Source organism: Micromonospora sp. NPDC050200, assembly GCF_040656135.1.
GTDB lineage: Bacteria > Actinomycetota > Actinomycetes > Mycobacteriales > Micromonosporaceae > Micromonospora.
In genome coordinates, this window is record NZ_JBFALG010000004.1 from 55,085 (window position 1) to 112,755 (window position 57,671).

The 57,671-nt window shown below is 74.8% G+C and carries 48 protein-coding genes (2 of these 48 running past the window's edge); 23 read left to right on the forward strand and 25 right to left on the reverse strand.

Annotated elements, in window-relative coordinates:
- The 5 genes in view from AB0I41_RS04465 to AB0I41_RS04485 are tightly spaced (at most 1 nt apart) and all read left to right on the forward strand, a layout consistent with a single transcriptional unit that may run on beyond the window.
- Positions 1-1,345, forward strand: partial view of an ATP-binding protein gene (locus AB0I41_RS04465; RefSeq protein WP_357101754.1) — the 3' end only. The gene continues 2,186 nt to the left of window position 1, outside the view; the window shows 1,345 of its 3,531 coding nt (coding positions 2,187-3,531); its start codon lies beyond the left edge, outside the window; it ends in the stop codon at positions 1,343-1,345.
- A 1-nt stretch (position 1,346) separates the two neighbouring features.
- Positions 1,347-3,299, forward strand: coding sequence for an MFS transporter (locus tag AB0I41_RS04470; protein WP_357101757.1), 1,953 nt, complete (start codon positions 1,347-1,349; stop codon positions 3,297-3,299).
- Positions 3,296-3,853, forward strand: a complete 558-nt coding sequence (locus tag AB0I41_RS04475; RefSeq protein ID WP_357101759.1) for a hypothetical protein — start codon at positions 3,296-3,298, stop codon at positions 3,851-3,853. Before AB0I41_RS04470 ends, AB0I41_RS04475 begins: the two co-directional genes overlap by 4 nt.
- A complete protein-coding gene (locus AB0I41_RS04480) occupies positions 3,850-5,049 on the forward strand; it encodes a M23 family metallopeptidase (protein ID WP_357101761.1) in 1,200 nt (399 codons plus the stop codon). Before AB0I41_RS04475 ends, AB0I41_RS04480 begins: the two co-directional genes overlap by 4 nt.
- Positions 5,046-5,648, forward strand: a complete 603-nt coding sequence (locus tag AB0I41_RS04485; protein WP_357101763.1) for a hypothetical protein — start codon at positions 5,046-5,048, stop codon at positions 5,646-5,648. The genes AB0I41_RS04480 and AB0I41_RS04485 overlap by 4 nt, the downstream gene beginning before the upstream one ends.
- Positions 5,649-5,654: 6 nt before the next feature.
- Here AB0I41_RS04485 and AB0I41_RS04490 read toward each other — a convergent pair whose 3' ends face one another.
- Positions 5,655-6,209, reverse strand: coding sequence for a hypothetical protein (locus AB0I41_RS04490; protein ID WP_357102095.1), 555 nt, complete (start codon positions 6,207-6,209; stop codon positions 5,655-5,657).
- Positions 6,210-6,429: 220 nt separating this feature from the next.
- Between AB0I41_RS04490 and AB0I41_RS04495 the strand changes: the two genes are divergently transcribed.
- Both AB0I41_RS04495 and AB0I41_RS04500 read left to right on the forward strand, forming a co-directional pair.
- A complete protein-coding gene (locus tag AB0I41_RS04495; RefSeq protein WP_357102097.1) occupies positions 6,430-8,997 on the forward strand; it encodes an FtsK/SpoIIIE domain-containing protein in 2,568 nt (855 codons plus the stop codon).
- Complete coding sequence (locus AB0I41_RS04500) at positions 8,994-9,773, forward strand: hypothetical protein (protein WP_357101765.1); 780 nt, start codon at positions 8,994-8,996, stop codon at positions 9,771-9,773. The genes AB0I41_RS04495 and AB0I41_RS04500 overlap by 4 nt, the downstream gene beginning before the upstream one ends.
- A 67-nt stretch (positions 9,774-9,840) precedes the next feature.
- Here the strand turns inward: AB0I41_RS04500 and folE are convergent, their stop codons facing one another.
- The 4 genes from folE to AB0I41_RS04520 form a co-directional block, all read right to left on the reverse strand.
- Positions 9,841-10,506 (reverse strand): GTP cyclohydrolase I FolE, encoded by a 666-nt coding sequence (gene folE, locus AB0I41_RS04505; RefSeq protein WP_357102099.1) that lies wholly within the window; start codon positions 10,504-10,506, stop codon positions 9,841-9,843.
- A 35-nt stretch (positions 10,507-10,541) separates the two neighbouring features.
- Positions 10,542-12,545: an ATP-dependent zinc metalloprotease FtsH gene (gene ftsH, locus AB0I41_RS04510; protein WP_357101767.1), complete on the reverse strand. Its 2,004-nt coding sequence runs from the start codon at positions 12,543-12,545 to the stop codon at positions 10,542-10,544.
- 396 nt (positions 12,546-12,941) lie between these two features.
- Entirely contained in the window at positions 12,942-13,517 is a 576-nt protein-coding gene (gene hpt / locus AB0I41_RS04515; RefSeq protein WP_357101769.1) for a hypoxanthine phosphoribosyltransferase, read from the reverse strand.
- Positions 13,518-13,617: 100 nt separating this feature from the next.
- Complete coding sequence (locus tag AB0I41_RS04520; protein ID WP_357101771.1) at positions 13,618-13,755, reverse strand: hypothetical protein; 138 nt, start codon at positions 13,753-13,755, stop codon at positions 13,618-13,620.
- A gap of 150 nt (positions 13,756-13,905) precedes the next feature.
- Between AB0I41_RS04520 and AB0I41_RS04525 the strand changes: the two genes are divergently transcribed.
- Positions 13,906-14,868 (forward strand): helix-turn-helix domain-containing protein, encoded by a 963-nt coding sequence (locus tag AB0I41_RS04525; RefSeq protein WP_357101773.1) that lies wholly within the window; start codon positions 13,906-13,908, stop codon positions 14,866-14,868.
- A 239-nt stretch (positions 14,869-15,107) separates the two neighbouring features.
- On the opposite strand, the gene AB0I41_RS04530 is transcribed toward AB0I41_RS04525, so the two are convergent.
- From AB0I41_RS04530 to dacB, 4 genes are all read right to left on the reverse strand, one after another.
- The gene (locus AB0I41_RS04530) at positions 15,108-16,742 is read right to left on the reverse strand and encodes a gamma-glutamyltransferase family protein (protein WP_357101775.1); all 1,635 of its coding nucleotides are present in this window, start codon (positions 16,740-16,742) and stop codon (positions 15,108-15,110) included.
- A gap of 129 nt (positions 16,743-16,871) precedes the next feature.
- Entirely contained in the window at positions 16,872-17,900 is a 1,029-nt protein-coding gene (tilS, locus tag AB0I41_RS04535) for a tRNA lysidine(34) synthetase TilS (protein ID WP_357101777.1), read from the reverse strand.
- A 10-nt stretch (positions 17,901-17,910) separates the two neighbouring features.
- A complete protein-coding gene (locus AB0I41_RS04540; RefSeq protein ID WP_357101779.1) occupies positions 17,911-18,978 on the reverse strand; it encodes a zinc-dependent metalloprotease in 1,068 nt (355 codons plus the stop codon).
- Positions 18,979-19,043: 65 nt separating this feature from the next.
- Entirely contained in the window at positions 19,044-20,534 is a 1,491-nt protein-coding gene (gene dacB / locus AB0I41_RS04545) for a D-alanyl-D-alanine carboxypeptidase/D-alanyl-D-alanine-endopeptidase (protein ID WP_357102101.1), read from the reverse strand.
- 516 nt (positions 20,535-21,050) lie between these two features.
- On the opposite strand from dacB, the gene AB0I41_RS04550 reads away from it, so the two are divergent.
- Positions 21,051-21,557: an inorganic diphosphatase gene (locus AB0I41_RS04550; RefSeq protein WP_357101781.1), complete on the forward strand. Its 507-nt coding sequence runs from the start codon at positions 21,051-21,053 to the stop codon at positions 21,555-21,557.
- A gap of 52 nt (positions 21,558-21,609) precedes the next feature.
- Here the strand turns inward: AB0I41_RS04550 and eccD are convergent, their stop codons facing one another.
- A complete protein-coding gene (gene eccD / locus AB0I41_RS04555; RefSeq protein ID WP_357101783.1) occupies positions 21,610-23,010 on the reverse strand; it encodes a type VII secretion integral membrane protein EccD in 1,401 nt (466 codons plus the stop codon).
- Between the two features lie 100 nt (positions 23,011-23,110).
- Here eccD and eccCa point away from each other — a divergent pair, with 100 nt between their 5' ends.
- The 3 genes from eccCa to AB0I41_RS04570 all read left to right on the forward strand — a co-directional run bounded on the left by eccCa (position 23,111) and on the right by AB0I41_RS04570 (position 29,346).
- Positions 23,111-27,070, forward strand: a complete 3,960-nt coding sequence (gene eccCa, locus AB0I41_RS04560) for a type VII secretion protein EccCa (protein ID WP_357101785.1) — start codon at positions 23,111-23,113, stop codon at positions 27,068-27,070.
- 76 nt (positions 27,071-27,146) lie between these two features.
- Positions 27,147-28,505: a type VII secretion-associated serine protease mycosin gene (mycP, locus tag AB0I41_RS04565; RefSeq protein ID WP_357101787.1), complete on the forward strand. Its 1,359-nt coding sequence runs from the start codon at positions 27,147-27,149 to the stop codon at positions 28,503-28,505.
- Positions 28,506-28,545: 40 nt separating this feature from the next.
- Positions 28,546-29,346 carry a phosphatase PAP2 family protein gene (locus tag AB0I41_RS04570; protein WP_357101789.1) on the forward strand — a complete coding sequence of 267 codons (801 nt, stop codon included), beginning with the start codon at positions 28,546-28,548 and terminating at the stop codon, positions 29,344-29,346.
- 8 nt (positions 29,347-29,354) lie between these two features.
- Here the strand turns inward: AB0I41_RS04570 and AB0I41_RS04575 are convergent, their stop codons facing one another.
- The 6 genes from AB0I41_RS04575 to AB0I41_RS04600 form a co-directional block, all read right to left on the reverse strand.
- Positions 29,355-30,533: a MarP family serine protease gene (locus AB0I41_RS04575; RefSeq protein ID WP_357101791.1), complete on the reverse strand. Its 1,179-nt coding sequence runs from the start codon at positions 30,531-30,533 to the stop codon at positions 29,355-29,357.
- 58 nt (positions 30,534-30,591) lie between these two features.
- Complete coding sequence (locus AB0I41_RS04580; protein ID WP_357101793.1) at positions 30,592-31,287, reverse strand: CoA pyrophosphatase; 696 nt, start codon at positions 31,285-31,287, stop codon at positions 30,592-30,594.
- Positions 31,284-32,039 (reverse strand): TlpA disulfide reductase family protein, encoded by a 756-nt coding sequence (locus AB0I41_RS04585; RefSeq protein ID WP_357101795.1) that lies wholly within the window; start codon positions 32,037-32,039, stop codon positions 31,284-31,286. The genes AB0I41_RS04580 and AB0I41_RS04585 overlap by 4 nt, the downstream gene beginning before the upstream one ends.
- Complete coding sequence (gene nth, locus AB0I41_RS04590) at positions 32,036-32,824, reverse strand: endonuclease III (RefSeq protein ID WP_357101797.1); 789 nt, start codon at positions 32,822-32,824, stop codon at positions 32,036-32,038. The genes AB0I41_RS04585 and nth overlap by 4 nt, the downstream gene beginning before the upstream one ends.
- Positions 32,825-32,885: 61 nt before the next feature.
- Positions 32,886-34,055: a CapA family protein gene (locus AB0I41_RS04595; RefSeq protein ID WP_357101799.1), complete on the reverse strand. Its 1,170-nt coding sequence runs from the start codon at positions 34,053-34,055 to the stop codon at positions 32,886-32,888.
- A gap of 55 nt (positions 34,056-34,110) precedes the next feature.
- On the reverse strand, positions 34,111-34,773 hold the full coding sequence (locus tag AB0I41_RS04600) for an adenosylcobinamide amidohydrolase (protein ID WP_357101801.1): 663 nt from the start codon (positions 34,771-34,773) through the stop codon (positions 34,111-34,113).
- Between the two features lie 222 nt (positions 34,774-34,995).
- Here AB0I41_RS04600 and AB0I41_RS04605 point away from each other — a divergent pair, with 222 nt between their 5' ends.
- The 9 genes from AB0I41_RS04605 to AB0I41_RS04645 all read left to right on the forward strand — a co-directional run bounded on the left by AB0I41_RS04605 (position 34,996) and on the right by AB0I41_RS04645 (position 46,267).
- Positions 34,996-35,673 carry a Crp/Fnr family transcriptional regulator gene (locus tag AB0I41_RS04605; protein ID WP_088976469.1) on the forward strand — a complete coding sequence of 226 codons (678 nt, stop codon included), beginning with the start codon at positions 34,996-34,998 and terminating at the stop codon, positions 35,671-35,673.
- 120 nt (positions 35,674-35,793) lie between these two features.
- Entirely contained in the window at positions 35,794-36,537 is a 744-nt protein-coding gene (locus AB0I41_RS04610) for a metallophosphoesterase family protein (RefSeq protein ID WP_357101804.1), read from the forward strand.
- A 330-nt stretch (positions 36,538-36,867) separates the two neighbouring features.
- Positions 36,868-37,533, forward strand: coding sequence for a TetR/AcrR family transcriptional regulator (locus AB0I41_RS04615; protein WP_357101806.1), 666 nt, complete (start codon positions 36,868-36,870; stop codon positions 37,531-37,533).
- Positions 37,534-37,572: 39 nt separating this feature from the next.
- Positions 37,573-38,430 carry a TIGR03084 family metal-binding protein gene (locus AB0I41_RS04620; protein WP_357101808.1) on the forward strand — a complete coding sequence of 286 codons (858 nt, stop codon included), beginning with the start codon at positions 37,573-37,575 and terminating at the stop codon, positions 38,428-38,430.
- A complete protein-coding gene (locus tag AB0I41_RS04625) occupies positions 38,427-40,196 on the forward strand; it encodes an acyclic terpene utilization AtuA family protein (protein WP_357101810.1) in 1,770 nt (589 codons plus the stop codon). The genes AB0I41_RS04620 and AB0I41_RS04625 overlap by 4 nt, the downstream gene beginning before the upstream one ends.
- Entirely contained in the window at positions 40,193-41,386 is a 1,194-nt protein-coding gene (locus AB0I41_RS04630; RefSeq protein ID WP_357101812.1) for an acyl-CoA dehydrogenase family protein, read from the forward strand. Before AB0I41_RS04625 ends, AB0I41_RS04630 begins: the two co-directional genes overlap by 4 nt.
- Entirely contained in the window at positions 41,383-42,984 is a 1,602-nt protein-coding gene (locus AB0I41_RS04635; protein ID WP_357101815.1) for a carboxyl transferase domain-containing protein, read from the forward strand. The genes AB0I41_RS04630 and AB0I41_RS04635 overlap by 4 nt, the downstream gene beginning before the upstream one ends.
- An 11-nt stretch (positions 42,985-42,995) precedes the next feature.
- Positions 42,996-45,080, forward strand: coding sequence for a biotin carboxylase N-terminal domain-containing protein (locus AB0I41_RS04640; RefSeq protein ID WP_357101817.1), 2,085 nt, complete (start codon positions 42,996-42,998; stop codon positions 45,078-45,080).
- Complete coding sequence (locus AB0I41_RS04645) at positions 45,077-46,267, forward strand: acyl-CoA dehydrogenase family protein (protein ID WP_357101819.1); 1,191 nt, start codon at positions 45,077-45,079, stop codon at positions 46,265-46,267. The genes AB0I41_RS04640 and AB0I41_RS04645 overlap by 4 nt, the downstream gene beginning before the upstream one ends.
- 20 nt (positions 46,268-46,287) lie before the next feature.
- Here AB0I41_RS04645 and AB0I41_RS04650 read toward each other — a convergent pair whose 3' ends face one another.
- From AB0I41_RS04650 to AB0I41_RS04690, 9 genes are all read right to left on the reverse strand, one after another.
- Positions 46,288-47,328 (reverse strand): hypothetical protein, encoded by a 1,041-nt coding sequence (locus AB0I41_RS04650; protein ID WP_357101821.1) that lies wholly within the window; start codon positions 47,326-47,328, stop codon positions 46,288-46,290.
- Entirely contained in the window at positions 47,325-48,263 is a 939-nt protein-coding gene (locus AB0I41_RS04655; RefSeq protein WP_357101823.1) for a transporter substrate-binding domain-containing protein, read from the reverse strand. The genes AB0I41_RS04650 and AB0I41_RS04655 overlap by 4 nt, the downstream gene beginning before the upstream one ends.
- Positions 48,264-48,350: 87 nt before the next feature.
- Positions 48,351-49,856: a protein kinase gene (locus AB0I41_RS04660; protein ID WP_357101825.1), complete on the reverse strand. Its 1,506-nt coding sequence runs from the start codon at positions 49,854-49,856 to the stop codon at positions 48,351-48,353.
- Between the two features lie 31 nt (positions 49,857-49,887).
- On the reverse strand, positions 49,888-50,379 hold the full coding sequence (locus AB0I41_RS04665) for a hypothetical protein (RefSeq protein ID WP_357101827.1): 492 nt from the start codon (positions 50,377-50,379) through the stop codon (positions 49,888-49,890).
- Between the two features lie 148 nt (positions 50,380-50,527).
- Entirely contained in the window at positions 50,528-54,118 is a 3,591-nt protein-coding gene (locus tag AB0I41_RS04670; protein WP_357101830.1) for an adenylate/guanylate cyclase domain-containing protein, read from the reverse strand.
- A complete protein-coding gene (locus AB0I41_RS04675; RefSeq protein ID WP_357101832.1) occupies positions 54,115-54,912 on the reverse strand; it encodes an MBL fold metallo-hydrolase in 798 nt (265 codons plus the stop codon). Before AB0I41_RS04675 ends, AB0I41_RS04670 begins: the two co-directional genes overlap by 4 nt.
- A gap of 118 nt (positions 54,913-55,030) precedes the next feature.
- Positions 55,031-55,492: a RidA family protein gene (locus AB0I41_RS04680; protein WP_357102103.1), complete on the reverse strand. Its 462-nt coding sequence runs from the start codon at positions 55,490-55,492 to the stop codon at positions 55,031-55,033.
- A gap of 62 nt (positions 55,493-55,554) precedes the next feature.
- Positions 55,555-55,710: a hypothetical protein gene (locus AB0I41_RS04685; protein ID WP_088959894.1), complete on the reverse strand. Its 156-nt coding sequence runs from the start codon at positions 55,708-55,710 to the stop codon at positions 55,555-55,557.
- 47 nt (positions 55,711-55,757) lie between these two features.
- Positions 55,758-56,231, reverse strand: coding sequence for a hypothetical protein (locus tag AB0I41_RS04690; RefSeq protein WP_357101834.1), 474 nt, complete (start codon positions 56,229-56,231; stop codon positions 55,758-55,760).
- A gap of 323 nt (positions 56,232-56,554) precedes the next feature.
- On the opposite strand from AB0I41_RS04690, the gene AB0I41_RS04695 reads away from it, so the two are divergent.
- Positions 56,555-57,145 carry a hypothetical protein gene (locus AB0I41_RS04695; RefSeq protein ID WP_357101836.1) on the forward strand — a complete coding sequence of 197 codons (591 nt, stop codon included), beginning with the start codon at positions 56,555-56,557 and terminating at the stop codon, positions 57,143-57,145.
- 26 nt (positions 57,146-57,171) lie between these two features.
- On the forward strand, positions 57,172-57,671 hold the 5' portion of the coding sequence (locus AB0I41_RS04700; protein WP_357101838.1) for an ArsA-related P-loop ATPase. Its footprint extends 478 nt past the window's final position; the window shows 500 of its 978 coding nt (coding positions 1-500); the start codon lies at positions 57,172-57,174; its stop codon lies off the right edge, out of view.

Sequence of the window (57,671 nt, forward strand, 5' to 3'; positions counted from 1 at the left end):
GATGCCGGTCAACCTACTGGCCGCCGCACTGCCACAGGCCGCCTCGACGGTCGGCGACCGCCGGGGTGACCTGATCGGTCGTACCGCCGGCACCTGCCGCCGCCCGGTCTTCCTCGACCTGCACTTCCCGATGGAGGTCCGGGAACGCTCCGGCCTGGCGGTCTTCGTCGCCGAGCCGGGCGGTGGCAAGTCGACCCTGCTCGGCGCCCTGGGCTACCTGGCCGCGCGGCGCGGGGTGCAGGTGACCCTGCTGGACCCGTCCGGCCCGCTGGCCCGGCTCTGTGCGATGCCCGAGTTGCGACCGTACTCCCGGGTGCTCAACCTGACCGGGTCGGAGCACGGGACGCTGGCGCCGTACTCGCTCATCCCCACCCCGCTGCGCAGCGAGTTCGGCAGCGGCGCGGGGGGTGACCGGGAGTTCGAGATCGCGATCTCCAACGCCCGGGCCGAGCGCCGGATGCTGGTGCAGGACATCTGCATGATGCTGGTGCCGCCGCAGGTGGCCCGCGAGGCGTCCACCGCGACCCTGTTCCGGCACGCCGTACGCCAGGTGCCGGCGGAGGAGACCTCCACCCTGGACGATGTGGTCGCCTGCCTGCAGGGGATGGCCGACGACGCCGGCCGGGAGCTGGCCAACCTGCTGCTCGACACCGCCGAGATGCCGCTGGCGATGCTCTTCTTCGGCCGCCCGCCGGAGGGGCTGCTCGGCGCCGACGCGGCGCTCACCGTGATCACCATGGCCGGCCTCCGGCTCCCCGACCTCAAGATCGAGCGGGAGTACTGGTCCGCCGAGGAGGCGCTGGCCCTGCCGATGCTGCACACCGCGCACCGCCTCGCCGTGCGCCGCTGCTACGGCGGGTCGATGTCGTCGCGCAAGCTGGTCGGCCTGGACGAGGCGCACTTCATGGAGGGCTGGCGCTCCGGCCGGTCGTTCCTGGTCCGGCTCGCCCGGGACTCCCGCAAGTGGAACCTCGCCGCGCTGGTCGCCTCGCAGAACCCCAAGGACATCCTCGGCCTCGACGTGCAGAACCTCGTCTCCACCGTCTTCGTCGGGCGGATCGCCGAGGACGCCGAGATCGCCTCCGAGGCGTTGCGGCTGCTGCGGGTGCCGGTCGACGACGGGTACGAGGCCACCCTGGCCTCGCTCTCCGCAGTGGACGCCACCTCGGCGGACCGGCTCGGCTTCCGCGAGTTCGTCATGCGCGACGTGGACGGCCGGGTGCAGAAGGTCCGGGTCGACGTGTCGTACGTCGAGGGGCTGCTGCAACACCTGGACACCACCCCCGCTGCGGTCGCCCAGGCGGCCGGGCAGCTGCCGACCGTCCTGGCTGACCTGGAGGCGTGACATGGCGAGGGCCCGGGCACGGATCGCGGCGCTCCTCCTCGCGCTCGGCGTACTCGCCGGTGCCACGATCGCCTGGCCGGTGGTCGGGGCCACCCCGGCCACCGCGGCCCCGCCGGTGACGGCCCAGGCAGCGGCGGAGCTGTGCAGCACCAAGGAGTGGCAGGCGGACTTCCGCGCCTGCGTCGCCAAACTGCAGAAGGTCAGCGAGAACGAGATCACCTGCCGGAAGCCGCCGGTCGCCTCCGCACCGGACTCCGGTCTCGCCGGCTGGTTCGCCTCTCGGCCGGACTCGTCCAAGCTGCCCGGCCCGAAGGGCCTCTACAGCGACTACGGCTACGCCGGTTACAGCTTCAACACCTACGACGTCGAGGGTGGCTGCGCCTCGACGGTGCTGCACCCGGACTACAAGTTCACCACGACGGTCGCCAACGGCGAGTTCATGTTCGCCACGTCGATCATCGGCGCCTCGAACGCGCTTCGCGAACGGGCGTGGGACCCGGGCTCGATGTGGGGCTGGGCCGACCCCCTGGTCGAGAAGGCGACCAAGTCCGTCTACCAGAAGGTGTTCAGCGTCTTCGGCATCGTCACGCTCTGCGTGGTGGGCCTCTACCTGCTCTGGCGCTCCCGCCAGTCGGACATGAGCAACGCGATGACCACGGCCGGCTGGGCCCTGCTGGTGATGGTCGCGGTGACCGCCCTGGCCGCCTGGCCGGTGAAGTCCGCCAACATCGCCGACGGCACGCTCATCACCACTCTCGGCGTCGTACACGACGCGGTGGGTCCGGCTTCGAGAGACATTCCGGCCGACAAGTGCGTGCTTCCGAACCCCGACGCCTGCGTGGACAAGCGGCCGCCTGCGGTTCGTGCCAGCGACACCGCTACCGAGTCGATGCTCTACCGCAACTGGCTGCGCGGGGTGCTGGGGTCGGCGGACAGCGAGACCGCCAAGAGGTACGGCCCGGTCCTCTACGACGCCAAATCGCTCTCCTGGGGTGAGTCGCAGTCCATTCGCGCCAATCCCGCCACTCGTGAAGTGGTCGTGAAGGCCAAGCAGCAGCAGTGGATGACCGTGGCCGATCAGATCAAGAAGGAGGACCCGGAGGCGTACGAGTACCTCACCGGTGCCCGGGACATGGACCGGATCGGTTCCGGCTTCATCGCCGTGCTGGCCTCACTGCTCTTCGCGATGTTCGACCTGACCGCGTCGCTGCTGGTGCTGCTCGGCTTCCTGATCTTCCGATGGGCGGTGATCGCGGCACCGATCCTCGGTACGGTCGGCCTGCTACGGCCGGCCAGTGCCGGGCTGCGCCGGCTCGGGAACGCGGTGGTCGCCGCCCTCTTCAACATCGCCATCTTCGGCACCGGGGCCGCGATCTACCTCTTCGCGGTGGACCTGATCATGAGCACTCCCACCCTGCCGGGCTGGCTGCAGGTGGTGCTGGTCTGGCTCTGCGGTGTGGTCGGCTGGCTGCTGCTGCGCCCGTACCGCCGGATCACCCAGCTCGGCGGCAAGGACAGCAGCGAGGCGGTCAGCTCGGCCGGCTCCTGGCACCGTCGCTTCTTCCGCGACATGCGCATCGCCGCGAGGCTCGACGTGGTGGAGCCGGGGGGCACGGCCGAGCCGGCCGTGTCCCGGCGGCGCGGGCTGGCGCTGGAGCCGTCGAACCTGCGCCCGGAGGCCCGGCGTGAGGACCCGTCGCACTCCTCCACCACGCCCACCGGGCGGGAGCGGCCGGACGGCCGGGAGCGCGCGGAGGCGGACCCACCGGAGGTGCGGTCCGGTGACGGCGGGCGGACCACCGCGCCGCGTCCACGCCGTCGGCAGCCGGCGACCTGGACGGAGCCGGACGTGCCCGAGGAGTCGCCGTCCTTCGTGGTCTACCGACCCGACTCGGCGGAGCGCGCGCCGGCCAGCACCAGACCCAGCCCCCGGGCGCGCTCCGAGGCACGGTGACGGCCATGCGGCGAGCGATCGAGTTCCTGGTCACCCGGGTCCTGCGGTCCCGGGTCGGCATCGCGCTCGCGATCGCCGTGCTGGTCTTCGGGGTGATCGGGGCCGCCCGCCTGGTCACCGGCCCCGTCGACCCGGCGACCGGGCTCAGCAACCGCCCACGCGAACCCATCACCACCGTGGACCCCGCGGAGGGCGACGACGGCGTCGTCGCCACGCCGGTGCCACCGTCGCCGAGGACGCGTCCCGGCGAACTGACCGCCGAGCAGACCGCGGAGCGGTTCGCGAGGGCATGGCTCGGTGGGCCCGCCACCACGGCGGAGAAGTGGCAGTCGGATCTGCGTCCGCTGTCCACGGCGGGGCTCACCGAGAAGCTGACGGGCGCCGACCCGTCCGGCGTGCCGGCGGAGAAGGTGACCGGGAAGCTGACTCTCCGGCCGCGCACGGAGGCCTTCGCGGAGGTGCTGCTCCCGTTGGAGACCGGGCGGCTCCGGCTCGAGTTGGTGGCGCCGGACGGGCGCTGGTTGGTGGACGCCGTGGACTGGGAGCGGGAATGACTGCCGAGCTGCCGGGGGTGGGCCAGCCGCCCCGTCGCCGACTCCGGATCGGCGCCCTGGTCACCGCGCTGACCGCCACCTTCGCCCTGCTGTGCTGCGGCGGCGGCACGGCGGCCTTCTTCCTGACCGATCTCGGCGGCGACGACCAGAGCCTGGTCGCCTCGGAACAGACGTGCGGCGAGGACCACCGGGTCAACGTCACCGGCAGGATGCCGCGCATGTCCGACTACGGCGACAGCCAGCTGCGTAACGCCGCCGTCATCATCAAGGTCGGGCAGGACATGAAGGTGCCACCCCGTGGCTGGGTGATCGCGGTGGCGACCGCGATGCAGGAGTCGGCCCTGCGCAACCTGGCGAACAGCACCGTCGCCGGATCCCGCCGGATCCCCAACGAGGGGGTCGGGCGCGACCACGACTCGGTCGGCCTGTTCCAGCAGCGCGCCGGGTGGGGCAGCGTCTCGCAGCGGATGAGCCCGGACCACGCGGCCCGCAAGTTCTACGAGAAGCTACTCAAGGTCGACGGCTGGGAACGGCTCCCGCTGACCCTCGCCGCCCAGCGGGTCCAGATCAGCGCCTATCCCGACGCGTACGCCAAGCACGAGGACACCGCCAGCCAGATCGTAAACGCGCTGGCCAAGGGTGCCGCCCAGACGGTGCAGATCGCCGGCAAGGCCGTCTGCGACCAGGCGTCCGCCGAGACGATCGCCGCCTCCGGGTGGACGGCGCCGATTCGCGGCGGAGTCGGCTCCGGCTTCCGGACCGCGAGCCGACCGCAACACAACGGGGTGGACATCGCCGCGCCGAAGGGGACGACGCCGATCCACGCCGCGGCCACCGGTCGGGTGCTGGTGGCCCGCTGCGACCCCGACCACCGGGGTCGGCTCGACTGCGACGTGGACGGCTACCCCGGCAAGGGCGGCTGCGGCTGGTTCGTCGACATCCTGCACGCCGGCGGGTATATCTCCCGCTACTGCCACATGGCCGAGAAGCCACTGGTCGTCCCCGGTCAGGAGGTGCGGGCCGGCGAGGTGATCGGACGGGTGGGCAGCAGCGGCAACTCTTCCGGTCCGCACCTGCACTTCGAGGTGCACCGGGACGGCGACCGCAGCTCCGGTGGGTCGATCGACCCGGTGCCGTTCATGCGGCAGCGGGGCGCGCCCCTGAACGGCTCGAGCGCGAGGCAAGCGGAACGATGACCGGTCCGCTGCCGGATCCCTTCGCCGGCCAGCCCGACTGGGCGCCGCTGACACCCCGGCCGGTCGAGATCGTGCCCGCCACCGGGCGGGTCGAACTGCGCGGCCGGCGGGTGCTGGTCGGGCTGCCGGGCCGGGGCTGGCGAGGCGACCTGCGGGCCGACGAACGGGTGGTGCAGGGCAGCCGCACCTACGTACCCGTGATCCCCGAGCACGAGTGGTACCGGGCCGAGTCCGACCAGGTCGAGGTCTTCGCGCCGTTGATCCCCGTGGAGCGGGTCTGGGTCGAGACGCTCGGCGAGCGCCCGTCGCCGGGAACGGCCGTCCGCGAGCAGGGCATCCGGCTGGTCTCGCTGGACGAGCCGGCACACCGGGCACCGACGCCGGTCTTCGAGGCGGACGCGATCAGCGGTCGACGGGTGGTGCACGTCGAGGACTCGGTCGAGCATCGGGACCTGCGCGCGGTGACCGAGACCTACTCCGGCGCCGACGGCGACATCTGCGTCCGGGTCACCCCGGAACTGGAGTGGTACCGGTGGGCCTGGCGCGGGCAGCCACCGACCACACTGGAGGTACCGGTGCACCTGTTGTGGATCGAGTGAGGACGGTCAGGAGCGCTTCGCGGTACATACCCGCCAGCCGTCCTGACGCTGCGTCTCAAACCGCCAGCCCTGGCGATCGCTCTGCGAGATCCCGTCTATGAAGGCTGAGAGGATGAGGACAACTTCAACGTTGGCGCGGTCACCCTGCTGCTGAATCTTGAAATCTTCCCAGCTTGTTGAGATCTTCGTGTCGAAGCGGCGCTCCCGCGCTACAAGATCATCACGAAGGAGTCGTAGATCGTCGATATCGACACCGTTGTGGCAGGCGAATTCACCTGCTCTCGTGTCGTTGCGGTCCGCAAGGAATGCCTGAATGTAATTGGCCACCACGACGTCCGGGGCGCTGCGGTCCGGCGCTGTGGCGCGGTCGTACAGCACGTAGCCGGTCACCGCGCCACTCACGCAGAGCAGCGCCAGCACCCCCGCGACCACGGTGAGCACGGTGCGTGTCCGGCGGGGCGGCTGCTCCGGCGCCGGCATGACGGCAGGGGGCGCCAACTGCTCCGGCGGGGTCCGCTGCGCCGGTACGCGGGAGACCTGGGAACCGGCGGGGGGCTGCACTGATTCCACCCCTTGAGGCTATCGGCTGCCCGCCGCGTACCCAATGCCCCAGATCCACCGATCGTGGCGAACCGCCGGGGTGGACGCCGCCCGGCGCGGACCTCGGTGGGACCGTACCGGGCGACCATTCCGGCGCAGCGCCGGGCGACATCCCGGAGGTGCGCCGCCGGCTGGGATACGGTCTGTGCCCGGGGAGGAAATGTCGGCCTCGGGAAGAGAGGTGGACGTGGTGGCCGGTCCGAAGACACGTACGAACCGGGCCGCCGCCCTGCACCGGCGGGCCGCCGCCACCGCCGCCGCGGCCGCCGGCGTGCTCGACGAGACCCGCCCGGCCCCCGCCGACCAGCGCCGGCAGTACGAGCTGGCGGACCGGCTGCGTACCGCGGCGGCGCTGCTGGCGCCGGGCTGGGCCGGCGCCCCGCTGGACAGCCTGCCGCCGGACACCCCGGCCGGTGAGGAGAATCCGCCCTTCGTCCGGGTCGGCACCGCCGCGCCGCTGGACGACGCCCGTTTCCCCGCGCTGGTGCCGCTGCTCGGCACCGGCCACCTGACCCTCGACGTCGACGCCCGGGAGCCACGGGCGGTCGGCCTGCTCCGGGCCGTACTGCTGCGGCTGCTGGCCGCGACGCCGGCCGGCTGCCTGCTGGTGCGAGCGGTGGACGGCGCCGGCGCGGGCGACACCTTCGCGCCCTTCGCGGCGCTGGCCGACGCGGGCCTGCTGCCGCCGCCGGCGGTGGACGTGGCCGGACTGCGGGCGGTGCTCACCGAGGCCGAGCAGTGGGTCTCCCCCGGCACCGGCCGGCCCCGCCGGCACGACCGGACGCTGCTGCTGGTGATCGCCGGGCTGCCGGAGCTGACCGGGCCGAGCGACCTGGCCCGGATCGAGGCGCTGGCCGCCCAGGGCCGACCGGCCGGCCTGCACCTGGTGGTCGCCGGCTGGCCCCCGCCCGGCCCGTACGCGGCCCGCCCGCCGCTGCCGGAGGCCACCCGGCTGGAGCTACGGACCGCGTACGCGCTGCTCGGCGATCCGCCGGGCAGCCCGTTGAGCGGGCCGGGCGGTGACGGGCCGAGCGGTCTGAACTCCCCGGTCTTCGTGGACGAGGACCCGGGGCCGGACCTGGTCGGGGCGGTCTGCCGGCGGCTGGCCGAGCAGGTGGAGGCCGGTTCCCGGCTCGACCTGGCCGAGTTGCTGCCGCCGCCGGAGGAGCCGCTCTGGCAGGCCGGCTCGGCCGGCGGGCTCGCCACGACGGTGGGCGACGCGAACGGGCGGCCGGTGACCGTCGGCTTCACCGAGCTGACCCCGCACTGGCTGGTCAGCGGCCGCTCCGAGGCCGGCCGGTCGGCGTTCCTCACCAACGCGCTGCTCGGCCTCGCCGCCCGGTACGGCCCGGACGAGCTGGTCCTGTACCTGGTGAACCTCGGCGACGGCGAGTCCTTCGTGGAGTTCCTGCAGACCGAGCGGGACCGCTCCTGGGTGCCGCAGGTCCGGGCCGCCGCGATGGCCGCCGACCCGGAGTACGTGCGGGACCTGTTCGACCAGTTGGCGGCGGAGACCCGCCGGCGGGAGGAGGCGGGCGCCCGGGCCGGTGGGCAGCGCTACGCGGAGCTGCGGGAGCACCAGTCGCTGCCCCGGATCGTCTGCGTGATCGACAACTTCCCGCTGCTGCTGGCGGCCCGGGATCCGGTCGCCGCCGACGTGCTGGCCCGGCTGGACGGGCTGGCCCGGGCCGGGCGCGCGTACGGGATCCACCTGGTGCTGGCCGGCGCGGGCGACCTGGGCATCGGTGCGGGGCCGGCGCCGCGGGACTCGGTGCTGGGCCAGTTCCCGGTGCGGGTGGCGCTCTCCGGCGGTGGCGCGGTGCTCGCGCCGGCCAACGATGCCGCGGCGGGCCTGGCGGTGGGCAGCGCGGTGGTCAACACGGCGGGCGGGCTCGGTGGCCCGCGCGGCGCCATCCGGGGTCACGAGCGGCTGGTCCGCTTCCCCGACCCGCACGACGCCCCGGAGACGGTCGAGCGGCTGCGGCACCGGCTCTTCGCGGCCCGCCCGGAGGGGACGATCCCGCCGGTGGTCTTCGCCGGCTGGGCCCGGCCGCTGCTGGGCAACGACCCCCGGCTGCGGGCCGCCCTGGCCGGCCGGGTCGGTGGGCCGGCCGCCCTGCTCGGCCGGGCGGTGGACGTGGCCCGGACGACGGTCGCCGTACCGCTCGGCCCGGTCGCCGGGCGCAATCTCGCCGTCCTCGGGGCGGGTGCGGGGGCGGCCGGGTTGCTGGCGAACGCCGCGCGGAGCACGGCCGCCCACCATCCGCCGGGCACCGCCCGGTTCGTGCTCGCGCCGCTGGCCGAGGGGTCCGCGCCGCTGGCCGCCGGGTTGGCGGCCGAGCTGGCGCAGCGGCAGCGGGCGGAGACGGTCGACGCGGCGGGCCTGCTGGCCGCGATGGACGGCGACGGGCCCGCGTACCTGGTGGTGTTCGGGGTGGACCGGGCGACGGCGGAGGAGTTGCCGGTGGAGCGGCTGCGCGCGCTGCTGCGTGAGGGTCCGCCGACCGGCACGCACCTGCTGGGCTGGTGGCGGACGGTGCCGCCGTTCGCGGCGCTGCTGGAGCCGGACGGCCAGGTGGACAAGCTGGCCGCCGTCGCGGCGGTGGACGTGCCAGGGGCGATGCTCGGTGCGGTCTTCGGCCGCCCGGTGGAGTGGCGGCCCCGCCCCGGCCGGGTGGTGCTCTGGGACGGTCCGGGCGAGCGGGGCACGGTGCTGGTGCCGTTCGCCGACGGGGAGGAGCCGGCATGAGCGAACGCGACGAGCGGGCCGGCGGGGTGGGCGTCGACGAGGCGGCCCCGGCGGCAACGGCCCGGCAGCGGATCGGTGTCGGCGTGGCGGCCCCGGCGACGACGGCCCGGCAGCGGGTCGGTGACAAGCCGGTGGGCACGGTCGACGCCGCGTGGACGGACTACCTCGCCGCCGCCCGGCAGCTGGACGGGGTGCGCCGCGCTGCGGCGACCGCCGCCGCCGAGCAGGCGCGGGCGGTGGAGGCTGCCCGGGAGGAGCTGGCCGAGGTGCACGCCCGGTTGGCACCGCAGCAGGCCGGGTTGCGGGAGCTGGGCGTACCGGCGATCTCGCTGACCCCGACGCCGCCGGAGCTGACCGAGGCGGCCCGGCAGATGGTCGGCGGTCCGGCGGCGGTGCTGGCCGCGTTGCGGGTGGCCCGCGGCTGGGCGGATGCGGCCGACGCGACGCTGGCCGCGCGGGGCCCGCTGCGACCGGCGGCCTGGCCGCCCCGGGCCCGCAACCTGCTGGTGTACGGCCCGCTGGCGCTGCTGGTGCCGGTGGTCCAGCTGGTCGTCCTCGCGGTCGCCGGGACGGGTACGGCGAGCCTCGTGGCGCTGGTCGTCGGGCTGCCGATGCCGGCGGTCGCGTTCGGCACTGGCTGGGTGGCGGTGGGTCGGCTCTTCCCGCCGCGTTCGAACCAGCGGCTGGATCGGACACCCCGGCTGGGGGCGCTGACCTGCCTGGTGCCCGCGGTGGTGACGGCGAGCGCGGTCATGCTGGCGATGCTGGCCGGCTGAGCCCTGCCGTCGACGCAACGCCGTGCCGCCCGGGTGGGGGCGACGCGGCCGGCCAGGATGGTACGGGTCAGCGCGGGATGATCAGGGCCATCGCCTCGGCCCGCGACTTCGCGTCGTGCTGGAGGGTGCCCCGCACGGCCGAGGTGATGGTCTGGGCGCCGCTCTTCTGGATGCCGCGCATCGCCATGCACATGTGCTCGCATTCGAGCACCACGACGACGCCGCGCGGCGCCAGCTTGCTCATCAGCAGGTCGGCGATCTGCGAGGTGAGCCGCTCCTGCACCTGCGGGCGGCGGGCGAAGACCTCGACCAGCCGGGCCAGCTTGGACAGGCCGGTGATCCGGCCGTCCGGGCCGGGAATGTAGCCGATGTGCGCGCTGCCCCTAAACGGCAGCAGGTGGTGCTCGCAGAGGCTCATCACATCGATGTGCCGGACGAGCACCAACTCCTCGTGGTTGGCCTCGAAGGTGGTGCTGAGCACCTGGGCCGGGTCGACCCGGAGGCCGGCGAAGAGCTCCGCGTACGCCCGGGCCACCCGGGCCGGGGTCTGCTGGAGTCCGTCCCGGTCGGGGTCCTCCCCGACCGCGATGAGGATCTCGCGGACCGCCTTCTCGATCCGGCCGAGGTCCATGGTGTCCTCGACCGGGCGGCCGGTCAGCTTGCCGCTGATCAGCCGGGCGGCGACGTAGTCCAGCGCCTCGTCGCCGTCGGGCTCGGTCGACGAGGCGGCCAGCCCCGAGTCCTCGGGACTGGCCGCGGCGTCCGTGTTCAGTGGGTACCGTCCGAGTTGTTCGAGCCGCCGACGGACGCGCCGTCGGCCTGGGCCTGCGCCTTGAGCTTGTCCTTCTCGGCCGGGGTGAGCACCGGGGGCTCGGTGGAGGGTTGACGCTTGCCGAAGCCGTTGTAGGGGGCCATCGGCGGGCGCTTCGCCACCCGGACGCAGATCCGGGCCATGTCGGCGGTGGAGAGGGTCTCCTTCTCCATCAGCTCCAGGACGATGTTGTCCAGGACGTCCCGGTACTCCACCAGGATCTCCCAGGCCTCGTCGTGGGCCACCTCGATCAGGGCCCGCATCTCGCCGTCGATCTCGGCCGCCACCACGTCGGAGTAGTCCCGCTCGTGGCCCATGTTGCGGCCGAGGAACGGCTCGTCGCCGCTGGTGCCGTACTTGATCGCACCGAGCTTGGAGCTCATGCCGTACTGGGTGATCATCGCGCGGGCCAGCTGGGTGGCCTTCTCGATGTCGTTGCCGGCGCCGGTGGTCGGCTCGTGGAAGACCAGCTCCTCGGCGGCCCGGCCACCCAGCGCGTACGCCAGGGTGTCGACCATCTCGGCGCGGGTCTGGGTGTACTTGTCCTCGGTGGGCAGCACCAGGGTGTGGCCCAGCGAGCGGCCGCGGGACAGGATCGTCACCTTGTGCACCGGCGCGGCGTGCGGCAGCGCCCAGGCGACCAGCGCGTGGCCGCCCTCGTGGTACGCGGTGATCTTCTTCTCCTGGTCGCTCATCACCCGGGTCCGCCGCTGCGGACCGGCGATCACCCGGTCGATCGACTCCTCCAGGGAGTCGTTGGTGATCGCCCGCTGGTCCTTGCGGGCGGTGAGCAGCGCGGACTCGTTGATCACGTTGGCCAGGTCGGCGCCGCTGAAGCCGGGGGTACGCCGGGCCACCGCGTCGAGGTCGACGTCGGGGGTGAACGGCTTGCCCTTGGCGTGCACCCGCAGGATCGCCTTGCGGCCCTCCATGTCGGGGGCGTCCACCGGGATCTGCCGGTCGAAGCGGCCCGGGCGCAGCAGCGCCGGGTCGAGGATGTCCGGCCGGTTGGTGGCGGCGATCAGGATGACCCCGCCCTTGGTGTCGAAGCCGTCCATCTCGACGAGCAGCTGGTTGAGGGTCTGCTCGCGCTCGTCGTGGCCACCGCCCATGCCGGCGCCGCGGTGCCGGCCGACCGCGTCGATCTCGTCGACGAAGACGATCGCCGGGGCGTTCGCCTTGGCCTGCTCGAAGAGGTCGCGGACCCGGCTGGCGCCGACACCGACGAACATCTCCACGAAGTCGGAACCGGAGATCGAGTAGAACGGCACCCCGGCCTCGCCGGCCACCGCGCGGGCGAGCAGCGTCTTACCGGTACCGGGCGGGCCGAAGAGCAGCACGCCCTTCGGGATCTTGGCACCCAGGGCCTGGTACTTCGCCGGGTTCTGCAGGAAGTCCTTGATCTCGTGCAGCTCCTCGACGGCCTCCTCGGCCCCGGCCACGTCCGCGAACGTGGTCTTCGGCGTGTCCTTGGTGATCATCTTCGCCTTGGACTTGCCGAAGTTGAGCACCCGGGAGCCGCCGCCCTGCATCTGCGACATGAAGAAGATCAGCAGGAGCACCAGCAGGACGATCGGGAGCAGGTTGACCAGCAGGCTCACCCAGATGCTGTCGGACGACACCTTGGCATCGGCCGGGCCGGTGACCCGGTTGGCCGCCTTGGCGTCCAGGACCTCGTTCCAGACCTGGTTGCCGACCTGGTACGGGAACTGGGCCTCGATGCGGTCGGTCGTGGTGTCGCCGAACTTGGTCTTCTCGGCCAGGTTGAGCTGGAGCGTCTGCTCCTTGTCCTGGAAGACGACCTTGTCGATCTTGGCGGTGTGGAGCTGGTCGAGCGCAACGGAAGTGTCCACCCGGTGGTAGCTGGGACCAGCGGTGAACAGCTGACTGAGCAAAACGGCGCCGAGGATGACCAGGATGATCCAGACCACCGGTCGACGGAAGAAACGCGTACGTTCCATACTGTTGTCGAGCGCCGAGGCGCCCGCATCCTCCTGATCGACGTCCTGACCGTCTGAATGGTGTCGCCGCCTTGGCGGCGCCGGGCCGCCGTGCGGGCCGGCTCGGCCCCGAGGCGCGAACTGCCGCACCGCGGTCATTCGACGGTACACCGTGTGCGCCAGGAGTGAGCTTGCGAGCCCAGCACTTACGCGGACGGCGAACCGGGGTTTCAGCCGGCGTGGCGGGAGCTCCGCATCCGGCCGCCCGACCGCCGGTCAACCACGGGTCGAGGGGTCGGGCGTGGAGAGTGCCTCCGCGCCACCGGCACCCACGGTAGTCCGATTCGCTGAGAGCCCGCTGAACGTCTGCTCAATGGACGCCGAACCGAGCAGCTTTCGGCCAGGTCGGGCGGCGGGCTAGGCCCGGGCGTAGACCTCCGGCTTGAGCACGCCGACGTAGGGCAGCTCGCGGTAGCGCTCGCCGAAGTCGAGGCCGTAGCCGACCACGAACTCGGTCGGGATGTCGAAGCCGACGTACTTCACCGGGACGGGGACCTTCACCGCGTCCGGCTTGCGGAACAGGGCGACCACCTCGACGCTGGCCGCCGAGCGGGACTCCAGGTAGCGCAGCAGCCAGGAGAGGGTCAGCCCGGAGTCGACGATGTCCTCGACCACGACCACGTGCCGGCCGGCGATGTCCCGGTCCAGGTCCTTGAGGATGCGGACCACGCCGGAGGAGGTGGTGCCCTGGCCGTACGAGGAGATGGCCATGAAGTCCAGCTCGGCGGGGGGCCCGTGCCGGCCGAGCGCCCGGGAGAAGTCGGCCATGAACATGACCGCGCCCTTGAGCACGCAGACGAGCAGGAGCCCGTCTTCGACGTGTGCGTAGTCCGCGGAGACCTGCTTGGCCAGTTCCGCGGTCTTCTCACGGATCTGCGCCTCGGAGATGATCACGTGGTCGATGTCGGCGTCGTACCAGGAGCCGTCAGCCATGACTCATAGCCTGCCGTACGCCGACTGGCCCCCGTCGGCGGGGCCGCCCCTTTTGGCGCGGTCCCGCCGTGGATTTTCCCGGCAATACTGGGCAATTGTCTCAGCAGGTGCGGGACCGCCAGCGGCGGCCCTGCTCGGTCGGCTTCCAGTCGGCCGAGTCGCGGCTGTCGGCGGTGAGGCCGGTGACCGAGGCGACGGCCAGGCCGACGAGGAAGAGCAGTAGCAGCAGGAATTCCATGGCGGCGCTCGCTTTCGCGGGTATTGGACTGTTTTCGCCGCCGGTGCGCACCGGACTGGAACCAGTTTCCGCCCGTCGCACGCGCCCGGACAGTGGCAGGAATGCCACGCCCCCTCGATTTCCTGCCATCGCTGGGGTTACCCTCGTCACATGCTCCGTTCGGTCGCCGTCGTCGCACTCGACCAGGTCGCCGCGTTCGAGCTCGGCGTGCTCGCCGAGGTCTTCGGCACCGACCGGACGGCGGACGGCTTCCCCGGCTACCGGTTCGCCGTCTGCACCGCCGACGGCGGCCCCGTCCGCACCGCCTCCGGCTTCGGGCTGACCCCGCACGCCGACCTCGGCCCCGTCGAGGAGGCCGACCTGGTCGCCGTGCCGGCGCACGCCCAGGGGTGCGCGGTGCCCGAGCCGGTGCTGGACGCGCTGCGCCGGGCCGCCGACCGGGGGGCGTACCTGTTCAGTGTCTGCTCGGGCGCCTTCGTGCTGGGCGCCGCCGGGCTGCTCGACGGCCGCGAGTGCACCACCCACTGGCGGTACGTCGACGAGCTGCAACGCCGCCACCCGGCGGCCCGGGTCCGGTGCAACTCGCTCTACGTCGCCGACGGGCCGGTGCTCACCAGCGCCGGCACCGCCGCCGGCATCGACGCCTGCCTGCACCTCGTCCGGCAGGAGCACGGCTCCGCCACCGCCACCCGGCTGGCCCGCCGGATGGTCGTCCCGCCGCACCGCGACGGCGGCCAGTCCCAGTACGTCGAGGCGCCGATCCCGGTCACGCCGGAGGCTCCCACGCTCGAGCCGGTGCTGAGCTGGCTGATGGGGCACCTGCGCCAGCCGATCACGGTGGACGAGCTGGCCGCCCGGGCCGGCATGTCGGCACGGACCTTCGCCCGCCGGTTCCGGGCCGAGACCGGCACCACCCCGCACGACTGGCTCACCAACCAGCGGGTGCTGCTGGCCCGGCGCCTGCTTGAGGAGACCCACCTGAGCGTGGAGACCGTCGCCGACCGGGCCGGTTTCGGCGACGCCGCCGCGCTACGCCACCACTTCACCCGCCGCGTCGGCACCACCCCGCACGCCTACCGCACCACCTTCCGCGACCGCGCCACCGCCCACTGACGCCCGCCCCGACGAGTCCGGACGCGGCCAGGGCCTCCCGGGCCAGCAGGCACGACGGTGAGGCAGACCGGACGGCACCACCGCAACCACCGCAGATGACCCCACCCGCCGGCGCGGACCCACCAGCCCGACCCGGGAGGGTTTCGCCGGAGCCCGACCCGCGCAGGGATCAAGCCTGACCGCCCGGAGCGGGTCGGGCTCCGGCGAAACCCCACCGCGACAACGACGAACCGAAAGAGTCAGAACCCGACAGCGGCTCCGTCGACCCGCGACTCCGACCCCACCACGTACCCACCGGAGGAAGCCCGCCAGAGCGCCTGCCCGTACCCGAACACGGAGGACTCCGCAGCGACGGCCACCTCGTGCCCCCGGGCGCGCAACCCCGCGACCAGGCCGGGCACCGCCGCCAGCGCCGGCTCGACCAGCAGGGTGCGGCCGGCGTGCCAGTACCAGCGGGGGGCGTCCAGCGCGGCCTGCGGGTCGAGGCCGGCGTCGAGGGTGGCGCAGACCAGCTGGACGTGCCCCTGCGGCTGCATGTGCCCGCCCATCACGCCGAACGGCCCGACCGGCGCGCCGTCGCGGGTCAGGAAGCCCGGGATGATGGTGTGGAAGGGCCGCTTGGCCGGCCCGACCACGTTCGGGTGCGCCGGGTCGAGGCGGAAGCCGAGGCCCCGGTTCTGCAGCGCGAAGCCGTGCCCGGGCAGCACCACCCGGGAGCCGAACGCCAGGTAGCCGGACTGGATCAGGCTGACCATCATTCCGCCCGCGTCGGCGGTGCACAGGTAGACGGTGCCGCCCCGCTCCGGGTCGCCGGCCACCGGGTCGCCGGCCCGGTCAGTGACCAGGGCCCGGCGGATCGCCGCGTAGCCGGGGTCGAGCAGGGCGGCGGTCGGCACCGGGGCCCGCTCCGGGTCGGCCACGTGGGCGTGGGCGTCGGCGAAGCCGAGCTTGACCGCCTCGACCTGGCGGTGCAGCCGTTCCCCGGCGTCGAGCGCGGCCAGGTCCGTGCCGTCCAGGATGTGCAGCGCGAGCAGGGCGGCGATCCCCTGCCCGCTGGGCGGCAGTTCCCAGACGTCGTGCCCCCGGTACCGGGCGCTGACCGGGTCCACCCAGGTGGAGGTGTGCCGGGCCAGGTCGTCGCCGGTGAGCAGGCCGCCCGTGCGGGCGGCGTGCGCGTCGAGCGCGGCGGCGATCCCACCCCGGTAGAAGTCCTCCGCGCCGGTCTCGGCGATCCGCCGCAGGGTGCGGGCCGCGTCCGGGTTGCGCCACCGCTCGCCGGGGCGCGGCGCCCGCCCGTCGACGGTGAAGACCCGGTCGAACTCGGCGTACTCCTCGCCGACCGGGTCGACCCGCGCGGCGAGCGCCCGGGCCCAGGTGGCGGCGGCGCCGGTGGCGACCGGGTAGCCGTGCTCGGCGTACCCGACGGCGTCGGTGAAGAGCTCCGCGAAGGGCAGCGACCCGAAACTGTCGTGCAGGTCCCGCCAGCCGGCCGGCGCGCCCGGCACGGTCACCGGCAGCCAGCCCCGGGCCGGCATCGCCGGGCCGCGCGCCTGCCCGCCCCCGAGCGCGTCGACCGGCGTCGCCGCGCGCCGCCCGGTCGCGGTGAGCACCACCTCCCGGGTCAACGCGGCCGGGGACCGGCCGGAGGCGTTCAACCCGTGCAGCCGCTCACCGTCCCAGACGATCGCGAACAGGTCGCCGCCGATGTCGTTGGAGGGCGGCTGGACCACGGTGAGCGCGATCGCCGCGGCCAGCGCGGCGTCGACGGCGTTGCCGCCGCGCCGCAGCACGGCCAGACCCGCGGCCGCCGCGAGCGGCTGGCTGGTCGCGACGGCACCGTTCGGGGCGAAGAGCGGCTGTCGGGGGTACGTCATCCGCCCTGTCTACCGCCTCCGGCGGCTCCCGGGGAGAACCGGCGACGCCCCCTCATGATCGGAGAGCGAAAACCGACCCGACAGGCCGCCAGCTCCGCCGGAAAACGCCACCCGCTCATGGCTCCCCGCTCAACCGACGGTTACGCGTCTCAGCCGGGGCCCCCGGTCGAGCGGGAGCAGGCGGCCGGCGCTACGGGCCACCCGCAGCCCGCCGGGCAGGTGCGTCGGGCCCTGCCCGCGCCAGTCGGTGACCAACGCGTCCAGCGCGGCCACGTGCCGGTGCGACAGCGCGGCCGGCGACGCGCCCAGTTCACGGGCCCAGGCGTGCAGCACCCGGGTCCGCACCGCCGGGGCCAGCGCGGCCAGGGCCGCCACCGAGAGCCCACCGCCGACCACCCGCACCCCGGCCGAGTCGGCGAGCGCGCCGGTGGCCAGGTCGTCCAGCGCGGCGGTGTCGGCGGCCACCAGCCGGGCGGTCCGGGCCAGGTTGTCCAGCACCCCCGGGCCGAGCGCCCGCAGCAACACCGGCAGCACGTCGGTGCGTACCCGGGCGCGGGCGTACGAGGGGTCGGCGTTGTGCGGGTCCTCCCACGGGGTCAGCCCGAGCGCGGCGCACGCCTTGCGGGTCTCGTCCCGGGTGACGTCGAGCAGCGGGCGCAGCAGCGGCACCCCTTCCAGCTCGCGGCGCTCGGGCATGCCGGCCAGTCCGCGTGGTCCGGCGCCCCGGGCCAGCGCGAGCAGCACCGTCTCGGCCTGGTCGTCACGGGTGTGCCCGACCAGCAGCCCGGTCGCGCCGTGCCGCCGGGCGGCGTCGGCCAGCGCCTGGTAGCGGGCCTCGCGGGCGGCCGCCTCCGGGCCGCCGGGCCGCCCGGCCACGGTCACCGGCACCGCCTCGACCGGGTCCAGGCCGGCGTCGACGGCCCACCGGGCCACCGCCTCGGCCCGCCCGGCGGAGCCCTCCTGCAGCCCGTGGTCCACGGTCACCAGGCCGGCCCGCCGGCCGAGCCGGGGCGCCACGAAGGCGGCCGCGGCGGCCAGGGCGAGCGAGTCGGCCCCGCCGGAGCAGGCCACCAGCACCGGCCCGTCGGGCGGCAGCCCGGTCAGCGCGCGGCGGACCGCGGCCCGGATCGCGGCGACCGGCGGGGCGAGGGCGGCCACGGCCGTCCGTTCAGCCGGCGGTCGGGGTGGCGCCGGCCGGCCCGTGCACCCGGGCCACCCAGGCGTCCGGGTCGCCCAGCTCGTCGAGCCGGGGCAGGGTCAGCGGGGAACCGAAGATCTTGTTGAAGCCGTCCATGCCGACCCGCTCGACCACGCCGTGCACGAACTTGCGGCCCTCGGCGTACTGGCGCATCTTGACGTCGACGCCGAGCAGCCGGCGGATCGCCTTCTCCAGCGGGTTGCCGGCCTCGCGGCGCCGGTTGAACGCCGCCCGGATCCGTTCGACACTGGGGATGACCTGCGGGCCGACGCCGTCCATCACGAACTCGGCGTGCCCCTCCAGCAGGGTCATCAGCGCGGTGAGCCGGTCCAGCACGGCCCGCTGCGCCGGGGTCTGCACGATGTCCAGCACGCTGGTGCGGCTCTCCGGGTCCTTGACCGCGTCGGAGAGGGTGGCCACGCCGCGGCGCAGCCGCTCCAGCAGGTGCTCACTGCCCTGCGAGGCGTCGACAAAGGCGTTCACCTCGCCGAGGAAGTACGCCCGCATCCAGGGCACCGAGGTGAACTGGGTCCGGTGGGTGACCTCGTGCAGGCAGACCCAGAGCCGGAAGTCGCGCGGGTCCGCCTGCAGCTTGCGCTCCACCTCGACGATGTTCGGCGCGACCAGCAGCAGCTGGCCGGGGTCGGCGGAGAAGACCTCGTACTGGCCGAGGACCCGGCCGGAGAGATAGGCGAGCACCGTGCCGGCCTGCACCCCGGTCAGCCGGGAACCGACCGCCTCGGTGAGCGGGCCGGGCCGCTTGTCACCGGTGAGCCGGCTGACCAGCGGGGTGATCACCTCGCGCAGGCCGGCGATGTTGGCGGCCGCCCAGTCCCGACGGTCCACCACCCGCACCGGCGGGTGCGTCACCTGCGAGCGCAGCCCGGTGTGGTCGGCGACGTGCCCGGCCGCCTCCTCGGTGAGCCGACGCAGGTCGACGACCACCTCGGTGGCCTCGGCGTACGACACCCGGGGGCCCGACTTGCCCAGCGCCCCCGCGGTCGCGGCGGCCAGATCCCAGTCCACGAACTGCGCCATGCACCCACCGTACCCGCGCCGGAACACCCCGGCCCGACGCGCGAGCAGGGGGTCCGGCGGCCGGGTCAGCGGCAGCCGCAACCGGCCAGGGCGCCGGCGATCCGGTCGAGGGCCTGGCGGGGGACGTCCGGATCGCCGGCCGGGGCCCGGTCGGTGAGCACCGCGAAGGTGAGCAGCCGGCCCTCGGCCGTGGTGACCAGCCCGGCGATGGCGTGCACCCCGGTCAGGGTGCCGGTCTTGGCACGCACCACCCCGGCTCCGGCCGCGGTCGCGGTGGCCCGGTAACGGTCGCCCAGGGTCCCGGACCAGGCGCCGACCGGCAGGCCGCCGAAGATGGCGCCCAGTTCCGGGTGGTCGCCCTTGCCGGCGAGCGCGATCAGGTCGGTCAGCAGGGATGGACTGATCCGGTTGTTCCGGGAGAGCCCGCTGGCGTCGGAGAGGCTGATCTCGTCAGCCGGCAGGCCCAGCTCGCCAATGACCGTGTCCATCGCCGCCGCCCCGCCGGCGAAACTGGCCGGCTGGTTGCGGGCCAGCGCCACCTGCCGGGCCAGGGCCTCGGCGATCACGTTGTCGCTGTCGCTGATCATGATGTCGACGAGCCGGATCATCGGCAGCGACTCGACCTTGCCCAGCTCGGTGCCGGGCGCCGGGGCACCGGCGGCCGCGGCGCCGCCGGCCGCGGGGGCGGTACCCTTGCCGACCTGGGCGTCGCCGCCCAGCCCGAGGAGCCGGGCGAAGGCACGGCCGGCAGAAAGGTCGGGCTGCGGGAAGCGCTCGGCCGCGCCGTGGGTGTCGTCGAAGGTCTTCCGGGCCGCCGCCGGGTCGCGGCGCGCGGCGTCGGTCATCAGCGCGGTGATCGCCGCGCCGTAGCCGCCGGTCGGGATGTCGTCGTCCCAGCCGGGGCCGTGCACCGGGCCGGGGAAGAGCGACGAGTCGACGGTGACCTTCGTCGGCGCGGTGCCACCGAGCGCCTGCTTCACCTGCTTGGCCAGCGTGTCGAGGCGGGCCGCGTTGGGGTAGAAGCCGTCGCCGTCGACCGCCAGGGTCGGGTCGCCGCCGCCGACGAGCACCACCTCGCCGGGGGTCGCCCCGGCCACCGCCCGGGTGGGGATCCGGTAGCCGGGGCCCCGGGCCTCCAGCACGGTCACCCCGGTCGCCAGCTTGGTCACCGAGGCCGGCACGGTGCCGTCGTCGCCGCCCTTGGCGTAGAGGGACTGCCCGGTGGCCACGTCGGCCACCGACAGGTTCACCCGGCTGCCCAGGGCGGCGGCCCCGACCAGCGGCTCCAGCGCGGCGCGTACCCCCGCGGGGGTGGGCTGCGGGGCGTTGGCGTCCGGGCCGGCGAGCACCGGCGACGGGTCGGGCTCCGGGGCGCGGGCGGAGGCCGCCGGCGCGGCCTCGTCGCCGAGCAAACCGGCGACCGGCCCGGGACGGACCACCACCGCGACCGCGGCCAGCCCGAGCAGCAGCACGGTGGCGAGCACCGCGACCGGCAGCAGCCGGCGCCGCCGGCGCGGCGGGGGCAGCGCCCCGGCGCCCGCCGGCGGCGAAGAAATCGGGCCGGCCGGCGGCGACACGGGCGCGGTCGCGCGGGGTTGACCCGACCCGGCGGCCGGGGCGTCCCAGGACGACGGCGGGACCCGGGCCGACCCGGCGGCCGGCGGCGGCCCGTACGGCACCCGGGCGGAGCCGGCGGCAGGGCGGTCGGACGGATTCGGCTCGGGGAACCGGCCGCCGTTGCGGGGGTCGCCCGGCCAGGCCGGCGGGGCCTGCCCCGGGTGCCCGACGCCCGGCCCGGACGGCGCCGGAGAACGGTCCGACGGGTGCACCCCGGGCACCGGAAAGCGTCCGCTCGCGGATCCGCCGGACCCGCGTCCGTCAACCCCCTCCGGGCGGTAGTGTGAATCTTCCCTCCCCACGACCCCCTCCTCCCGCCTTCCGAACCAGCCTGGGTGACACTACTTCGGTCAGAAGACTATGCGGCGTCCGGAGCCGGTGGGTGGCCATTCACCCGTACCGGGGGCGTCTGTGGTTCCGTTCAGCCAGCGTGGGCAGACGAGGGAGCGTGGGAGATGGATTTCGACGTCACGGTTGAGATCCCGAAGGGTCACCGCAACAAGTACGAGGTGGACCACGTGACCGGCCGGATCCGGCTGGACCGCACCCTCTTCACGTCGACCCAGTACCCGGCCGACTACGGCTTCATCGAGGGCACCCTCGGCGAGGACGGCGACCCGCTGGACGCGCTGGTGCTCGTCCCCGAGCCGACCTTCCCAGGTTGCCTGATCCGCTGCCGCACCATCGGCATGTTCCGGATGACGGACGAGAAGGGCGGCGACGACAAGGTCCTCTGCGTGCCCTACGAGGACCCACGCCAGGAGCACCTGCGCGACATCCACCACCTGGGCGAGTTCGACCGGCTGGAGATCCAGCACTTCTTCGAGGTTTACAAGGACCTGGAGCCGGGCAAGTCGGTCGAGGGCGCGACCTGGGTCGGCCGGGTCGAGGCCGAGGCCGAGATCCGCGCGTCGTACCAGCGGGCCAAGGAGGCCGAGGAGCGCGGCGACACCGCGCACTGACCAGCACGTCGACGAAGGGCCCGGGATCACTCCCGGGCCCTTCGTCGACTTCTCAGCCCAGCAGGCCCCGGGCGACTTCGTAGAGGCCCAGCACCGCGCAGGCCACCGGCACGACGGAGACCACCAGCGCCGTGTCGGTCAGGTCGGCCACCCGACCGAGGTACGGCGACACCGGCCGCCGGGCGTACGTGGTGCCGGCCGCCACGGCGGTGAGCGCGACCAGCAGCCCGCCCACGGTCAGCGTCAGCAGCCCGGCGGCACCGGCCCCGGCGGCCAGCACCACGCCGAGCACCGCGAACCCGGCCAGCCCGGCCAGCACCGGCGGCACCCGGTGGCGCACCGCCACGAAGAGCCGGGAGCGCAGCAGCAGCACCGCCGAGACGACCGCGACCAGCAGCCGCCCGGCCAGCCCGCCGGTGACGCCGAGCACCAGCGCGGCGCCGAGCACCAGGCCGGCGTGCCCGATCAGCATCCCGGTCAGCATCTCCTCGGTCCGGGCCACCGCCGCGTGCACCCGGGCCCGGTCGGGCAGGTCCCGGACGCCGTCGGGGCCACCGGTCGGGCCGGCGGGCAGGGTGATCGGCGGCAGCGGCATCTTGCCGAGCCGGATCGCCAGCAGCGGCAGCCCGCCGAGGGCGAAGACCAGCACGCAGAGCAGCACCGCCGCGGTGCCGGCCGGACCGAGCAGGAACCCGCCGAGGGCGGCCGGCGCGCCGACCGCGCCGACCGTCGCGCCGGCCACGAAGACCCGTAGCCGGGTGGCGGTGCCGAGCAGACCGAGCACCGCCACCAGCAGCAGCGCCACCGCGCCGGCCAGCAGTTCGGGGGCGCCCAGCCAGGGCAGCGGCCGGAACGGGCCGACCGGGTCGCCGGAGCTGACCGCGAGGGCGCCGGCCGCGGCGGCGTACGGCAGGGCGTACCCGCCGAGGGTCGCGCCGGTGGGGCCGTCCCCGTACGCCCGGGAGGCGACCGTGCCGGCGAGCGCGAGCAGCAGCGCGACGGTGACCGCGAGGGGCCAGCCGGCGCGGTGCTGCGGCCCGCCGGCCAGGACGGCGACCAGCCCGACGGCGAGGGGCACGCCCGCGCCGGCGAGCGTGGCGGCCCGGGTGGCGGCGGGTGACCAGGCGCTGCCGCGTCGGCGGGCGCCGTCGGCGATCGCCTCGACCACGTCGTCGTACTCCAGCTCGGGCCAGTCGGCGTGGGCCGGGACGAGGTGCAGCACCTCGCCGTCGCGCACCCCCTGGGGCAGCAGCGCCTGCGCGGTCGCCAGCACCGCGCCGTCGGTGCGGCGCAGCACCCAGCCGCCGTGCCGCTCGCCGTCGTCGGCCAGCCCCTCGCCGGCGTGCCGCAGCACCTCGGGCAGCAGCTCGGCGAGGGGAACCTGCTCCGGCAGGGCCACGTCGACGCGTCGTTGCGGAGCGCTGATGGTGACCCTGGCCAGCCCGGTGGTCATCGACTGATCTCCATATCGAGCGGGAGCGGTGGCTGACGGACGACAGGACTTTACCTACGATGAGCCAGGCTCGGGTTACCGAGCGCCATCGGGAGGCCCAGTGTCCACTGTCGTCATCAAGCGACCACCGCGCCGTCCGGCGCCGGAGATACCGGTCGGCGAACTGCCCGTCGAGGCGCCACCGGAGATCCCCGCGGTGACCGGCGGCCGCTGGCAGCAGGCGCTGATGGTGCTGCCCATGCTGGGCGGCACGGTGGCGATGGCGATGATGTTCGGCCGGGGCGGCGGCGCCTACTCGTACGTGGTGGGCGGCATGTTCGGGCTCTCCTCGGTGGCGATGCTGGTGACCTCCTGGGGCAGCGCCTCCGGCACCCCGAAGAAGTCGGAGATGATGGCCGCCCGCCGCGAGTACCTGCGACACCTGACGGCGCTGCGCCGCCGGGTCCGGCAGAACGCCGGGCAGCAGCGGTCAGGGCTCTACTACCGGCACCCCGACCCGGGCCGGCTCTGGTCGACGGTGGACAGCCACCGGGTCTGGGAGCGCCGGCCGGGCGACCCGGACTTCGCCGTGGTCCGGGTGGCCGTCGGCCCGCAGACCCTGGCCACCCCGCTGATCCCCCCGGTCACCAGGTCGCTGGAGGAGCTGGAACCGATGACCGCCGGGGCGCTGCGGCGCTTCCTCGACGCGTACTCGGTGGTGCCGGACCTGCCGGTGGCGCTGTCGCTGCGCAGCTTCGCCCGGGTCTTCGTCCGGGGCGAGGCGGTCCCGGCCGACGCGCGCCCCGGCACCGCCTCGCCGACCGCCCAGGCGCTGGCCCGGGCCATGCTCACCCAACTGGCCGTCTTCCACGCCCCGGACGAACTGCTCATCGCGGTCTGCGCCGGGCCGGAGCGGCGGGCGCTCTGGGAGTGGGTGAAGTGGCTGCCGCACGCCCACCACCCCGGCCGCGCCGACGCGCTCGGCCCGGTCCGCCTGGTCACCAGCTCCGCCGCCGAACTGGAACGGCTGCTCGACGAGGTGCTGGCCAGCCGGTCCCGGTTCAGCCCGGCCGGGCCGGCCACCGACGGGCCGCACGTGGTGGTCCTGCTCGACGGCGGCGACCTGACCGGGGCGACCGACCTGACCGGGGACGGCGGCATCGACGCGGTCACCCTCATCGACCTGGACACCCCGCCGCCGCGGCTGCTCGACCGCTTCGCCCTCCTGCTGGAGCTGCGCGGCGACCGGCTGCACTCCTGGTCGGCCGAGGGGCACGCCGAGGTGGGCACCGCCGACCGGCTGGAGGTCGCCGACGCGGAGGCGGTGGCCCGGCGGCTCGCGCCGCTGCGGCTCGCCAGCACCGTACGCGGGGGCGAGGCGGCGCCCGGGGCCGAGCTGGGCCTGCCCGAGCTGCTCGGCATCGGCGACCCGGAGGGCTTCACCGCCGGGCAGGGCTGGGCGCCCCGCTCCGGGCGGGACCGGCTGCGGGTGCCGATCGGCGTCGGCGCCGACGGCGGCGCGATCGAGCTGGACCTGAAGGAGTCGGCGCAGGACGGCATGGGTCCGCACGGGCTGCTGATCGGGGCTACCGGGTCCGGCAAGTCGGAGCTGCTGCGCACCCTGGTGCTCGGGCTGGCCGCCACGCACAGCTCGGAACAGCTCAACTTCGTGCTGGTGGACTTCAAGGGCGGCGCCACCTTCGCCTCCTTCGACCGGTTGCCGCACACCGCCGCGGTGATCACCAACCTGGCCGACGCGCTGCCGCTGGTCGACCGGATGGTGGACGCCATCAACGGCGAGCTGATGCGCCGCCAGGAGCTGCTGCGCCGGGCCGGGAACTTCGCCAGCCTGCGCGACTACGAGCGGGCCCGGGCCGCCGGCACCCCGCTGGCCCCGCTGCCGTCGCTGCTGCTGATCTGCGACGAGTTCTCCGAGCTGCTCTCCGCCAAGCCCGACTTCATCGACCTGTTCGTCCAGATCGGGCGGCTGGGCCGGTCGCTCGGCGTGCACCTGCTGCTCGCCAGCCAGCGCCTGGAAGAGGGGCGGCTACGGGGGCTCGACACCCACCTGTCGTACCGGATCGGGTTGCGCACCTTCTCGGCGCTGGAGTCCCGGACGGTGCTCGGGGTGCCCGACGCGCACGAGCTGCCCCGCTCCCCCGGGCACGGCTACCTGCGCGCCGGCACCGATCCGCTGGTCCGGTTCAAGGCCGCGTACGTCTCCGGACCGGTCCGCCGGCGCGGCGGGACTGCCGGCGACGGCGCGGGCGGCGCCACCCGGTTGCTCACCTTCTCCACCCACCTGGTGCCGGTGCCGGAACCGGCCACCCCGGCGCTGCCCGCCGCCGAGGAGGAGACCGAGAACCTGCTGGACGTGCTGGTCGGCCGGCTCGCCGGGCAGGGCCCGCCCGCACACCAGGTCTGGCTGCCCCCGCTCGACCGGGCGCCCACGCTGGACGAGCTGCTCGGGCCGGCCGCCGCCGACCCGCGGCGCGGCCTCACCGTCGCCAACCCGGAGCTGCACGGCGCGCTCCAAGTGCCGGTGGCCGCGGTGGACAAGCCCTTCGAGCAGCGCCGCGACCTGCTCTGGCTGGCGCTGGACGGCGCGGCCGGGCACGTGGCCGTGGTCGGCGGGCCGCAGAGCGGAAAGTCGCACCTGCTCCGGACACTGATCTGCGCGCTGGCGCTCACCCACACCCCGGCCGAGGCGCAGGTCTACTGCCTGGACTTCGGCGGCGGCGGGCTCGCCGCGCTGCGCGACCTGCCGCACGTCGGCGGGGTCGCGGGCCGGTCCGACCCGACGGTGGTGCGCCGGACCATCGGCGAGATCGCCACCCTGCTCGCCGAACGGGAGCGCCGCTTCGCCGAGCTGGGCGTCGAGTCGATGGCCGCCTGGCGGCAGCGGCGGTCCGGACCGGCGGCGGCCGGGCAGCCCACCGTCGACCCGTTCGGCGACGTCTTCCTGGTCGTCGACGGCTGGGCCACCCTGCGCGGCGAGTACGACGACCTGGAACCACTGGTCACCGACCTGGCCACCCGCGGCCTGTCGTACGGGGTGCACGTGGTGGCGAGCGCGGTCCGCTGGATGGACTTCCGCCCGGCCATCCGGGACCTGTTCGGCTCCCGCCTGGAGCTGCGCCTCGGCGACCCGTCGGACTCGGTGGTGAAGCGGGTCGCGGCGGCGACCGTGCCGGAGAAGTCGCCCGGCCGGGGCATCACCGCGCAGAGCCTGCACTTCCTCACCGCGCTGCCCCAACTGGCCGGAACGGAGACGACCGACCTGGTGAAGGCGGTCGCCGGCGCCTGGTCCGGCCCGCCCGCCCCCCGGGTACGGCTGCTTCCGCCGGTGCTGCCCTGGGCCGACCTGGACACCTCCGCCGCCACCGGGCTGGCCTTCCCGATCGGCGTGGCCGAGGCGGACCTGCGCCCGGTGGCGGTGGACTTCGCCACCGAGCCGCACTTCATGGTCTTCGGCGACGCGGAGTGCGGCAAGTCCTCGTTCCTGCGCGCGCTGGCCACCTCGATCATCGACCGGTTCACCCCGGAGCAGGCCCGGATCATCCTGGTCGACTACCGGCGCAGCCTGCACGGACTCATCGACGCCCCGCACGTCATCGGGTACGGCAGCGCGGCGGCGCACACCGCCGAGCTGGTCGAGTCGGCGGCCGGTTACCTGCAGGCCCGGCTGCCCGGACCGGAGGTGACCCCGGCGCAGCTGCGGAAGCGGTCCTGGTGGTCCGGGCCGGAGCTGTTCGTGCTGGTCGACGACTACGACCTGGTGTCCAGCGGCCCGGCGAACCCGCTGCGCTGCCTGGAGGAGCACCTGCCCCAGGCCCGCGACATCGGGCTGCACCTGGTGCTGGTCCGCCGTTCCGGGGGCGCCGCCCGGGCCCAGTACGAGCCCATCGTGCAGCGGCTCCGCGAACTCTCCACCGCCGGGCTGGTGATGAGCGGCAGCCCGGACGAGGGACCACTGGTCGGTCAGGTCCGGCCCGGGCCGCTGCCGCCCGGGCGCGGACGCCTGGTCACCCGGCGTGAGGGCGTACGCCTGGTCCAGTTGGCCCAGCTGCCCCCACCGTGAGTGTGTCCGGCGGAACCGTCCCGTCGCGACGGGGAAAACCGGTAATCTGCCGAGCAGCACGTGTCATGGACGATGAATGGCGGAGGATGTGACCAGGGTTCGGCACGGCTCCCCGACCGGGTTGCACCGATTCGCCGGGCGGGCGCTGCTCGGTGTCGCGGCGACCGCCGTGACGGTCGTCGGCGCGGTGCCGCCACCGGCATCGGCCGCCGCACCCCGGACGGTCACCGTCGCCGCGCCGCTCGCCGGCACACCGCTGGCCGAGCCGGGTTTCTCCCCGGTGGAGACCACCACCCGGGCCGACCGGGTCCGCGACGACCAGTGGCAGCTCGACGAGTTGCGGGCCAGCACCGCCTGGAACACCTCCACCGGCCGGGGGGTCACCGTCGCGGTGATCGATTCCGGGGTGGACGGCTCCCACCCGGATCTGGCCGGTCAGGTGCTGCCCGGCATCGACCTGGTCTCCCCCGCCGGCAGCGACGAGCCGGACCCGGTGGGCCACGGCACCACGGTGGCCAGCCTGATCGCCGGGCGCAACGACGACAAGAAGGGCGTGGTCGGGCTGGCCCCGGACGCCCGGATCCTGCCGGTCCGGGTGCTCGACGACGAGAACCGCTACGACGACGCGATGATCGTGGCCAAGGGGGTGCGCTGGGCGGTCGACAACGGTGCCCGCGTGATCAACCTGTCCCTGGGCGGCAGCGGCGACAGCCCGGCGCTGGCCGCCGCGCTCGACTATGCCTTCGCCCGGGACGTGGTCGTGGTCGCCTGCACCGGCAACGTCGCCACCTCGACCAGCCCCGAGGTCTGGTACCCGGCCCGGGAGCCCGGCGTGATCGCCGTGGCCGGGCTGGAGGGCAGCAGCGACATCCTCTGGTCCGGTTCGATCACCGGGCACGCCACCACCCTCACCGCGCCGGCCACCCGCCTGGTCGGCGCCCGGCCCGGCGGCTACTGGGGGGTGCAGGGCACCAGCTTCGCCTCGCCGCTGGTCGCGGCCACCGCCGCACTGGTCCGCGCCCGGTTCCCGGAGATGTCCGCCGGGGACGTGGTCAACCGGCTGCTGGCCACCGCGAAGGACGTCGGTCCCACCGGCCGGGACGACCGCTTCGGGTACGGCGTGGTCGACCCGGTGGCCGCGTTGACCGCGGACGTGCCGCTGGTGCACCGCAACCCGCTCGACGACAACGACTCCCCCGGCGTGGTCGGCTTCGGCGCGGCGCCCGGGTCCGCCGACGACGCCCGGGCCGGTGGCACCGGCTCCGACCCGCTCGGCTTCACCGCGCCCCGGCAGCACACCCGCTGGTCGGCGCAGCCGGCCGGTGCCGAGGACGACACCGCCCCGCGCCGGCTCTGGACGGGCCTGGCCATCCTGGTCGCCCTGATCACCGGCGCCGCGCTGATGATCCGCCGGTTCCGGCTGGGGGGCCGCTGACCCCGGCCTGTTCCGCCGTACCGTCGGGTAAGTGCACCCCATGAGCTCCCCCGGTCCGCGCACCTCCGTACGCCCGTCGGCCCGGTCCTGGCGGGACCGCCGCCTGGACCGGGACCACTCGCTGGGTCTGCGGCTGACCCTGGCCTCGGCGGCGGCGTTCCTGGTGCTGGTGCCGTTCGCGCTGCTGGCCGTGCTGGTGGTGGGCGCCTGGCCGCCGCTGCACGATCTGGACGCGGCGGTGACCGACGCGCTGTACCGCTACGCCCTCGACCACCCCGGCTGGGTGCGGGCGATGAACCTGTGGACCGACGTCTTCGCCCCGGGGCCGCTGCGGGTGGCGGCGGGCGCGGTGGTGGTCTGGCTGTGGGTCCGCCGGGCGCGGCGGCTGGCCGGCTGGGTGGTCACCACGATGGCCGTCGGCGGGCTGCTCGGCGCGCTGCTCAAACTGCTGGTCGGCCGGGGCCGCCCGGACCTGCTCGACCCGATGGCCCGGGCGGCCGGCTACGCCTTCCCGTCCGGGCACACCCTGAACGCCACCCTGGCCGCCGGGGTACTGCTGCTGGTCTTCCTGCCGTACGCCGGGGGCCGGACGGCGGCGCGCGGCGCGCTCTGGGCGGCGGCGGTGCTGGTCGCCGGGGTGACCGGGCTGAGCCGGGTGGCGCTCGGCGTGCACTGGACCAGCGACGTGCTGGGCGGCTGGCTGCTCGGCGTGGCGGTGGTGGCGGCCACCTCCGCCGCGTTCAGCACCTGGCGGGAGCGGACCGTCCGGCCCCCGGCCCGGCCCACCGCCGACGGCGTGGAACCGGAGCTGGCCGACGACCGGGACGGGCCCGACGCGTAGTTCGGGGCTCAGGTGCAGTCGCCCGTGCCCACCCCACGGGTACGCTCCGCGCCCTCCAGCGCCACCGGCCGCGCCTCCGCAGCGGTGACCGCGAAACCGGTGTTCGGGTCGTCCGCCGCCGCCGCGAAGATCACGCCGAGCACGAGACCGTTGGAGGAGACCAGCGGGCCGCCGGAGTTGCCGCTGCGGACCAGCGCCCGGATCGTGTAGATCTCCCGGGTGACGTCGCCGGAGGAGTAGATGTCCGGCCCGGTGATCCGGTCGACGTCGCGCACCCGGGCCGGGCGGGCGTCGTACGGGCCGTCGAGGGGGAAGCCCAGCACGATCGCGTCCGAGCCGGTGCCGGCCTGCCCGGCGGCGAAGCGCAGGGACGGGCCGGGCAGCCCGGGCACGTGCAGCACGGCCAGGTCGCGGTTCGGGTCGTAGACGACCACCTCGCCGTCGTACCGCTCGCCGCGCAACTCCACCGCGACGGAGCGGGTGCCGGCGACGACGTGCGCGTTGGTCATCACCCGGTCGTCGGCGTACACGAAGCCGGAGCCCTCTATGCGGCGCGCGCAGCTCGGCGCGGAACCCAGCACCTTGACCACCGAGCGCTGGCTGTTCGCCACCACCTGGGAGCCCACCAGGGCCGGGTCGGGCGGGGAGACCTGCCGCGCCTGGGTGCGGCCGAGGCCGTTGAAGACGTCCGGGAAGCCGTCGGTGTCGACCGTGTCCCGCAGGGCGGTGGAGAGTTCCTGGGCCCGGTCGGGCAGGACCGCGTCGACCACGGTCAGCAGCGCGCTGTTCTTGACCGAGGCGGACAGCCAGGGCAGCGGGGAGGAGGCCAGCGGTACGGCGACCAGCCAGGCCACCAGCATGACGGCGAAGAGCGAGACGAACGCGCCGCCGATGTCGTCAGCCCGCCTCGCCACGTCGTTGGTGATCGTCCTGCGCAGGTGGGAACCGAGCCAGCCGGCGAGCGCCTGCCCGAGCACGGCCAACCCGAAGACGGCGACCAGGGAGATCAGCACCCGGGTGCCGCTGTCGACGAACTGCCGGGCGACCATCGGGCCGACCTGGAGGCCGAGGAGCGCACCCAGGAAGAAGCCGGAGAGCGACAGCGCCCCGATGGCGAAGCCCTGGCGGTATCCGCTGATCGCGAACACGAGCATGAGCAGGAGCAGGACGAGATCCACGACGGACACGGGTCAAGGGTACGGGCACCGGGCACTACGGCGGCGCTGCGCTTGCGGAACGTGACGATCAGGTCAGCGGGCCCGCCATCTCGTCGACCTCGTCGGTGCCGGCGGAGGGCGCCGGGGTGGCCCCGACGGGCGGCAGCTCGACCACCCGGCCGCGCGGCCACGGGCGGGCCCAGCCTCCCATCTCCAGCAGGGTGGCGAGCACCCCGGCGGTGAAGCCCCAGACCAGCATGCCCCGCACCGAGAAGGCCGGCCCGATCCAGCCGCTCGGGTGGCGTACCCGCATCCGGTTCTCCGGGTCGACCAGTTCGGCGACGGGCAGCCGGGCGACGTGCGCGACCTCGGCCGGCTCCCGGGGGTGCACCGGGTGCGGCGAGTGCCACCAGGCCAGCACCGGGGTCACCACGAAGTCGCTGACCGGAATCCACAGCCGGGGCAGCTCGGCCAGGACGGTCACACTGGCCGGGTCGAGGCCGACCTCCTCGTTCGCCTCGCGCAGCGCGGTCGCGCGGGCGTCGGCGTCCTCCGGGTCGGCCGCGCCGCCGGGGAAGGCCGGCTGGCCGGCGTGGTTGCGCAGGGTCGCGGCCCGCTGGAGCACCAGCACGTCCGGGCCGACGCCCGGCTCCTCGCCGAGCAGCACCAGCACGGCGCTCTCCCGGCCGCCCTCCTCGGGGGTGATCAGCCGGGTGAAGTCCTCCGCCCGGGCGGTGCCGAGCCGACCCAGCAGCGGGTCGATCCAGGCCGGCGGGCGGATCACGCCGGCACCGCCACGCCGAGGTGCTGCCCGACCAGCGCCGCGAGGCGGGCGTCGTCGAGGGCGCCGGTGGCGTCGGTGTGGCGTACCCGGCCCTGCGCGTCGACCAGGAGGGTCAGCGGGAGGGCGTTGCGCCCCAGCTCCCGTTGCAGCGCCTCACCCTGGTCGAACAGCACGGGGAAGCGGATGCCGAAGTCCTCGCCGATGGACTGGGCGGCGGCGCGGGTGTCCCGGCTGTTGACGCCGACCACCTGGAGCTTGCCGGCCGTACGCTCGCTGAGCCGCTGGAAGGCGGGCAGTTCCTTGCGGCAGGGCGGGCACCAGGAGGCCCACACGTTGACCACGGCGGGGCCGCGGACGTCGCGCAGCGCCACCGGCGCGCCGCCGGTGAAGCAGGAGAGGGTCAGTTCGGGCAGCACCGCCCCGTCACCCGGGCCGCCCGCCGTGGTGCCCTCCGGTGCGGCACCGGTACCGACGGTCGCGGCGGCACCGGACGGCACGGCACCGGACGGCACGGCACCGGACGGCACGGCACCGGACGGCACGGCACCGGACGTGGCCGTGGCGGACGGTGCGGCGGCACCGGTCGCGGCCGGCGACGCGGCCGGCGGGCGGGTCAGCGTCGCGCAGTCGGCGAACGGCGAGGGGCGTTCGGCCCGGGCGGTCGGGGTGGTGGCGCTGCCCGGCCCGGTGGCGGTGCAGCCGGCGACGGCCAGCAGCGCGGGGACGAGCAGGGCAGCGAGCCGCCGGTTCACGGCACCTCCGCGGCGACGGCCTGCTGGGGCACCAGCTCCGGGTCGACCCCGGCGGCGACCGCGAGGTCCCGGGCCCGGGGGCCCTTGAGCAGCTTCGCGGCGGCGGCCGGCCCGGTCGGCCCGGTCCCGTACGACGGGCAGAGCTTCGCCAGGGTGCAGGCCCCGCAGGCCGGCTTGCGGGCGTGGCACACCCGCCGGCCGTGGAAGATGATCCGGTGCGAGAGCATGGTCCACTCGCGCTTGGGGAAGAGCGCCCCGATCTCGTGCTCGATCTTCACGGGATCGGTCTGGGCGGTGAGCCGCCAGCGCTGCACCAGCCGCTGGAAGTGGGTGTCGACGGTGATCCCGGGGACGTCGAAGGCGTTGCCGAGAATGACGTTGGCGGTCTTGCGGCCGATCCCGGGCAGGGTCACCAGGTCGGCCAGTTTGCCGGGGACCTGGCCGTCGTACCGCTCGACCAGGGCCTGACCCAGTTTGATCAGCGAGTCGGTCTTGTTGCGGTAGAAGCCGGTCGGCCGGATCAGCTCCTCCAGCTCCGCGCGGTCGGCCCCGGCGTAGTCCGCCGCCGTCGGGTAGCGGACGAAGAGCTTCGGGGTGATCTCGTTGACCTTCTTGTCGGTGCACTGCGCGGAGAGGATGGTGGCGACGGCCAGCTCCAGCGCGTTGGAGTGGTCGAGTTCACAGTGCGCGTCGGGGTGCGCCTCGGTCAGCGCCCGGCCGATCCGCCGGGCACGCCGGGTGCGGCCGAGGTCCGTCTCGACCCGGCCGGGGGAGCTGATGGTCACGCCGGCCAGCCTACGTCGCCGGGACGACCACCTGCCGGGCCCACGCCCGGCAGCACCGGCGTCAGCCGGCCTGCGGGGTGCTGATCGTGCCGTCGGCGTCGAACCGGGCTCCGGTACGCGGGAAGTCGGCGCGGCTGAGCTGGTTGACCAGACCGAGGCCCTGGTCGGCGGAGTCCATGCCCGGCTTGCCGACGGAGTCCATCCGGGTGGAGGTGAACGAGCCGCCGGCGAAGCTGCCGTCCGGCTTGAGCGACACCTTGAGCACGCCGCCCCAGCCGAGCCGCCCGCTCGGGTTCAGCGACCGGCCGCCGCCGGCGAAGTTGCCCAGGCTGTAGGCGATCAGCCGGCCCTGGTAGAACTCCATGCCGCGCAGCACGTGCGGGCCGTGCCCGACGATCAGGTCCGCCCCGGCGTCGATCATGGCGTGGGAGAACTTCACCGGGTCGCCCCGGTTCTCGCCGTAGAACAGCTCGGTGCCCGGCTTGACCTTGGTCTTGTCGGCCCCCTCGGCGCCCATGTGCACCTGCACCACGACGAGGTCGGCCATGGTGGCGGCCTTCTCGACGACCGCCGTCGCCGCGTCGATGTCGGTCAGGCTGTTCGACCAGGGGTACGACGAGAAGCCGGCCACCGCGATCTTGACGCCCTTGACCTCCACCACGGTGATCTGGTCCGGCGCGCCGGTGTGCTTGAGGCCCTGCTTCTCCAGCGCCTTCCGGGTGTTCGCGTACCCCTGCGGGCCGTAGTCGTAGCCGTGGTTGTTGGCCTGGTTGAGCAACTGGAAGCCGGCGTCCTTGAGGTGCGCGGCGTAGCTGGACGGGGCCCGGAACTGGAAGCAGGCGGTGGAGTTGGCCCCGCACTTGCCGGTGCCGGTGTCCTCGGTCAGCGGCTCCTCCAGGTTGCCCATCACCAGGTCGGCGTCGAGCGCGTCGGAGATCTCGTCGAAGAAGCCCTGCCCGCCGTTGGCGGGGAGCCGGGAGGGGGCGTTGCCCATGATGATGTCGCCGGTCGCCGAGAGCGAGACGGCCGCGCCGGCCGGCGGGGACGCGCCGCCGTTGGGGACCGGTGAATTGGGGACCGGTGAAGCGGTGGTGCCCCCGCCGCCGGGCCGCCAGGCCGGCGCGGCGTCGTCGTCCGACGTGCCGCAGCCGGCGGTGAGCAGCACCGCGAGGAGCGCGCCGACAGCGAGCGCGGGGCGGTGGCGGGTCCTGGAGAACACGGGAGCGGACATCGCTCGCGACGCTACCGGGTAGGTACCGGCCCGACGACGGCCGATCGGAGGAAGTTCACCCCCCTCGCCGGTCGGACCAGGGCACGCAGGGCACCGACCCGCCGTCGCGGACGGCGGCGTGCACGGCGCGGGCGAGCGGGGCGCCCCAGGTGGACCGGGGGCCGCCGTAGGGCTCGGCGGGGCCGTCGGCCGGGCAGAGGACGGTGACCGAGTCGGTGGGCGTACCGGTGGCGGGCAGGCCGAGCTCCCAGATCGCCTGCGCCTTCGCCTCGGTCGCCGTGGCGACGGCGTTGACCAGCGCGGCGTCGCCGAGCGCCGCCGGGACGTACCCGACGATGTTGACCGTGCCCACCCGCTGGGCCGGCGCCGCCGGGGTCGACGCGGCGGCCCAGATCGGCGTGCCCAGCCCGACCGTCGCCCAGACCCGCACGCCGGTGTCGGCGCGGGCCACCACCTCCGCGACGTCCACGCCGGTGAGCAGGCCGACCCCGGGCCCGTCCAGGCCGAGGCCGTCGGCCAGGGCGGCCAGGTGCTCGGCGGGGTCGTCCCGGTGGTACGACATCGGCACGGTCGCGTTCACGACCCAGTTCCGTACGCCGAGCCCACCGCCGAGCGGGCCGGAGCTGGCCGCCCGCAGCGGCATCCCGGCGCGCCACACCAGCAGCGGAATGTCCCACCCGTCCTCGGGACGGGTGGTCAGGATGGGGTCGCTCAGCACGCCGGTCACCCTACGGCCAGCGGCGGCGACACCCGGTCACCACCCGGGCGCGGTCGCGCGATCTTAGCCCCTGATCAGGGCGGGAAGGTTACGCCGACCGATCAAGTTTCCAGGGGTGCACCTCTGATTGGTGCTCACGTGCGCCTAGACTTGGCGGCGCGCGAGGGATAAGCGGACGGCGGACCCGGCCGACGGACGGCGACGCGCAACCGGAGGTGCGCGATGGACGAGGTACTGGCCCGCAGCGGGATCTTCCAGGGTGTCGACCCGGAGGCTGCCGAGGCGCTCGCCAAAGAGATGGAGACGATCGACGTCCGCAAAGGCGAGGTCGTCTTCAACGAGGGCGAGCCCGGCGACAGTCTCTACATCCTCCTGTCGGGCAAGATCAAGGTCGGGCGTCGGGCGGCCGACGGCCGGCAGAACCTGATCGCCGTGATGGGCCCGTCGGACATGGTGGGCGAGCTGTCGCTCTTCGACCCCGGCCCGCGTACGGCGACGGCGACCGCGGTGACCGACACCCGGCTGGTACGACTGCGTAAGCAGGCGCTGCGGCCCTGGCTGAACAACCGACCCGAGATCGCCGAGCAGCTGCTGCGGGTGCTGGCCCGCCGGCTCCGGCGGACCAACGACTCGCTGGCCGACCTGATCTTCACGGACGTGCCGGGCCGGGTCGCCAAGAACCTGCTCCAGATGGCCGGCCGCTTCGGCACCCGCGACGGCGGCGTGTTGCGGGTGACCCACGACCTGACCCAGGAGGAGATCGCCCAGCTCGTCGGCGCCTCCCGGGAGACCGTGAACAAGGCGCTGGCCGACTTCGCCTCGCGGGGCTGGCTGCGGCTGGACGGCAAGAGCATCATCATCCTCGACCCGGAGCGCCTGGCCCGCCGCGCGCGGGTCTGAGCCGATCGACGACCAGGCCAGGGGCGACCCCAGGGAGCTTCTGGCCTCGTCGTGTCCGGGCTCGTCTGCCGGGCGCAGAATTCCTCGACATCGGCCGCGTCCGGCCGGCACGGTGGGCGGATGCTCGAACGTGTAGCCGTTCTCTCCGACATCCACGGGGCGCTGCCCGCGCTGGAGGCCGTGCTGGCCGAGCCGGACGTCGCCGCCGCCGACCTGATCGTGCTCACCGGCGACATCGCGGCCGGCCCGCAGCCGGTCGAGGTGCTGGACGTGCTCGCCGGCCTCGGTGACCGGGCCTGCTGGGTGGGCGGCAACGCCGACCGGGAACTGGTCGAGGCCCGGGCCGGCCGGAGTTCTCCCATCGCGGTCTCCAACTGGGCGGCCGGGCAGCTCCGAGACGATCAGGTGGCCCGGCTGGCGGCGCTGCCGCTGACGGTGACCCTGGAGGTGGCCGGTCTCGGTCCGGTGCTCTTCTGCCATGCCACGCCCCGAGACGACGAGGAGGTGGTACTCGTCGACTCCCGGATGGGCCGCTGGGCCGAGGTGCTCGCCGGGGTGCCGGCCGAGGTGGGCACGATCGTCTGCGGGCACACCCACATGCCGTTCACCCGGCTGGCCGACCGGCGGCTGGTGGTGAACGCGGGCAGCATCGGGATGCCGTACGGCGGCGCCGGGGCCTGGTGGGCCCTGCTCGGGCCGGGCGTGCAACTGCGCCGCACCCCGTTCGACGTGGCTGCCGCCTGCGCCCGGGTCGCTGCCGAGTCGGGCTTCCCCGACGCGGCCGAGTGGGCCGACGAGTACCTGCGCTCCCGGCACAGCGACGCCGACGCGCTCGCCGTCTTCGGCCCTCGCGACGGCCGCTGATCCCGCCCGCGCGGGCGGCCTCCCGAGCAGACGCCCCGTTCCAGGGCACCGGCGCGGCGGGCCTTGCGCGACGGCTGCGGGAGAGCTGCGGGAGGGCTCGTCCACCAGCGGGTCCTTTGGAGCTGATGACCTAGACGACTCACCGGTGATGCGTTCACGTCATCAGCTCCAAAGGGCCAGCACACCACCGGGACGGGGCCGGAGGGGCTGGTCGAGGCAGGATCAGCCGAAGCCGACCCGAGCCGGGCCGGAGCGGCGGGCGGCAGGACCCAACGGACCTCGGAAAAAGTCAGTCTTGACTGTTTGTTTCGGTCGCGGCACGCTGTCCCCGTGTCCACCGCATCGACGCGCGTCCCTCAGCAGGAGCGCAGCCGCGCCACCCAGGCCCGGCTGCTGGAGGCGACCGTCGACTGTCTGGTGGAGTACGGCTGGTCCGGCACCACCACCACGGTGGTCGCGGCCCGGGCCGGCGTCTCGCGCGGCGCGCAGCTGCACCACTACCCCACCAGGGCGGCCCTGGTCACCGCCGCCGTCGCCCACCTCGCCGACCGGCGGGCGGCGGAGCTGCGCACCGAGGCGGAGACCCTGCCCGCCGGGCCGCAGCGGCTCGACCGGGTGGTCGACCTGCTCGGCGTGGCCTTCACCGGGCCGCTCTTCGTCGCCGCGCTGGAGCTCTGGGTCGCCGCCCGTACCGACGCCGAGCTCCGCGACGCCCTGGTGCCGCTGGAGGCCCGGGTCGGCCGGGAGATGCACCGGCTCACCGTGGCGCTGCTCGGCGTCGACGAGCGCCGTCCCGGCGTACGGGAGGCCGTGCAGGCCACCCTCGACCTGCTCCGGGGGCTGGGAGTGGCCAACCTGCTCAGCGACGACTCGGCCCGCCGTACCGCCCTGCTGCACACCTGGAAACGCCAGCTCGCCGCCCTGCTCACGCCCGACGCCGGCCCACCCGAGCGCGCCGCGGCGGCCGGCGCGGGGCTCGAGCGTGACAGGCAGTGACCCGTCCGTCCTGACCGGCTCACCCCGCCCGGAGGCACCATGGTCGACCTGACAGCACTGCTCGCGGATCTGGCTGCCGAGTCCGAGCAGCTCGACGCCCTCGTCGCGGCATTGCCGCCGGAGGCGTGGGCGGAGCCCACCCCGGCCCCCGGGTGGACGATCGGCCACCAGCTCGCCCACCTCGCCTGGACCGACGAGGTGGCCCGGCTCGCCGCCACCGACGTCGACGCCTTCTACGCGTCGGTCACCTCGGCGCCGGACCCGAGCCGGCTGGTCGACGACGGCGCGGAGCAGTTCCTGGCCCCGCCGGCCGAGCTGCTCGCCCGCTGGCGCACGGGGCGGGCCGCGCTCGCCGACGCCCTCGCGGCCGTCCCGCCCGGGGAGAAGCTGCCCTGGTACGGCACCCGGATGTCGGCCGCCTCGATGGCCACCGCCCGGATCATGGAGACCTGGGCGCACGGCGAGGACGTGGCCGATGCGCTCGCGGTCACCCGTACCCCGACCGGCCGGCTGCGGCACGTCGCGCACCTCGGCTTCCGTACCCTCGGGCACGGTTTCGCCGCCCACGGCCGGGCGCTGCCCACGGCGCCGGTCCGGGTCGAACTGACCGCGCCGGCAAGCGCGAGGAGTGAGCCTGCGAGCCCCGCAGCCGCGAGCAAAGACGGCTCCGACGGCGACACCTGGATCTTCGGGCCGGCGGAGGCGGCGGACCGGGTCACCGGCCCGGCGCTCGACTTCTGCCTGCTGGTCACCCAGCGCCGGCACCGCGCCGACCTGGCCCTGGCCGCCACCGGCCCGACCGCCGACGAGTGGCTGGACGTGGCCCAGGCCTTCGCCGGGCCGCCCGGCGCCGGCCGGCAGCCCCGGTCGGCCAGCGGCGCCGGAGCGCCGGCATGAGCGGCGTACTCCGGGTCGGCAACGCCTCCGGCTTCTACGGCGACCGCCTGACCGCCTGGCGGGAGATGCTCGACGGCGGCGAGCTGGACGTGCTCACCGGCGACTACCTGGCCGAGCTGACCATGCTGATCCTCGGCCGCGACCGGATGCGCGACCCCGCCCTGGGGTACGCGAGGACGTTCCTCCGCCAGCTCGAAGGCTGCCTCGGCACCGCGCTGGACCGGGGCGTGCGGATCGTGACCAACGCCGGCGGGCTGAACCCCGCCGGTCTGGCCGCCGCGATCGGCTCGCTCGCCGACCGGCTCGGCCTCACCGCGCGGATCGGGTACGTCGAGGGCGACGCCCTCGCGCGTCCGGACGCGCTCACCGCGAACGCCTACCTCGGCGCGTTCGGCATCGCGGCCTGCCTCGACGCCGGGGCGGACGTGGTGGTGACCGGCCGGGTCACCGACGCCTCGCTGGCCGTCGGGCCCGCGATCGCGCGCTTCGGCTGGGGCCGGGACGACCTCGACGCGCTGGCCGGGGCGACCGTCGCCGGGCACCTGGTCGAGTGCGGGGCGCAGGTCACCGGGGGGAACTTCAGTTTTTTCACCGAGCTGCCCGACGGTGGCCATCGGCCCGGATTCCCGATCGCGGAGATCCACCCGGACGGCTCCTCGGTGCTCACCAAGCATCCCGGCACCGGCGGCGCGGTCACCGTCGAGACCGTCACCGCCCAGCTGCTCTACGAGGTCGGCGGGCCGGCGTATCTCGGGCCGGACGTGGTGACCCGGCTGGACACGGTGACCCTGCGCCGGGACGGGCCCGACCGGGTCCGCGTCTCCGGCGTCCGGGGCACGCCGCCGCCGGACACCCTGAAGGTCGGCGTCAACAACCTCGGCGGCTTCCGCAACTCGATGACGTTCGTCCTCTGCGGACTGGACGTCCCGGCCAAGGCGGCCCTGGTGCGGGGGCAGATCGAGGAAGCGGTCGGCAAGGAGGGGCTGGAGTTCATCCTGGCCCGCACCGACCACCCGGACGCGGCGGACACCGAGGCGGCGAGCGCGCTGCTGCACGTACACCTGCGCGACGGCGACCGGGCGCGGGCCGGGCGGACATTCTCGGCGGCGGCGGTGGAGCTGGCGCTCGCCTCCTACCCCGGCTGCACGCTGACCACCCTGCCCGGCGACGCCACCCCGTACGGCGTCTTCACCGCCGACGTCGTGCCGCAGGACGCGGTCGACCACGTGGCGGTGCTGCCGGACGGGGCCCGGGTGCCGATCGCCCCGCCGCCGCGTACGGCGAGCGCACCGGAGGCCGAGTCACCGGAGACCGGAGCGGCGGTCGACGGCCGAGCCCCGGCCGGCGCGGGCGACCCACGTCCGGCGCGGACGCCCGGAGCTGCGGGCGACACCGGCCCGACCCGGCGGGCTCCGCTGGGCGAGCTGGTCGGGGCGCGCTCCGGCGACAAGGGCGGCGACGCCAACCTCGGCGTCTGGGCCCGCACCGACGCGAGCTGGGCCTGGCTGCGCGGCTGGCTCACCGTCGAGCGGCTGGCCGCGCTGCTGCCGGAGACGGCCCCGCTGACCGTGGAGCGGCATGAGCTGCCGCGCCTGCGGGCGGTCAACTTCGTCGTCCGGGGGCTGCTCGGTCCGGGGGTGGCCGCCTCCACCCGGTTCGACCCGCAGGCCAAGGCGCTCGGGGAGCTGCTCCGCGGCCGGATCGTCGACCTGCCGGCGGAGCTGCCGGCCGGGCCACCGGAGCGAGTCGGGGAGGCGGGCGCATGACCATCGTGGACACCCCGGAACGGCGGCAGCTGCGCGAGCTGACCCGGGCCTTCGTGACCCGGGAGGTGCTGCCGCACCTGGACGACTGGGAGCGGGCCGGCGAGGTGCCGCGCGCGCTGCACGCCACCGCCGCGAAGATCGGCCTGCTGGGCATCGGCTTCCCCGAGTCGGTCGGCGGCAGCGGCGGGGACCTGCTCGACTCGATCGTCGTCACCGAGGAGATCATCCGCTCCGGCGGCTCGTCCGGGCTGGTCGCGGCGCTGTTCACACACGGCATCGCGCTGCCGCACCTGGTCGCCGCCGCCGGCCGGACCGGCGGCACCCTCGGCGCCCGGCTCGGCGGCGGCCCGGCCCCGGGCGACGACGACCTGGTCGACCGGTACGTCCGCCCCACCCTGGCCGGGACGATGATCGGCGCGCTGGCGATCACCGAGCCGGACGGCGGCTCGGACGTCGCCGCGATCCGCACCACCGCCCGCCGCGACGGCGACCACTACGTGGTGAACGGGTCGAAGACCTACATCACCAGCGGGGTCCGGGCCGACTTCGTGACCACCGCGGTCTGCACCGACTTCCCCGGCAGCGGCGAACTCAGCCTCCTGGTGATCGACAAGGGCACGCCCGGCTTCACGGTGGGACGCCGGCTGGAGAAGCTGGGCTGGCACTGCTCGGACACCGCCGAGCTCTCCTTCGTCGACGTCCGGGTGCCGGTGAGCAACCGGATCGGCGAGGAGAACACCGGCTTCCTCGCGATCATGCAGCACTTCGCCGCGGAGCGGCTCTCCCTCGCCACCCAGGCGTACGCGACCGCGCAGCGCTGCGTGGAGCTGGCCACCCGCTGGTGCCGGAACCGGGCCACGTTCGGCCGCCCGCTGGCCAGCCGGCAGCTGGTCCGGCACCGGCTGGCCGAGATGCACACCCGCGCCGAGTCGGCCCGGGCGTACGTGCACGAGGTGGCCGCCCGGGTGGCGGCGGGCGAGCCGGTGGTGACGGAGGTGGCGATGGCCAAGAACGTCGCGGTGGCCGCCTGCGACCAGGTGGTCGACCAGGCGCTGCAACTGCACGGCGGCTTCGGCTACCTGCGCGACGCCGAGGTGGAGCGGCACTACCGGGACGCCCGGATCCTCGGCATCGGCGGTGGCACCACCGAGATCATGAACGAGATCATCGCGAAGGGCATGGGGCTGTGAGCACACTGGACAGCGCGGTCGACCCTTCCTCGCCGGCCTACCGGGCCAACCGGGCCGCCCTGCTGGAGCGCCTCGCCGAGCTGGAGGTCGCGCTCGACCGGGCCCGGGCCGGCGGCGGCGACAAGTACGTGGCCCGGCACCACGAACGCGGCAAGCTGCTCCCCCGGGAGCGGATCGAGCTGCTGCTCGACCCGGACGGCCCGTTCCTGGAGCTGTCCCCGGTGGCGGCGTACGGCACGGACTTCCCGGTCGGGGCGAGCGTGGTGACCGGCATCGGCGTGGTCGAGGGCGTGGAGTGCCTGGTGGTCGCCAGCGACCCGACGGTACGCGGGGGCGCCGTCAACCCGTGGTCCCTCGCCAAGACCCGGCGGGCCGGCGAGATCGCCCTGGCCAACCGGCTGCCGATGATCAACCTGGTCGAGTCGGCCGGGGCGGACCTGCCCACCCAGGCGGAGATCTTCATTCCGGGCGGCCGGGTGTTCCGCGACCTGACCCGGCTCTCCGCGGCGAAGATCCCCACGGTCAGCGTGGTGTTCGGCAACGCGACCGCCGGCGGCGCGTACGTGCCGGGGATGTCCGACTTCACCATCATGATCCGGGACCGGTCGCAGGTGTACCTGGCCGGGCCGCCGCTGGTGAGGATGGCCACCGGCGAGGTCACCGACGACGAGTCCCTCGGCGGCGCGGCGATGCACGCGTCGACGTCGGGGCTGGCCGACTTCCTGGCCTCCGACGAGCGGGACGGCATCCGGCTGGCCCGGCAGTGCGTCCGCCGGCTCAACCGGCGCAAGCAGGGCCCGCCGCCGCGCAACCCGGTCCCCCAGCCACCGAAGTACGACGCGGAGGAGCTGCTCGGCATCGCCAGCGCCGACCTCAAGGTGCCGTTCGACCCGCGCGAGGTGCTGGCCCGGGTGTTGGACGGCAGCGAGTTCGACGAGTTCAAGCCGAGCTACGGCAGCGCGCTGGTCACCGGCTGGGGCGAGCTGCACGGGTACCCGGTCGGGGTGCTGGCCAACGCCCGGGGCGTGCTGTTCAGCTCCGAGGCGCAGAAGGCGGCCCAGTTCATCCAGCTCGCCAACGCCGCCGACACCCCGCTGGTCTTCCTTCAGAACACCACCGGCTACATGGTCGGCACCGAGTACGAGCAGCACGGCATCATCAAGCACGGCGCCCTGATGATCAACGCGGTGGCGAACTCGACCGTGCCGCACCTGACGGTCAACCTGGGCGCCTCCTACGGCGCCGGCAACTACGGCATGTGCGGCCGGGCGTACGAGCCGAGGTTCCTGTTCACCTGGCCGAACGCGAAGTCGGCGGTGATGGGGCCGGCGCAGCTCGCCGGGGTGCTCTCCATCGTCGCCCGGCAGGCCGCCGCCGCGCGGGGCCGGGACTACGACGAGGAGTCCGACGCCGCGATGCGGCTGATGGTCGAGCAGCAGATCGAGTCTCAGTCCGGCGCGCTCTTCCTCTCCGGCCGGCTGTACGACGACGGGGTGATCGACCCCCGGGACACCCGTACCGTCCTCGGGCTCTGCCTGTCGGCGATCCACAACGGACCGGTGAAGGGCGCCGACGGCTTCGGCGTCTTCCGGATGTAGGGGGCGAACGGATGATTCGGAAACTCCTGGTCGCCAACCGGGGGGAGATCGCCCGGCGGGTCTTCACCACCTGCCGCGCGCTGGGGGTGGAGACGGTCGCCGTGCACTCGGACGCCGACACCGGCGCGCCGTTCGCCGCCGAGGCCGACCACGCGGTCCGGCTGCCGGGGAACGCGCCGGCCGAGACGTATCTGCGGATCGACCTGGTCCTGGACGCGGCCCGGAAGACCGGCGCGGACGCCGTGCACCCCGGCTACGGCTTCCTCGCCGAGAACGCCGAGTTCGCCGCGGCGGTGACCGACGCGGGCCTGACCTGGGTCGGCCCGCCAGCCAGGGCGATCGCCGCGATGGGCGACAAACTGGCGGCGAAGGCGCTGCTCGCCGAGGCGGGCGTGCCGATGCTGCCGACCTGGACCGACCCCGACGAGGTCACCGACCTGCCGGTGCTGGTGAAGGCGTCCGCCGGGGGCGGTGGGCGCGGCATGCGCGTGGTCCGCGACGCCGCCGGCCTCGCCGAGGCCGTGGCCTCCGCGCGCCGCGAGGCGGCCGCCGCGTTCGGCGACGGCACGGTCTTCATCGAGCGGTACGTCGAGCGCGGCCGGCACGTCGAGGTGCAGATCTTCGGTGACACCCACGGCACGGTGGTGGCCCTCGGCGAGCGGGACTGCTCGATCCAGCGCCGGCACCAGAAGATCGTCGAGGAGGCCCCGGCCGTCCTTTCGCCTGAGCTGCGGCAGCGGCTGCACGAGGCTGCGGTGGCCGCCGGCCGGGCGGTCGACTACGTCGGCGCGGGCACGGTGGAGTTCCTGCTCGCCTCGACCGGCGAGTTCTTCTTCCTGGAGATGAACACCCGGCTCCAGGTTGAGCACCCGGTCACCGAGGCGGTCACCGGCCTGGACCTGGTCCGGCTGCAACTGCTGGTCGCGGAGGGCGAGCCGCTGCCGTCGGCGGCGACCCCGCCGGCCGACGGCCACGCGATCGAGGTACGCCTCTGCGCCGAGGACCCGGGCCAGGGCTTCCGGCCGGCCACCGGCACCCTGCACCGGTTCGCGGTGCCGGGGGTGACGGCGTCGTTCGCCCCGGCGCGGGGCCTGCGACTGGACTCCGGCGTGGTGGACGGCTCGGTGGTGGGCGTGCACTACGACTCGATGCTGGCCAAACTGATCGCCTGGGCGCCCACCCGCGCCGAGGCGGCCCGGGCGCTGGCCGCCGCGCTGGCCCGGGCCGAGTTCCACGGCGTCGCCACCAACCGGGACCTGCTGGTCCGGGTGCTGCGCAGCCCCGAGTTCGCGGCGGCCGAGGTGGACACCGGCTTCCTGGAGCGGCACCGCGAGGTGTTCGCCCCGCTGCTGCCGGCCGGCCGGCTCCCCCTCGCGGCGCTGGCCGCCGCGCTCGCCTCGGCCGCCGACCGACGGGCGAGCGCCCCGGTGCTCGCCGGGCTGCCGTCGGGCTGGCGCAATGTCCCGGCGTTCCCGCAGGTCACCCGCTATGCGGGGCCGGAGGGCGAGGTTGAGGTCCGGTACCGGCTGGACCGGCGGGGCACGCTCGCCGAGTGGTCCACCACGTCGGCTGCGCTGCACGACGCCGGGTCCGGCCCGGCCGAGCGGATCGGGGCGGCTGACGCCGGGCCCGCGACCCCGGCCGGGCCGGGCGGCGCCGGACCAGCCGACGCGGCCGGAGCGAGCAGACCGCCGGCCGTGACCCTGGTCGAGGCCGCCCCGGATCGGGTGGTGCTCGACGTGGCCGGGGTGCGGCGCGGGTTCCGCGTACACCGGGTGGGGTCGGAGGTCTTCGTGGACGGCCCGGACGGGGCGGCGAGCCTCATCGAGCTGCCGCGTTTCCCGCTGCCCACCGCGGAGCTGGCCGCCGGGTCGCTGCTCGCCCCGCTGCCCGGCGCGGTGGCCCGGGTGCACGTCGAGGTCGGCCAGCGGGTCGCCGCCGGCGAGCTGCTGCTGACCCTGGAGGCGATGAAGCTCGAACATCCCGTGCTCGCCCCGACCGACGGTGTGGTCGCCGAGTTGCCGGTGCCGGCCGGCGGCCAGGTCGACACCGGCGCCGTGCTGGCCCTGGTCAACCCCGAGGAGGATCCCCGATGAACTTCGACCTCACCCCGGAGCAGGATCAGCTCCGCGACGCCGTCCGCGCGCTGGGCCGGAAGTACGGTCACGGCTACTTCGTGCAGAAGGCCAGGGCCGGCGAGCACACCACCGAGCTGTGGGACGAGGCCGGCCGCCTCGGCTACCTCGGGGTCAACATCCCCACCGAGTACGGCGGCGGGGGCGGCGGCATCACCGAGCTGGCCATCGTCTGCGAGGAGCTGGCCGCCGCGGGCTGCCCGCTGCTGCTGCTGGTCGTCTCCCCCGCCATCGCCGCCACCGTGATCAGCAGGCACGGCACCGACGAGCAGCGCAAGCGACACCTGCCCGGCCTCGCCGACGGATCCCAGAAGATCGTCTTCGCGATCACCGAGCCGGAGGCCGGCTCCAACTTCCACCGGCTCGGCACGGTCGCCCGCCGGGACGGCGACGACTGGCTGCTCTCCGGCCGCAAGTGCTACATCTCCGGGGTCGACGAGGCACAGTACGTGCTGGTGGTGGCCCGCGTCGCCGTCGGAGACGGCAGTGCCGGCTCAGGGGACGCGGTTCCTCAGAAACTCAAGCCGGCGCTGTTCATCGTGCCGACCGACGCACCCGGACTGACCCGCTCCAAACTGGACATGGAGATCCTCTCCCCGGAGAACCAGTTCCTGCTCTACCTCGACGACGTGCGGCTGCCCGCCGACGCACTGGTCGGCGAGTCCCTGGACGCCGGCCTGCCGGCGCTCTTCGCCGGACTCAACCCGGAGCGGATCACGGTCGCCGCGATGGGCGCCGGCACCGGCCGGTACGCCATCGAGCGGGCCAGCGGGTACACCGCCACCCGCAAGGTCTGGGGCGGCCGGAGCATCGGCTCCCACCAAGGCGTGGCGCACCCGCTCGCGCACGCGGCGGTGCAGGTGGAACTGGCCCGACTGATGATCCAGAAGGCGGCCACCCTCTACGACACCGGCCGGGACCTGGCGGCCGGCGTCTCCGGCAACATGGCCAAGTACGCCGCCGGCGAGGCCGCCGCGCTGGCCGTGGACACCGCCGTGCAGGCGCTCGGCGGGGCCGGCATGACCACCGAGTACGGCGTGGCCACCCTGCTCGGCGCGGTACGCGCCGGCCGGATCGCCCCGGTCAGCCGGGAGATGATCCTCAACTTCGTCGCCCAACACGTCCTCGGCCAGGACAGGTCCTACTGAGCCCCGGGTACGCCGGTGGCTCAGCGCACGGCGCGGCAGGCGGCGTCGATCCGCTGCACCGGGCGCACCCGACGGCCCGTCCCCTCCAGCAGCGAGTCCTCCACGTGGAAGTCGCGGATCCGCAGCCGGTGCCGGGGCAGCTCCTCCTCGCTGGGGCAGAGCACCTGCGCGCGCACCTGGTCCACCGGCACGTAGCGGACGCCGCCGCGCTCCTGGAGCAGCACCACGTTCACGTCGTCGACGGTCACCACGTGCCCGCGTACGTCCTCGGTGACGCCGGGCGTCGACTCCACCGTGGTGACGGTGAGCGGCAGCACCGGCGTGCTGATCACCGGCAGCGCGGCCCAGACCAGCATGGCGAGCACGGCCGCCTCGGTCAGCGAGGCCAGCGGCCGGATCACCGCCGCCGGCAGCGGACCGGTCACGCCGAGCGCGAGCAGCGGGGGCGCGACGAGCAGCAGCAGGGCCAGCAGTTCATCCTGCCGCCAGGCGTCCCGCAGGGTCGGCGCGAGCAGCCAGGCGTACCCGACGAACAGGGCGGCGAGCAGCAGCAGCCGCGGCGCGACCTGCTCGTGCAGCCGGGCCGGGGTGAGCTGGAACGCGGCGACGAACGCCGGGATCAGCAGCGGCAGGTAGAGCAGCTGCCAGGTGACCAGGGCGAGCAGGAAGCTGGCGACCACGAACCAGGCCGGGGTGATGTCCACCCAGCGAACGAAGAGCGGCCGGCGGAAGCTGGCCGGCATCCGCTCCACGCTCACCCGGAGCACCGCGCCGAGCGCGAAGACCGCGACCAGGCCGGTGGAGAGCAGCCGGGCGGCCGTGGTGAGGAAGCCGGCCAGCAGGTTCACCGGGCCGACGTTCGCCACCAGCAGCAGGGTGGTCTGGAGTTCGCCGCCCGCCTCGACGCCGAGCCGGAGCACGGAGAAGATCGCCGGCACGCCGACCACGGCCGTCCAGAACGACTGGCTGGCCCGGGCTCGCCGCTCGTCCGGGTCGCGCCCCTCCCACGCCGGCCCGGCGGGGCCCACGTCGCGCGTGGCGGGCACCGCCGGGGCGCTCATCGCCGGGGTGCCTTGTCGTCGAAGTCCACCAGCTTGGGTACGTCCAGCGGCTGCGGCTGCGACTTCGGCCCCTTCATCCAGGGCCCGAGCGTCCGGTTGTACGCGGTCAGCCAGGGACTGCTGATCCCATCGCGCCCCTGCTGATAGCTCTTGTCGAGGAAGAACGCGACCAGGTCGCGCAGGGCCGGGTCGCCGATCGGCACCCCGATGCCGAGGGTCTCGCTGGTGCCGAACGGCATGTCGACGATATCGAACTCGGTCGGGTACTGGGAGAGGAAGCCGGCGAGGATGGTCTCGTCGGAGCTGACCGCGTCGTAGCGGCCCTCCCGGATGCCCCTGACGCAGTCGCCGACCTCCTTGACCACCAGCGCCTTGACATCGTGCTTCTCCAGCTCGGCCTCGGTGGTGGAGCCGCCGCTGGTGCACATCTTGTACGCCGGCTTGCGGAGGTCCTCGATGGTGCGGATCTGGTCCTTGAGCCGCTTCGGCACCATCACCTCCTGAGTGGTGACGAAGTACGGCCCGGCGAAGCTGATCAGTTTCTTGCGCTCCTCGGTGATGGAGAAGCTGGAGACGACCAGGTCGACCACGCCGCCCTGGAGGGCCGGGATGCGGTCCTCGGTGGCCAGCGAGACCCACTCGATCCGCTGGTCGCCCTCGTAGCCCAGGGAGGAGGCGATGTAGCGTGCGATCTCGACGTCGAAGCCGGTATGGGTGCCGTTGCGCAGCTCGCCCATCAGCGGCTCGGTGGTGGCCACCCCGATCTTGATCTTCGGTTGGCCGTCGATGTGCGACTCGCGCAGCTTGTCCAGCACCGAGGGGAGCGGCGGGTCCTGCCGGTTGTCGCAGCCGGCTGCGGCGGCCAGCGTCAGGGTCAGCGCCACGGCCAGCGTGGTCGCCACCGAGCGGAACCGTGGGGAGGAGCTGTCGTTCATCGGGCGACCTCGCTGACGGACACGGCCTGCGGGACACTGAGGGTAGCGGTTCCCGTCCACTTCGGTGGTCACCGGGACGGCGTGAGATCAGGGACCGATGAGGGTGGGCGAGGCGAGCGCGTCCACGCCCCTCCCGGCCAGGCAGCGGTACGTCCGGCCGGGGTCCGTGCCGCTCGGCGGCAGGACCTCCAGGTTCCATCCGGTCGGGTAGTCCATCCCGCTGGTCAGTCGGAAGGTCCGCAGGTTGCAGACCCGGCGGACGGTCGGGTCCGCGCTGACCGCGGCGTGCCCGGCGCCGACCAGCGCGGCGGGCAGCTCACCCTCCAGATAGGTCTCCCAGGTGTGCCGCCCGTCGCAGGACACCTGCGGCGCCTCAGCCCGGTCGCCGCGCAACCGGACCGGGCCGAAGCACTCCAGCCCCGGCGCGCAGCGGGCCCCGGGCGGCAGGGCCGCGGTGGCCGAGCCGGCCACGCAGCCCGGCAGCGGGCCCCACGCGGCCGGCGAGGCGGACCCGGTGACGGTCGGCGTCGGCGTGGGGGCGGCCACCGACGAGGCGTTGCCGGCGACCCAGGCCCCGGCGCTCGCCGAGGCGGCCAGGGCGAGGACCCCGACGCCACCGAGGAACCACCGTCGCCGCCGACGTCGTCCGTGCGGCACCGTCGGGTGGGCGTCCTCGGGCACCGGGCGCGACGGGCCGGAACGGTCCACGGTGTACGGCCCGGAGTGCCCCCCGGAGATCGGCGCCCCGCTGACCGGGGACGGGGCCGAGCCGAGCGGCAGGGCGGTGAGCAGGTCCCGCAGCTCGATCGCGGAGGGACGAGCGCCCGGGTCGTTGGACATCCCGGCGCGGAGCACGTCGACCAGCCCGGTCGGCACCCCCGGCAGCTCCGGGATGGGCTGGTTGAACATCTCCAGCACGGTGACCAGGCTCGGGTTCCGCTCCGACTGCCAGCGCGGCGGGCGGCCGTTCATCACCGCGTAGAGGGTGGCGCAGAGGGCGTACACGTCGACGGCCGGCGAGGGCGGGCTGTGGCTGAACATCTCCGGCGGGGCGTACGCCGGGGTGAGCACCTCCAGGGTGACCGAGGCGTCGCGCACCTCGGCCAGCACGGCCAGCCCGAAGTCGGCCAGCACCGCCGGGTTGAAGTGCGAGTGGAGGATGTTGGCCGGCTTGACGTCACGGTGCAGCACCCCGGCCGCGTGGGAGTGGGCCAGCGCATCGGCGATCTTGATGCCGAGGTCGCGGGTCTCCGCCGGGCCGAGCGGCGAGGTCCGCATCCGCTCGGCGTACGAGCCGTCGCAGAGCTCCATGATCAGATAGGGGTGCTGGTCGACGGTGACCCCGACGTCGAAGAGGTCCACCACGTGCGGGTGGGACGACATCTTCCCGGCGGCCCGCGCCTCCCGGAGGAACCGGGCCTGGTCCCGCTCGCTGTCCAGCGTGCGGTTCTCCACCTTGACGGCGACCTCCCGCCCCACCGAGATCTGGGTGGCCCGGTAGACGGTGGCGTAGCCGCCCCGGGCGAACACCTGCAAGTCGGTCAGACCGGGCACAATGGGCAGCCGGAGGGCGCCGGGCGATGTCTCGGTCACGGCTCTGAAAATACCCGTCCCGCCGGAGCGCTCAGCCGACCGTACCGGCGGCCGGCGCGGGACCGGCGCTCGCACCGGCACCCGGCGGGTCGTCGTCCGGACCGTCGACGGGTGTCGGCGCGCCGGCCCGGCGGGCGTCCCAGCGCAGGCCGATCGCGGTGGCGACCGCCCCCAGCCCCTCCCAGAGGGCGACTCCGAAGAACCGGTCCGGCGCTACGTCGGCCAGCACGGTCAGGGTGAAGATGGTGAACGTGACCAGCCGGAAGACCACCGTGAACCGATAGAAGGCCCGCCACTCGGTGGCGACCGCCAGCAGGTAGTAGACGCCCATGTTGAACGACGCCATCGACGAGGCGGTGAGGAACGTGCCGGTGTAGTCGCCGGCCGCCCGCCGCGCCGGCACCTCGAAGCCGAGCAGCCGCAGCTGCGCCTCGGGCCAGACCAACCCGAGCGCGCCGAGCAGCAACGCCAGGACGCCGAAGACCGCGATCGTCCAGCCGGCGCCGGAACGCGGCAGCCTCATCTGTCCTCCCACCCCCAGGGCGCGGCCGGATGGACGACCGCGTGGAAATGACACGCTAACCGCCCACACCGACACGCACATCCCCGGAACCGCCAGACCTGCCGCGCCGGCGACCCGGCCGGACCCGATCGACCCCGCGCGCGGGCGGTCAGGCCCCGGCGGCGAGGCGGGCGCGGAGGGCGTCGGCGGCGGCGCGCTCGCTGCGCTGCTCGGTCGCGTACGCCAGGCGGACCGCCTCCTCGGCGCAGGCCAGCGCCTCGACGGGCCGGCCGCAGGCGGCCAGCGCCTCGGCCAGCACGCTCGCCCCGATCACCTGGCTGCGCACGTCCTCGGCCGGCGCGGCGACCGCCCGCCGGGCCCAGTCCAGCGCCTGCTCCCACTGGCCGTGGGCGAGCAGGGCGGAGGCGTACCGGGCCATGATCTGGCGGCGGGAGAAGAGCAGCGTCGGGTTGTGCGCGGCGGTGGTGGCCACCGGGGCGAGCAGCCCGACCGCGGTGGCTGAATCACCGGCGGCGAGCCGGGCGGTGGCCAGCAGGACCCGGGGCGCGGCCTGGGCCGGCGCCTGCGGGTTGTGCGGCTCGACGGCGGTCAGCACGGCCCGGGCGTCCCGCTCGGCGGTGTCGCAGTCGCCCAGGTCCAGCGCCACGAAGCCGCGCAGCGTGCCGGCCATCCCGGTGAGCAACGGGTGCGAGGTGCGCTCGGCGTACGCGAGGGCGTCGGTGAACAGGTCGGCGGCGTGCTCCGGCTCGCCCAGGCCGCGCGCCACCACACCCCGTACCACCAGGGCGAAGCCGCGCCCCCAGTCGTCGGAGACCTCGGCGAAGTCCCGGTACGCCCGGCGGGCCTCCCGGTCCGCCTCGGCGATGTCGCCCAGCTCGGCTGCGGCGAACGCCTCGACCGCGCGCAGCGTGCCGACCGCCCACGCCTCGCCGACCCGCTCGCCGAAGGGCAGGAAGACGCTCGCCAGCCGGCGCGCCTCCCCGAGCCGCCCGGCGAGCAGCCGGGCGAACGCGGTGGTGCCGCGCAGCCAGGCCCGCCCGTACGGGTCCTTCAGCTCGGCGAAGAGCCGGGCCGCCCGGCCGAGCACCGCGTCGGTGCCGGCGAAGTCGCCCCGGGTGGTGGTCACCCAGGCCAGGTTCTGCAACGACCAGGCCTGCCCGCGGAGGTCCCGCGCGGCCAGGCTGACCTGGTACGACGCGGCGAGGCGGCTGCTGGCCTGGCCGAGCCGGCCGGCGATGAAGTCGGCCATCCCGAGCCGGCGCATCGCCGAGGCGCGCAGCGCCGGCAGTCCACCGTCGGTGGCCACCTGCAACGCCTCCTGCCAGGAGGTCACCGCCCGGCCCTGGTCGCCGAGGGTCTGGTGGGCCTGCCCGGCGAGCAGGAGCGCGCTCGTCCGGGTGGCCGCGTCGTCGCCGGCGTTGGCCGCGATCTTCTCGGCGAAGGCGAGCGCGTCGGCGGGGCGGCCCACCTGGAGCAGCGCCCGGGCGTGCACCACCCGGTCGGGGGCGGGCACCCCGTCCCGGGCCAGCTCGGCGGCGCGTTCGGCGTACTCGACGGCCAGGGCCGGCTCCCCGGCGCGCAACGACCCGCGGGCGGCCCGGCCCAGCGCGGCCACGCCCAGCGGGGCGACCGTCCGGGCCGGCGCGTCCGGCCGGAGCTTGACCGCGTCGGCGAGCGCGGCGGCCCGCTCGACGTGCTCGGCGACGAAGTCGTCCCGGGCCGGTTCGGTGAAGCCGCCCGGTGGGGTGACCGGGCTGTCCGGCGCCGGGGCCGCCCAGCGGGCCAGCGCGGCGTGCCGCTCGGCCAGCTCGGCCTTGCTCACCCCGGCGTACGCGGCCTCCCGCATCAGCGGGGTGGCGAAGGCGTAGCCGGCGCGGGTGCGGTGCAGCATGCGGCGCTGCAGCAACTCCTCGACGGCCCGGTCCAGCTCGACCGCGGCCACCGCGGCGGGCCGGCCGTCCCGCCCGGCACGCTGCTCGCGGAGCGCTTCGAGAGCCCCGGTCGGCACGGTGTCGCCGACCACGGCGGCGTCCCGCAGCACCGAGCGGGCGTCGTTCGGCAGCGCGTCGATCCGCGCGGCGAGCACGGCGGCCAGGTCGCGGGAGAGCAGCCGGCTGCCCAGCGAGCCGGGGGCCAGCCGCCAGCCGCCGGAGTCGCCGCCCCGCTCGGCGACCGCGGTGAGCGCGCCCCGCTCCATCAGCAGGGTGACCAGTTCGGCCAGGTAGAACGGGTTGCCCTGGGCGGTGGCGAGGAGGCGGTCGGCGTCGGCCTGCGGCAGCTTGCCGCCCCCGAGGTAGGTGGTGAGCAGCCGGGCGGCGTCGGCGCCGCGCAGCGGCGGCAGCCCGTGCACCTCGGCGTCGGCGACCCGGGTCAGCGCCCCCGCGGTGCGCACCAGCTCCGGGCGGCCGAGCAGCAGCACCAGCACCGGGCCGGTGAGCCGGGACAGCGTCAGCCCGAGCGCGCTGATCGTCTCCGCGGTGGCGTCGTGCAGGTCGTCCACGACGATCACCAGCGGCGCCTCGGCGGCCAGGGCGCTGAGCAGCCCGGCGACCGCGTTCGGCACCGCCTCCGCGTCGGCGGGCACACCACCGGCGGCCCACTCCCCGTTGTCGGTGGCGGTGCCGTGCCCGCCGGGCAGTTCGGCGTACCCGAGCAGGGCCAGCAGCTGGTCGGCAGCGAGCGGGGTGCCGCCCTGCCGGCCGAGCCGCTGGCCGAGCCGGCGCAGCCGCTCCTCGACGGCCGGGCGGGTGAGCGCGGTGGACGTGTCGTTGGGCAGGCCGACCGCGGCCCGGACCAGGTCGGCCAGGGGGGCGAGCCGGCGCCGCTCGCCGAAGGCGGCGCAGCGTACGGAGAGCACCCGGGCGCCGGTGTGCGCGGCGTACCGGCCGGCGCCGACGTCGTACCCGGCGGCGAGGCGTTCCACCTCGGCGGCGAAGCGGGACTTGCCGATCCCCGCCTCGGCGGTCATCAGCAGCACCCGGGGTTCGCCCCGGTCGATCACCTCGGCCAGCCGGCCGGCGACCCGCCCGATCTCGGTCTCCCGGCCCACGAAGGGCGCCTCGTCGCCGAGGCCGGAGCGGGTGCCCGGGGCGTCCAGGAGCCCCAGCAGCTCGTACGCCTCGACCGGCTCCCGCTTGCCCTTGAGCCGCAGCGGGCGCAGCGCCCGCCAGGAGGCGACGTGCCGGGTGGCGGCGGAGGTCCGCGCGCCGGCGTAGACCGCGCCGACGGCGGCGGCGTCGGCGAGCCGGGCGGCGGTGTTCACCGTGTCGCCGATGACGGTGTATTCGATGGCGGCCTGGATGCCGGCGATCACGTCGCCGGTGTTCAGGCCGACCCGCAGGCCGAGCGGCGCGCCGCCGCCCCGCTCGTCGTCGAGCACCCGGCGGACCGCCCGCTGCATGGACAGCGCGGCGCGGACCGCCCGCTCGGCGTCGTCCTCGTGCGCGACCGGCGCGCCGAAGACCGCCATGATCCCGTCGCCGGTGAGCTTGTCGACGTGGCCGCCGAAGGTCTTGACCGCCCCGGCGAGCGCGGCGAGCACCCGGTCGGTGACCGCGCCGACCCGTTCCGGGTCCAGGTCCTCCGACCAGGAGGTGAAGTCGGACAGGTCGCCGAAGAGCACGGTGACCACCCGCCGTTCGGTGGCGGGCAGGGTCGCCGCGGCCGGCAGCGCGGCACCGCAGTTGTGGCAGAAGCGGGCACCGGGCACGGCGACGGTGCCGCAGACCGGGCAGGTCACGGCCGCTCCACCGCGAGGTACTCCAACTGCGCCCGGACCGACCATTCGGCGGCCCACCACAGCGACCGGTCCACGTCGGCGTAGACCCTGGCGACGACCTCGGGCGCGGTGGTGGCGCCCCCGGCGACCGCCGCGCGGACCTGGTCGAGCCGGGCCCGGCGGTGGGCCAGGTAGAACTCGGCCGCCGCGCCGCAGTCGGCCAGCGCCGGGCCGTGCCCCGGCAGCGCCGGGATCCCCCGGTACGCGGAGAGCAGTTCGAGGCTGGCGAGGTAGTCGCCGAGGTGCCCGTCGGGGTGGGCGACCACGGTGGTGCCCCGGCCGAGGATGGTGTCGCCGGTGAGCACGACCCGCTCGTCGCCGTGCTCGGCGAGGAAGCAGACGGAGTCGGCGGTGTGCCCGGGGGTCGGCAGCAGGCGAAGGGTGAAGCCGGCTGCCTCCAGCGGGACGTCCGGGGTCAGCGGGGCGGCGCCGATGGTGTGCGCGGCGTCGGCGGCGCGCACCGGAACCCCGTCGAGCAGGTCGGCGAGGCGGGCGGAGCCCTCGGTGTGGTCGGGGTGTCCGTGGGTGATCAGCACGGACCCGACCGGGCCGTGCGCGGCGATCCGGTCCAGGTGGCCCTCGTCCGCCGGCCCGGGATCGACCACCACGGCCGGCGCTCCCGGGGCCGCCCGCAGCACCCAGGTGTTCGTCCCGTCCAGCGTCATCGGCCCGGGGTTGGGGGCCCGCAGCAACGTCACCCACCCCGGCAGCCGGTCGGCGAGCGCAGCCACCGGCCCCGTCACATGCCCGCCCATGGCTGCGATGGTACGACCCCGCCGGCCACTCCCCGCGATCTTGCAGTTTCGGCCGCTGGTTTGTGGCCGTTCGCGACATTCGCCAGGGCCAGCACTGCAAGATCGCGGGGACGGTGGGTCAGGAGACCTCGACGATGACGTCGACCTCGACCGGGGCGTCGAGGGGGAGCTCGGCGACGCCGACCGCGGAGCGGGCGTGCCGGCCGGCCTCGCCGAAGACGGCGCAGAGGAGGTCCGAGGCGCCGTTGATCACGCCGGGCTGGCCGGTGAACCCGGGCGCGCTCGCGACGAAGCCGGTCAGCTTGACGATCTTGACGACGTTCTCCAGGCCGACCAGCGAGTCGACCGCCGCGAGGGCGTTGAGCGCACACCGCTCGGCGAGGTCCTTGGCCTGCTCGGCGGAGACCCCGGCACCGACCTTGCCGGTGGCCAGCAGTTTGCCCTCGGCCATCGGCAGCTGGCCGGAGACGTAGACGTGCTGGCCGGACTGCACCGCCGGCACGTAACTGGCCACCGGGGGCACGACCTCCGGCAGGGCCAGGCCGAGTTCCGCGAGCTTGGCGTGAGGTCCGTTGCTCATGCCGCCACGAGGCACCCGCGCGCTGATCCCGATGATTCGCTCGCTGCGCTCGCTCATGCCGCTCAACCCTTCGGGCGCTTCAGGTAGGCGACGAGCTGGTCCGGGTTCGGGCCGGGGACCACGGCGACCAACTCCCAACCGTCCTCGCCCCAGTTGTCGAGGATCTGCTTGGTCGCGTGGACCAGCAGCGGGACCGTGGCGTATTCCCACTTCTGCATCGGTGGAAGGCTCCCTTGCCTGACGTGGAATGTTTTCCACGCACAGCCTACGGTCCGGACGTGGGCCGGGGCGCGGGACGCTGCTCGGGGGCGGCCGGCACCTCGCCGCACGGGCCCTCGTGGTCGTACGGCTGGGGGCAGCGCGACCGGTCGGGCAGCAGCAGGTCGCAGAAGACCCGGTGCCGGTTGTTCTGGTCGTCGGCGGTCGAGACGGTGGTCTCCCCGGCGTCCAGCTCGGGCAGGAAGCCCAGCGAGACCGCCACCGTGCCGGCCAGCGCGGTCGCCGCCGACAGGTCGGCCACCCGGATGGGCAGGTGGATGATGTAGCCGGGCTCCTCCTCGTCGCGCCCGCCGGCGCGGTTCCGCGGGCGCAGCACCTCGTTCGGCTCGGCGCAGCGGCGGTACGACCGCTCGTTGATCGGGAGTCCGCCGACCGGCCCGGCCGCGTCCCCCCGGTCGGCGAGCCGGCCCCGGTCGCCAGGCGGGAACTGGGCTCGAGCGATGTTGTCCGCGTCGCGCATGCACTGCCTCCGGGCCTCAACCATCAACTGACCGCCGCCGGACCGGGCCCGCTGCCCGACCCGCACCCCCGCCGGCACGAACGTAGGACCGATGCCCGGACGGCCACAACGAGGCGCGCATGGTTGATCACCCAGAGTCACATATGCGACACATTATTCGTCCGGAACGTGACCACCCGGGGACGACGGCTCATGAACGGTCCGCCGCGCCACAGCCATCGACCGCTACCCTTTCGCCTCGGACGGGCGAGCCACGTCGCCCGCCGTGCCCGAGCCCGCGTCCACGCCAGGGGCGGCGAGGACGCCCATCCCCGGGAGACCACATGACCCAACCGCAGAACGACGGTGCGACCGGCTCGCCGAGCGCCCCCGCGTCGGACGCGTCCGGCCCGATCTCCCCAGGGGAGCCGGGGCAGGGGGCCGTTCCGCCATCCCCGCCCGCCCAACCGGCGTACCAGGCGCCGGTCGGCCAACGCCGGCGCGGCCTGCTCATCGCCTCGCTCGTGCTGGCCGGGGCCGTGCTGCTCTGCGGCGGCGGCGGGACGGCCGCCTTCCTGGCCCTGCGGAACACCGAGGACGGCGAGGGCGCCAAGGAGCCGGCGGTGGCGGTGGACGACTTCCTCACCGCCGTCTACCGGGACCGGGACGCGAAGAAGGCCGCCGGCTACGTCTGCTCGGACTCCCGCGACCGGGAGAAGTTGGACGCCAAGGTCGCCGAGGTGGAGAAGTACGTCGCCAGCTACGCCAACCCCCGCTTCCGCTGGGCCAGCCCGAAGGTGGACGACCAGACCGGGGACCGCGCCACCGTCAGCACCAAGGTCACCGTGATCACCGCCGACGAGAAGGTCGCCAAACAGGCGCTGCGCTTCACCGTCGTACGGAAGACGGGTTGGTGGGTCTGCGAGGTGGCCTGACGCCGCCGGGTGGATAGGCTCGACGGGTGCGAGCAGCAGAGCGGCCGACCGACCCGACCTCCACCGGATGGCCGGCCCGTCTGCACGTGGTCACCGGCAAGGGCGGCACAGGCAAGACCAGCGTCGCGGCGGCCTTGGCGCTGGCCCTGGCCAGCGGCGGCCGGCGCACCCTGCTGGTCGAGGTCGAGGGGCGGCAGGGCATCGCCCAGCTCTTCGGCACCGACCCGCTGCCGTACGAGGAGCGGCACCTGACCGACGCCCCCGGCGGCGGCGAGGTGCGGGCCCTGGCGGTGGACGCCGAGCTGGCCCTGCTGGAGTACCTCGACATGTTCTACAAGCTCGGGGCGGCCGGCCGGGCGCTGCGCAAGCTCGGGGCCATCGACTTCGCCACCACCATCGCGCCGGGGCTGCGGGACGTGCTGCTCACCGGCAAGGTGAAGGAGGCGACCACCCGCACCGCCGGCCAGCGCCGGGTGTACGACGCGGTGGTGCTGGACGCGCCGCCGACCGGGCGGATCGGCCGCTT

Coding starts and splice junctions, on each gene's coding strand:
- AB0I41_RS04680 (WP_357102103.1), bottom strand. CDS start 55,492: ATGAGCAACGGACCTCACGCCAAGCTCGCGGAACTCGGCCTGGCCCTG.
- AB0I41_RS04645 (WP_357101819.1), top strand. CDS start 45,077: ATGAACTTCGACCTCACCCCGGAGCAGGATCAGCTCCGCGACGCCGTC.
- AB0I41_RS04540 (WP_357101779.1), bottom strand. CDS start 18,978: ATGGCGCAGTTCGTGGACTGGGATCTGGCCGCCGCGACCGCGGGGGCG.
- AB0I41_RS04655 (WP_357101823.1), bottom strand. CDS start 48,263: ATGAACGACAGCTCCTCCCCACGGTTCCGCTCGGTGGCGACCACGCTG.
- AB0I41_RS04485 (WP_357101763.1), top strand. CDS start 5,046: ATGACCGGTCCGCTGCCGGATCCCTTCGCCGGCCAGCCCGACTGGGCG.
- eccD (WP_357101783.1), bottom strand. CDS start 23,010: ATGACCACCGGGCTGGCCAGGGTCACCATCAGCGCTCCGCAACGACGC.
- AB0I41_RS04550 (WP_357101781.1), top strand. CDS start 21,051: ATGGATTTCGACGTCACGGTTGAGATCCCGAAGGGTCACCGCAACAAG.
- AB0I41_RS04610 (WP_357101804.1), top strand. CDS start 35,794: ATGCTCGAACGTGTAGCCGTTCTCTCCGACATCCACGGGGCGCTGCCC.
- AB0I41_RS04520 (WP_357101771.1), bottom strand. CDS start 13,755: ATGGAATTCCTGCTGCTACTGCTCTTCCTCGTCGGCCTGGCCGTCGCC.
- AB0I41_RS04630 (WP_357101812.1), top strand. CDS start 40,193: ATGACCATCGTGGACACCCCGGAACGGCGGCAGCTGCGCGAGCTGACC.
- AB0I41_RS04685 (WP_088959894.1), bottom strand. CDS start 55,710: ATGCAGAAGTGGGAATACGCCACGGTCCCGCTGCTGGTCCACGCGACC.
- AB0I41_RS04640 (WP_357101817.1), top strand. CDS start 42,996: ATGATTCGGAAACTCCTGGTCGCCAACCGGGGGGAGATCGCCCGGCGG.
- AB0I41_RS04690 (WP_357101834.1), bottom strand. CDS start 56,231: ATGCGCGACGCGGACAACATCGCTCGAGCCCAGTTCCCGCCTGGCGAC.
- ftsH (WP_357101767.1), bottom strand. CDS start 12,545: ATGGAACGTACGCGTTTCTTCCGTCGACCGGTGGTCTGGATCATCCTG.
- mycP (WP_357101787.1), top strand. CDS start 27,147: ATGGCGGAGGATGTGACCAGGGTTCGGCACGGCTCCCCGACCGGGTTG.
- AB0I41_RS04470 (WP_357101757.1), top strand. CDS start 1,347: ATGGCGAGGGCCCGGGCACGGATCGCGGCGCTCCTCCTCGCGCTCGGC.
- AB0I41_RS04665 (WP_357101827.1), bottom strand. CDS start 50,379: ATGAGGCTGCCGCGTTCCGGCGCCGGCTGGACGATCGCGGTCTTCGGC.
- AB0I41_RS04620 (WP_357101808.1), top strand. CDS start 37,573: ATGGTCGACCTGACAGCACTGCTCGCGGATCTGGCTGCCGAGTCCGAG.
- AB0I41_RS04695 (WP_357101836.1), top strand. CDS start 56,555: ATGACCCAACCGCAGAACGACGGTGCGACCGGCTCGCCGAGCGCCCCC.
- AB0I41_RS04625 (WP_357101810.1), top strand. CDS start 38,427: ATGAGCGGCGTACTCCGGGTCGGCAACGCCTCCGGCTTCTACGGCGAC.
- hpt (WP_357101769.1), bottom strand. CDS start 13,517: ATGGCTGACGGCTCCTGGTACGACGCCGACATCGACCACGTGATCATC.
- AB0I41_RS04605 (WP_088976469.1), top strand. CDS start 34,996: ATGGACGAGGTACTGGCCCGCAGCGGGATCTTCCAGGGTGTCGACCCG.
- AB0I41_RS04480 (WP_357101761.1), top strand. CDS start 3,850: ATGACTGCCGAGCTGCCGGGGGTGGGCCAGCCGCCCCGTCGCCGACTC.
- AB0I41_RS04530 (WP_357101775.1), bottom strand. CDS start 16,742: ATGACGTACCCCCGACAGCCGCTCTTCGCCCCGAACGGTGCCGTCGCG.
- AB0I41_RS04595 (WP_357101799.1), bottom strand. CDS start 34,055: ATGTCCGCTCCCGTGTTCTCCAGGACCCGCCACCGCCCCGCGCTCGCT.
- AB0I41_RS04675 (WP_357101832.1), bottom strand. CDS start 54,912: ATGGGCGGGCATGTGACGGGGCCGGTGGCTGCGCTCGCCGACCGGCTG.
- AB0I41_RS04650 (WP_357101821.1), bottom strand. CDS start 47,328: ATGAGCGCCCCGGCGGTGCCCGCCACGCGCGACGTGGGCCCCGCCGGG.
- AB0I41_RS04525 (WP_357101773.1), top strand. CDS start 13,906: ATGCTCCGTTCGGTCGCCGTCGTCGCACTCGACCAGGTCGCCGCGTTC.
- AB0I41_RS04500 (WP_357101765.1), top strand. CDS start 8,994: ATGAGCGAACGCGACGAGCGGGCCGGCGGGGTGGGCGTCGACGAGGCG.
- AB0I41_RS04570 (WP_357101789.1), top strand. CDS start 28,546: ATGAGCTCCCCCGGTCCGCGCACCTCCGTACGCCCGTCGGCCCGGTCC.